General features: G+C 70.3%; 44 protein-coding genes and 4 pseudogenes (2 of these 48 running past the window's edge). 20 read left to right on the top strand and 28 right to left on the bottom strand.

Translation table 11 applies throughout. The features are described 5' to 3' along the window. From hydA to AB0N07_RS13365, 7 genes are all read right to left on the bottom strand, one after another. Positions 1–117 carry the start of a dihydropyrimidinase gene (gene hydA / locus AB0N07_RS13395; RefSeq protein ID WP_365834363.1) on the bottom strand. It extends 1,287 nt beyond the left edge of the window, so 117 of the gene's 1,404 nt are visible here — the first part of the coding sequence; its start codon is at positions 115–117; its stop codon lies off the left edge, out of view. A 110-nt stretch (positions 118–227) separates the two neighbouring features. Then, the gene (locus tag AB0N07_RS13390) at positions 228–1,070 is read right to left on the bottom strand and encodes a nitrilase-related carbon-nitrogen hydrolase (RefSeq protein ID WP_365834362.1); all 843 of its coding nucleotides are present in this window, start codon (positions 1,068–1,070) and stop codon (positions 228–230) included. Between the two features lie 155 nt (positions 1,071–1,225). After that, positions 1,226–2,788: a PucR family transcriptional regulator gene (locus AB0N07_RS13385; RefSeq protein ID WP_365834361.1), complete on the bottom strand. Its 1,563-nt coding sequence runs from the start codon at positions 2,786–2,788 to the stop codon at positions 1,226–1,228. 24 nt (positions 2,789–2,812) lie between these two features. Beyond that, entirely contained in the window at positions 2,813–4,099 is a 1,287-nt protein-coding gene (locus AB0N07_RS13380) for an aspartate aminotransferase family protein (protein WP_365834360.1), read from the bottom strand. Then, on the bottom strand, positions 4,096–4,938 hold the full coding sequence (locus AB0N07_RS13375; RefSeq protein ID WP_365834359.1) for a nitrilase-related carbon-nitrogen hydrolase: 843 nt from the start codon (positions 4,936–4,938) through the stop codon (positions 4,096–4,098). The genes AB0N07_RS13380 and AB0N07_RS13375 overlap by 4 nt, the downstream gene beginning before the upstream one ends. A 179-nt stretch (positions 4,939–5,117) precedes the next feature. After that, positions 5,118–6,890, bottom strand: a complete 1,773-nt coding sequence (locus tag AB0N07_RS13370) for a hypothetical protein (protein ID WP_365834358.1) — start codon at positions 6,888–6,890, stop codon at positions 5,118–5,120. Between the two features lie 147 nt (positions 6,891–7,037). After that, on the bottom strand, positions 7,038–7,289 hold the full coding sequence (locus AB0N07_RS13365; protein WP_030947047.1) for a helix-turn-helix transcriptional regulator: 252 nt from the start codon (positions 7,287–7,289) through the stop codon (positions 7,038–7,040). A gap of 32 nt (positions 7,290–7,321) precedes the next feature. Between AB0N07_RS13365 and map the strand changes: the two genes are divergently transcribed. From map to AB0N07_RS13330, 7 genes are all read left to right on the top strand, one after another. Beyond that, positions 7,322–8,098 (top strand): type I methionyl aminopeptidase, encoded by a 777-nt coding sequence (gene map, locus AB0N07_RS13360; protein ID WP_365834357.1) that lies wholly within the window; start codon positions 7,322–7,324, stop codon positions 8,096–8,098. A 339-nt stretch (positions 8,099–8,437) separates the two neighbouring features. Then, positions 8,438–8,548: a keywimysin-related RiPP gene (locus tag AB0N07_RS13355; protein WP_344397971.1), complete on the top strand. Its 111-nt coding sequence runs from the start codon at positions 8,438–8,440 to the stop codon at positions 8,546–8,548. A 25-nt stretch (positions 8,549–8,573) separates the two neighbouring features. Further along, positions 8,574–10,418, top strand: coding sequence for a lasso peptide isopeptide bond-forming cyclase (locus AB0N07_RS13350; RefSeq protein WP_365834356.1), 1,845 nt, complete (start codon positions 8,574–8,576; stop codon positions 10,416–10,418). Positions 10,419–10,442: 24 nt separating this feature from the next. Next, entirely contained in the window at positions 10,443–10,697 is a 255-nt protein-coding gene (locus AB0N07_RS13345) for a lasso peptide biosynthesis PqqD family chaperone (RefSeq protein WP_351194052.1), read from the top strand. Further along, on the top strand, positions 10,694–11,119 hold the full coding sequence (locus tag AB0N07_RS13340) for a lasso peptide biosynthesis B2 protein (protein WP_344397968.1): 426 nt from the start codon (positions 10,694–10,696) through the stop codon (positions 11,117–11,119). Before AB0N07_RS13345 ends, AB0N07_RS13340 begins: the two co-directional genes overlap by 4 nt. 101 nt (positions 11,120–11,220) lie before the next feature. After that, on the top strand, positions 11,221–12,996 hold the full coding sequence (locus AB0N07_RS13335; protein WP_365834388.1) for an ABC transporter ATP-binding protein: 1,776 nt from the start codon (positions 11,221–11,223) through the stop codon (positions 12,994–12,996). A gap of 168 nt (positions 12,997–13,164) precedes the next feature. Continuing rightward, the gene (locus AB0N07_RS13330) at positions 13,165–15,702 is read left to right on the top strand and encodes an ATP-dependent Clp protease ATP-binding subunit (RefSeq protein ID WP_365834355.1); all 2,538 of its coding nucleotides are present in this window, start codon (positions 13,165–13,167) and stop codon (positions 15,700–15,702) included. Between the two features lie 97 nt (positions 15,703–15,799). Here the strand turns inward: AB0N07_RS13330 and ggt are convergent, their stop codons facing one another. Further along, positions 15,800–17,608: a gamma-glutamyltransferase gene (gene ggt, locus AB0N07_RS13325; RefSeq protein ID WP_365834354.1), complete on the bottom strand. Its 1,809-nt coding sequence runs from the start codon at positions 17,606–17,608 to the stop codon at positions 15,800–15,802. Positions 17,609–17,751: 143 nt separating this feature from the next. Here ggt and AB0N07_RS13320 point away from each other — a divergent pair, with 143 nt between their 5' ends. Both AB0N07_RS13320 and AB0N07_RS13315 read left to right on the top strand, forming a co-directional pair. Continuing rightward, the gene (locus AB0N07_RS13320; protein WP_365834353.1) at positions 17,752–18,510 is read left to right on the top strand and encodes a hypothetical protein; all 759 of its coding nucleotides are present in this window, start codon (positions 17,752–17,754) and stop codon (positions 18,508–18,510) included. Between the two features lie 116 nt (positions 18,511–18,626). Next, the gene (locus tag AB0N07_RS13315) at positions 18,627–20,192 is read left to right on the top strand and encodes an alpha/beta fold hydrolase (protein WP_365834352.1); all 1,566 of its coding nucleotides are present in this window, start codon (positions 18,627–18,629) and stop codon (positions 20,190–20,192) included. 36 nt (positions 20,193–20,228) lie between these two features. Here AB0N07_RS13315 and AB0N07_RS13310 read toward each other — a convergent pair whose 3' ends face one another. Together AB0N07_RS13310 and AB0N07_RS13305 are read right to left on the bottom strand one after the other, a co-directional pair. Further along, complete coding sequence (locus AB0N07_RS13310; protein WP_365834351.1) at positions 20,229–20,762, bottom strand: amino acid ABC transporter ATP-binding protein; 534 nt, start codon at positions 20,760–20,762, stop codon at positions 20,229–20,231. A 130-nt stretch (positions 20,763–20,892) separates the two neighbouring features. After that, a complete protein-coding gene (locus tag AB0N07_RS13305) occupies positions 20,893–21,300 on the bottom strand; it encodes a DUF6278 family protein (RefSeq protein ID WP_365834350.1) in 408 nt (135 codons plus the stop codon). 165 nt (positions 21,301–21,465) lie between these two features. Here AB0N07_RS13305 and AB0N07_RS13300 point away from each other — a divergent pair, with 165 nt between their 5' ends. Beyond that, entirely contained in the window at positions 21,466–23,232 is a 1,767-nt protein-coding gene (locus tag AB0N07_RS13300) for an SGNH/GDSL hydrolase family protein (RefSeq protein ID WP_365834349.1), read from the top strand. A gap of 178 nt (positions 23,233–23,410) precedes the next feature. Here the strand turns inward: AB0N07_RS13300 and AB0N07_RS13295 are convergent, their stop codons facing one another. The 9 genes from AB0N07_RS13295 to AB0N07_RS13255 all read right to left on the bottom strand — a co-directional run bounded on the left by AB0N07_RS13295 (position 23,411) and on the right by AB0N07_RS13255 (position 34,318). After that, a complete protein-coding gene (locus tag AB0N07_RS13295) occupies positions 23,411–24,190 on the bottom strand; it encodes an exodeoxyribonuclease III (protein ID WP_365834348.1) in 780 nt (259 codons plus the stop codon). Between the two features lie 61 nt (positions 24,191–24,251). Next, on the bottom strand, positions 24,252–24,887 hold the full coding sequence (locus AB0N07_RS13290) for an MBL fold metallo-hydrolase (protein WP_365834347.1): 636 nt from the start codon (positions 24,885–24,887) through the stop codon (positions 24,252–24,254). A gap of 71 nt (positions 24,888–24,958) precedes the next feature. Beyond that, entirely contained in the window at positions 24,959–26,287 is a 1,329-nt protein-coding gene (pcaC, locus tag AB0N07_RS13285; RefSeq protein ID WP_365834346.1) for a 4-carboxymuconolactone decarboxylase, read from the bottom strand. Positions 26,288–27,004: 717 nt separating this feature from the next. Then, the gene (locus AB0N07_RS13280; protein ID WP_365834345.1) at positions 27,005–28,366 is read right to left on the bottom strand and encodes a hypothetical protein; all 1,362 of its coding nucleotides are present in this window, start codon (positions 28,364–28,366) and stop codon (positions 27,005–27,007) included. A gap of 351 nt (positions 28,367–28,717) precedes the next feature. Beyond that, positions 28,718–29,218 carry a hypothetical protein gene (locus AB0N07_RS13275; protein ID WP_365834344.1) on the bottom strand — a complete coding sequence of 167 codons (501 nt, stop codon included), beginning with the start codon at positions 29,216–29,218 and terminating at the stop codon, positions 28,718–28,720. Between the two features lie 693 nt (positions 29,219–29,911). After that, complete coding sequence (locus AB0N07_RS13270) at positions 29,912–30,496, bottom strand: hypothetical protein (protein WP_365834343.1); 585 nt, start codon at positions 30,494–30,496, stop codon at positions 29,912–29,914. Further along, complete coding sequence (locus AB0N07_RS13265) at positions 30,493–31,506, bottom strand: ATP-binding protein (protein WP_365834342.1); 1,014 nt, start codon at positions 31,504–31,506, stop codon at positions 30,493–30,495. The genes AB0N07_RS13270 and AB0N07_RS13265 overlap by 4 nt, the downstream gene beginning before the upstream one ends. Next, positions 31,503–33,575 carry a Mu transposase C-terminal domain-containing protein gene (locus tag AB0N07_RS13260; RefSeq protein WP_365834341.1) on the bottom strand — a complete coding sequence of 691 codons (2,073 nt, stop codon included), beginning with the start codon at positions 33,573–33,575 and terminating at the stop codon, positions 31,503–31,505. Before AB0N07_RS13260 ends, AB0N07_RS13265 begins: the two co-directional genes overlap by 4 nt. Next, entirely contained in the window at positions 33,572–34,318 is a 747-nt protein-coding gene (locus AB0N07_RS13255) for a TnsA-like heteromeric transposase endonuclease subunit (RefSeq protein ID WP_365834340.1), read from the bottom strand. The genes AB0N07_RS13260 and AB0N07_RS13255 overlap by 4 nt, the downstream gene beginning before the upstream one ends. A 244-nt stretch (positions 34,319–34,562) precedes the next feature. Between AB0N07_RS13255 and AB0N07_RS13250 the strand changes: the two genes are divergently transcribed. The 4 genes and pseudogenes from AB0N07_RS13250 to AB0N07_RS13235 form a co-directional block, all read left to right on the top strand. After that, positions 34,563–35,087 (top strand): PadR family transcriptional regulator, encoded by a 525-nt coding sequence (locus tag AB0N07_RS13250; RefSeq protein WP_365834339.1) that lies wholly within the window; start codon positions 34,563–34,565, stop codon positions 35,085–35,087. Beyond that, positions 35,084–35,776, top strand: a pseudogene (locus AB0N07_RS13245) (ABC transporter ATP-binding protein). The gene AB0N07_RS13250 and the pseudogene AB0N07_RS13245 overlap by 4 nt, the downstream one beginning before the upstream one ends. Continuing rightward, positions 35,773–38,130 carry an FtsX-like permease family protein gene (locus AB0N07_RS13240; RefSeq protein ID WP_365834338.1) on the top strand — a complete coding sequence of 786 codons (2,358 nt, stop codon included), beginning with the start codon at positions 35,773–35,775 and terminating at the stop codon, positions 38,128–38,130. Before AB0N07_RS13245 ends, AB0N07_RS13240 begins: the two are co-directional and overlap by 4 nt. A gap of 206 nt (positions 38,131–38,336) precedes the next feature. Then, positions 38,337–38,579: pseudogene (locus AB0N07_RS13235) on the top strand (transposase); the annotation flags it as partial. 159 nt (positions 38,580–38,738) lie between these two features. Here AB0N07_RS13235 and AB0N07_RS13230 read toward each other — a convergent pair. The 3 genes from AB0N07_RS13230 to AB0N07_RS13220 all read right to left on the bottom strand — a co-directional run bounded on the left by AB0N07_RS13230 (position 38,739) and on the right by AB0N07_RS13220 (position 42,110). Then, positions 38,739–40,295, bottom strand: a complete 1,557-nt coding sequence (locus tag AB0N07_RS13230) for an alpha-L-arabinofuranosidase B (RefSeq protein WP_365834337.1) — start codon at positions 40,293–40,295, stop codon at positions 38,739–38,741. A 167-nt stretch (positions 40,296–40,462) separates the two neighbouring features. Then, positions 40,463–40,633 carry a hypothetical protein gene (locus AB0N07_RS13225; protein ID WP_365834336.1) on the bottom strand — a complete coding sequence of 57 codons (171 nt, stop codon included), beginning with the start codon at positions 40,631–40,633 and terminating at the stop codon, positions 40,463–40,465. A gap of 43 nt (positions 40,634–40,676) precedes the next feature. Next, positions 40,677–42,110 (bottom strand): glycoside hydrolase family 43 protein, encoded by a 1,434-nt coding sequence (locus AB0N07_RS13220; RefSeq protein ID WP_365834335.1) that lies wholly within the window; start codon positions 42,108–42,110, stop codon positions 40,677–40,679. A 694-nt stretch (positions 42,111–42,804) separates the two neighbouring features. Between AB0N07_RS13220 and AB0N07_RS13215 the strand changes: the two genes are divergently transcribed. Both AB0N07_RS13215 and AB0N07_RS13210 read left to right on the top strand, forming a co-directional pair. Further along, positions 42,805–44,229 carry a family 43 glycosylhydrolase gene (locus AB0N07_RS13215; RefSeq protein ID WP_365834387.1) on the top strand — a complete coding sequence of 475 codons (1,425 nt, stop codon included), beginning with the start codon at positions 42,805–42,807 and terminating at the stop codon, positions 44,227–44,229. 108 nt (positions 44,230–44,337) lie between these two features. Further along, positions 44,338–44,565, top strand: a pseudogene (locus AB0N07_RS13210) (transposase); the annotation flags it as partial. Between the two features lie 53 nt (positions 44,566–44,618). Here the strand turns inward: AB0N07_RS13210 and AB0N07_RS13205 are convergent. From AB0N07_RS13205 to AB0N07_RS13185, 5 genes and pseudogenes are all read right to left on the bottom strand, one after another. Continuing rightward, positions 44,619–44,717, bottom strand: a pseudogene (locus AB0N07_RS13205) (IS5/IS1182 family transposase); the annotation flags it as partial. 344 nt (positions 44,718–45,061) lie between these two features. After that, positions 45,062–46,834, bottom strand: a complete 1,773-nt coding sequence (locus tag AB0N07_RS13200; protein ID WP_365834334.1) for a hypothetical protein — start codon at positions 46,832–46,834, stop codon at positions 45,062–45,064. 223 nt (positions 46,835–47,057) lie between these two features. Then, complete coding sequence (locus tag AB0N07_RS13195; RefSeq protein WP_365834333.1) at positions 47,058–48,326, bottom strand: alpha/beta hydrolase-fold protein; 1,269 nt, start codon at positions 48,324–48,326, stop codon at positions 47,058–47,060. Positions 48,327–48,470: 144 nt separating this feature from the next. Further along, positions 48,471–49,076 carry a dTDP-4-dehydrorhamnose 3,5-epimerase gene (rfbC, locus tag AB0N07_RS13190; protein ID WP_344397955.1) on the bottom strand — a complete coding sequence of 202 codons (606 nt, stop codon included), beginning with the start codon at positions 49,074–49,076 and terminating at the stop codon, positions 48,471–48,473. A 27-nt stretch (positions 49,077–49,103) separates the two neighbouring features. Beyond that, positions 49,104–51,110: a glycosyltransferase gene (locus AB0N07_RS13185; protein WP_365834332.1), complete on the bottom strand. Its 2,007-nt coding sequence runs from the start codon at positions 51,108–51,110 to the stop codon at positions 49,104–49,106. A 220-nt stretch (positions 51,111–51,330) separates the two neighbouring features. Between AB0N07_RS13185 and AB0N07_RS13180 the strand changes: the two genes are divergently transcribed. The 4 genes from AB0N07_RS13180 to AB0N07_RS13165 all read left to right on the top strand — a co-directional run bounded on the left by AB0N07_RS13180 (position 51,331) and on the right by AB0N07_RS13165 (position 56,163). Then, positions 51,331–52,398 (top strand): glucose-1-phosphate thymidylyltransferase, encoded by a 1,068-nt coding sequence (locus AB0N07_RS13180; RefSeq protein WP_365834331.1) that lies wholly within the window; start codon positions 51,331–51,333, stop codon positions 52,396–52,398. Continuing rightward, complete coding sequence (gene rfbB, locus AB0N07_RS13175; RefSeq protein WP_365834330.1) at positions 52,395–53,381, top strand: dTDP-glucose 4,6-dehydratase; 987 nt, start codon at positions 52,395–52,397, stop codon at positions 53,379–53,381. The genes AB0N07_RS13180 and rfbB overlap by 4 nt, the downstream gene beginning before the upstream one ends. Next, positions 53,378–54,262 (top strand): dTDP-4-dehydrorhamnose reductase, encoded by an 885-nt coding sequence (gene rfbD / locus AB0N07_RS13170; RefSeq protein ID WP_365834329.1) that lies wholly within the window; start codon positions 53,378–53,380, stop codon positions 54,260–54,262. The genes rfbB and rfbD overlap by 4 nt, the downstream gene beginning before the upstream one ends. 692 nt (positions 54,263–54,954) lie before the next feature. Next, the gene (locus AB0N07_RS13165; protein ID WP_365834328.1) at positions 54,955–56,163 is read left to right on the top strand and encodes a hypothetical protein; all 1,209 of its coding nucleotides are present in this window, start codon (positions 54,955–54,957) and stop codon (positions 56,161–56,163) included. 73 nt (positions 56,164–56,236) lie between these two features. On the opposite strand, the gene AB0N07_RS13160 is transcribed toward AB0N07_RS13165, so the two are convergent. Next, positions 56,237–57,671, bottom strand: partial view of an SWIM zinc finger family protein gene (locus tag AB0N07_RS13160; protein ID WP_365834386.1) — the 3' portion only. 884 nt of this gene lie beyond the right edge of the window; only the last 1,435 of its 2,319 coding nucleotides appear in the window; its start codon lies off the right edge, out of view — the gene reads right to left on this strand; it ends in the stop codon at positions 56,237–56,239.

The raw sequence follows: 57,671 nt of genomic DNA, 5'->3' as shown, positions 1-57,671 counted from the left end.
GGGGGTGCCGGACGCGGCGAGGGCGGCGATGCGGCCGTCCTCGATGAGGACGTCGGCGTGGAGTTCGTCGGATGCGGTGATTACTAGGCCACCGCGGATGACCGTACGGCTGCTCATGCTTTTCCACTCCGCTGCTTGTTCGACGAGTGCGGGTCGGTTGTGGCTGGTCGCGCAGTTCCCCGCGCCCCTGAAGACAGAGACAGGGCGCGGGTGTGACCGGCGGCTTGTTACGGCGCCGTCAGCGGGCCGTACGCGTCCGGGCGGCGGTCTCGGAAGAACTGCCAGCGGTCGCGGACCTCGCGGAGCTTGGCCAGGTCCAGGTCGCGGACGACGAGTTCGGTCTCCTTGTCGCTCGCCACCTCGCCGACGAACTGGGCCTCCGGGTCGACGAAGTACGTCGTCCCGTAGAAGTCGTTGTCGCCCAGCTCCTCGACACCGACACGGTTGATCGCGCCGACGAAGTACTCGTTGGCGACGGCCGCCGCCGGCTGCTCCAGCTGCCAGAGGTAGGCGGACAGACCGCGTGAGGTGGCCGACGGGTTGAAGACGATCTCGGCGCCCGCGAGGCCCAAGGCCCGCCAGCCCTCCGGGAAGTGGCGGTCGTAGCAGATGTAGACGCCGATCTTCCCGACCTTGGTGTCGAAGACGGGCCAGCCGAGGTTGCCGGGGCGGAAGTAGAACTTCTCCCAGAATCCCGGGACCTGGGGAATGTGGTGCTTGCGGTACTTGCCGAGGTACGAGCCGTCCGCGTCGATCACCGCGGCCGTGTTGTAGAGGACGCCGGGCTGCTCCTCCTCGTACATGGGCAGGATCAGTACGATGCCCAGTTCCTTGGCGAGCGCCTGGAAGCGCTTGACGATCGGGCCGTCCGGGATCGCCTCCGCGTACTCGTAGAACGCCTTGTCCTGGACCTGGCAGAAGTAGGGCCCGTAGAACAGTTCCTGGAAGCACAGGACCTGAGCGCCCTGCGCGGCCGCGTCCCGGGCCGCCTGCTCGTGTACCTGGATCATCGACTCCTTGTCGCCCGTCCACGCGGTCTGGAAGAGGGCGGCACGAATCACTCTGCTCATCGGGACCTCCGGTCGCTCGGTGTGCGAGAAGACTAGGAAGTCCGAAAACCGGCTTTGAGTTGCACGCTGTCACGTCTGCGGGCCTCGCGCGTGCCACCGTGTCACTCTCTTGCGAGCCCATGTTTCACCGCCGTTTTCCCAGGTCGTGGCATGTTTCACCCCTGTTGCGCGTCGTGCGCGAGGAGCGCGATGTGCACCGAGGCGGCCTGTTCGAAGTCGTCCAGGTCCACGCCGAGACGGCCCTGTATGGCCTCCAGGCGGCGGTACAGGGCGGGCCGGGAGACGTGGTGGAGCTGGGCGGTGCGGGACTTGTTGCGGCCGGTGGCGAGATAGGTGCGCAGCACGGACAGCAGGTCCTCGTCGGCCGCGCACAGCAGCCCGTCCAGCTCCCGTTCCGCGAACGACTGCACATGCGGATCGTCCCGCAGCAGCCGGATCAGGCCTCGCAGGTGTACGTCCCTGAGGCGTACGACGGCCGGGAGGTCCAGGGCGGCCGAGGAGTCGGCGACGGCGTCGGCGACGTGCTGGGCCTCGCGCAGTCCGGCGGGCACGTCGTCCCAGGCGGTGCGCGGGTCGGCGGCGGCCACCACGGCCTTCGTCGACCCCGATTCCGTGCGCAGCCTTGCCGCGAAGTGCGTGGCGAGCGCCTCGGCGTCCTGGTCGCGGGCGAGGCTGAGCAGGACCGCGGTGGCCGCGTCGGCCAGCTCGGCGACCAGACCGGGCAGCCCCAACATCCTCAGCACCCGGTCGAGTTGGGCCGTTTCTCCGTCCCGCACGACCAGCGGTACGAAGGTGCGTCGGTTGACCGGGAGTCCCGCGGCACGCGCGCGTGGCAGCAGCTGCCTCGCCGGTACGACACCGCTGACCAGGTCGGTGAGCAGGCTCTGCGCGGACTGCTCCTCCCAGGTGTGGGCCGAGTTGCCGCCGAGCATGCGGTGCAGGACGAGGGCCTCGGCGGCCCGGTCGGCGAGCAGGCGTCCGGTGGCGGTGTCGCCCCGGTAGCCGCACAGCATGATCTGGCCCCAGCGTTCGCCGCGCCCGCCGAGTTCGGCGCGGATCCAGCCGTCTCCCTCGCTGCCGCCGGCCTGCCGGGCGATGCGCTCCCAGTCGCGCAGCACGTCGTCCACGGCCGGCCGCTCCCCCGCGGTGGCGAGGACGCGGTGGGCGAGGTTGGTGACGACGACCGGGCAGGCGCTGTGCTGGGCGATCTCGTCGAGAAGCCGTTGCAGCGGGGCGCCCGCGGTGATGAGACCGGTGAGCGCCGTGCGGACGGACTCCGAAAGGCTCACGGCGGCGAACTTCCGCCGGACCAGCCGGGCCTGCACCTCCTCCGTCAGCTCCGCGAACGGGAAGGGCCGGTGCAGGACGACCATGGGCAGCCCGCACCGCTCGGCGGCCCGGCGCATCACGTCCGGCGGGGAGGGGAAGGCCCGCCCGAGGCCGAGCACGACGGCCGCCGCCTCCGCGCGGTGCAGGGACCGGATGTACTCGGCCTGCTTCTCGTCGTCGCCGGCGAGCAGCACTCCGGTGGTGAGCACCATCTCGCCGCCGCTGAGCATGACGCCCACGTCGGGCGCCTCGGCGACATGCACCCAGCGCACGGGCCGGTCGAGCTGGGCCGCGCCGGCCACCACCTCGGGCTCCCCTGCGAGGACCCGTTCCAGGGTCAGCACCTGGCGTACCGACAGGGCGGGTTCGGGGATCCCGAAGGTGGTCATGGCGGTCTTCCCTTGCTCAGTCCACTACTGCGTGAGGCTCCTCAGAGCGCGTTCGAGGATCGCGGCGCCCTCCTCCGCCTCCGCGACCGTCAGGGACAGGGGCGGGGCGATGCGCAGGGCGCTGGTGTTGTGGCCACCGCCCTTGCCGATGAGCAGTCCGTCCGCGCGGGTCGCTTCGAGGACGGCGGACGCGGCGTCCGGGTCCGCCTCGTCGGTACCCGGCTTCACCAGCTCGACGCCGAGCATCAGGCCGCGGCCGCGCACCTCCCGTACGTGCGGGACCTGGGCGGCGACGGTCCGCAGCCGCTCGATGAGCAGCCCGCCGACCCGCCGGGCGTTGCCCTGGAGGTCGTGTTCCAGCAGATAGGTGAGGTTGGCGAGGCCGGCCGCCATGGTGATCTGGGTGCCGCCGAAGGTGGAGATGCTGTTGGAGTCGAGGCAGTTCATGATGTCGGCGCGGGCGACGACACCGCCGATGGAGCTGCCGTTGCCGATGCCCTTGGCGAAGGTGAGGATGTCCGGCGGGCCGCTCTGCCCGTGCGCCTGCCAGCCCCAGAAGTGGTCGCCGGTGCGGCCCCAGCCGGTCTGCACCTCGTCGGCGATCCACAGGATGCCGCGCTCGGCGAGCACCTCGCGGAAGGCCGCGTACAGGCCGTCCGGCCCGGAGGTGAAGCCGCCGACGCCCTGGATGGGCTCGGCGATCAGCGCGGCGGGCGGGCGGGTGTGGCCGAGCAGGTCCTTGAGGTCGTCGACGCAGGCCGCGATGAAGTCGTCGTCGCTGAGCGAGGCGTACGGGCCGCGGGTGCGGACGCCGCCGTGGACGTACAGGGTCTGCAGCGGTGACAGCGAGGTCGGGGACCAGCCGCGGTTGCCGGTGATGCCGACCGCGCTGAAGGAGCGGCCGTGGTAGCTGTTGCGCATCGCCAGGATCGTGTTGCTGCGCCGGTGGGTGGTGGCGAGCAGCAGGGCGGTGTCGTTGGCCTCGGTGCCGGAGGTGGTGAAGAAGACGCGGGCGTCCGGGATGCCGCTCAACTGGGCGATGCGCTCGGCGAGTTCGACCATCGGGCGGTTGAGGTAGAGCGTGGACGAGTGGAGGATCCGCCCGGCCTGCTCGCTGACCGCCTTGGTGACCTCGGGCAGCGCGTGCGCGGTCATCGTGGTGAGGATGCCGCCGAAGAAGTCGAGGTACTTGTTGCCGTCGGAGTCCCAGACGTGGCGGCCCTCGCCGTGCGTGATCTCCAGCGGGTCCTCGTAGTAGAGGGCGAGCCAGTCGGGCAGCACCGACTTGTGGCGGGCGTAGAGGTCGGTCACGGCTGCACCAGTCCTTCGTAGGCGTCGGGTCGTCGGTCACGGTAGAACGCCCACTGCTGCCGCACTTCCTCGATCAGGTCGAAGTCGAGGTCGCGGACGAGGAGTTCCTCGGCCTTGTCGCTCGCGGTGTCGCCGACGAACTGGCCGCGCGGGTCGACGAAGTACGAGGTCCCGTAGAAGTCGTTGTCGCCGTACTCCTCGACGCCGACCCGGTTGATCGCGGCGACGAAGTACTCGTTGGCCACGGCCGCGGCGGGCTGCTCCAGCCGCCAGAGGTAGGACGAGAGACCGCGGTGGGTGGCGGAGGGGTTGTAGACCAACTGGGCGCCGTTGAGCCCGAGTTGACGCCACCCTTCGGGGAAGTGTCGGTCATAGCAGATGTAGACACCCACCTTGCCGACCGCCGTGTCGAAGACGGGCCAGCCGACGTTGCCGGGCTTGAAGTAGTACTTCTCCCAGAAACCCTTGACCTGCGGGATGTGGTGCTTGCGGTACTTGCCGAGGAAGGTGCCGTCGGCGTCGATCACGGCGGCGGTGTTGTAGTAGAAACCGGACTGCTCGACCTCGAAGACCGGCACGACGATCACCATGCCCGTCTCGCGCGCGAGGTCCTGCATACGACTCACGGTCGGCCCCTCGGGCACCGGCTCCGCCCAGCGGTAGTGCTCGGGTTCCTGGACCTGGCAGAAGTAGGGGCTGTTGAAGACCTCCTGGAATCCGATGATCTTCGCACCCCGGCGGGCCGCCTCGCGGGCGTGCTCCTCGTGTTTCGCCACCATGGACTCGGTGTCGCCGGTCCAGGTGGCCTGGACCAGAGCGGCACGAACGACGTTGGCCATGAGCTGCTCCTTCGGCGGGTCGTCAGAGCCTCTACGCCCGTAGAACAGGCCGTAGAGGGATGAACGTAAGCCTCCGGGAGAGCCTTGCCAAGACCATCGCCGTTAACCCGCGGAGTCGATCACGTTTCGCACTCCTGTGGAGGAGCGGAGGGGCCGGTGGGAGTGGTGGTCGGGGCGTGTCAGGCGGCGAAGCCGGCGACGCGGAGGGCGTGCACCAGATCCCAGTGTCGCTCTTCGGAGACGCCCTGCGCGGCCTCCAGCAGGAGCGGTACGAGGGCCCTCGGGTCGGGCTCGGCGCTGCGGGCCGCCTCCTCGGGGGTGCGGACGCGGACGTATGCGTCGAGCAGCGCGCGCACCTCGCGGTCGCGCCCCTCACCGGCCAGTGCCAGTACGGCCTGCCCGATCTCGGCGGCGGGCCGGGCGACGCCCTGCCGCAGCATCTGGTCCCCGTCGTCGCCGCGCCCGGCCGCGACCAGGGCGTCCGCGGCGGCCACGAGCCGGTCGGCGGGCAGCGAGGCGGCCTCCCACAGCAGGGTCGCCCAGTCGGCGCCGAGCCCGGCGCGCTGCAGTTCCGCGGCGAGCAGCGGGAAACGGGCGGCGGGCCAGTGGGCGGCGTCGACGAGCAGCGCGTGCGCCTCGCCGCTGCGCCCCTCCTGACGCAACCGCACCAGCCGCTCGACGGCCCCGACGACCTCTCGGGGCCCCGCCGTGTCCAACGGCTCGGCCTCCGGCTGCTGCGGCCGCTCCGCCACCTCGGCGGCCCCGGCGAACCTCGCTCCGCGCGGGGAACGACCCGTGGCCTTCGGAGCGGGCAGGACGGGCGCGGCGTTCGGCGGCACGGCGACGGGGGCGGCCTCCTCCTCCACCATCCCGGCGAACCGCGCACCGCCTCGACGGCGCTTGCGCTGTTTGGGCGCGGGCGGTTCAGGGGCGGGCTGCGCCACGCCGTTGGGGGTGGCGTGCGGCTGGGGCTCGTACGAGACAGGACGCGCCGCCTGGAACGGGCCACGGGGCTGTGCCGCGCCGCGGGCAGCGGACTGCCCTTCTGCGACATCCTCGCGCGCCCCCGCCGGACCTCGCCCCGCCCCTGCGGGGTCATACGAGTCGTACACCGGCGCCGCACCTGAGGCGGCGGCCTCGTAGGGACCGCCCTGCTGCCCCTCTGCGACTGCGCGGTCGTACGGGCCGCTCCGGGCCCACGCAGAGCCACCGCCGTGCGAGTCCGTCGACTGTATGCCACCCCGGGCGCCCGCTTCGAACAGCCCCCGTTGCCCGTCTGCGGGACCGGCGTCGTACGCGCCGCGCCGGTGCGGGAAACCCTGACTGGGGGCCTCGTCGCCGTCCGCGGGTGGTGGCTCGTCCGGGGGGAACTCCCTGTCGATGCGGTAGACCGCGCCCTCCGCGATGCGGGTCCGGCGGATCGCCGCCGCCCGGCCGTCTGCCGTGCGGCTGTCCAAGTCGGCCATCCGGGCGCGGAGTTCGGCGCAGCGTGCGGCGGCCCGTTCGTGGTCGTCGCGGGCCCAGGCCAGGTCGAGGCGGAGGGCGTCGGCCTCCTGCCGGGTGGTGGCGGCGGCGAGCCGCTGGCCCAGTCCCGCCTGGCGTTCGGCGGCGTATCGCTGCTCGCGGAGCATGACGTCGAGCCGGTCACCGAGGGCGTCCCGGCCGCCGGGCCGGGCGTCGTGCGCCGCGAGCGCGGCGGTGTGCAGCCCGCGGGCCCGCTCCTTCTCCTGGGCGGCGGCAGCCGGACCGTACTCCGCGGTGAGGTCCTGCAGAAGCGCCTCCACCACGTCCCAGGGCGGCACCTCACGCCCCTCGAGACAGGCCCGCATCCCGTCGGGGTCGCGCTGCCAGAAGACGGCGCACCAGCCGCCGCCCTGATCCAGGCGTGCCAGCAGGCCGTTCAGGTAGTTCACGAACTCCCGTACCCGGCCCGGGAGTTGATCCACAGCCATCGCCCAACTCCCGCCAGACCGGAGCACTCCGGTCCGTTAGACAACACGAGCCGTATTACGGGAGCGCTACGAGAAGTTTTCCGACGGGACGCAGAGTACGCCCTGCCTGCCGGAACGTGACGTGCGCGGGGACAGCTCCTGGCGGACTCACACCGCGACCGGCGCGCAGGCCCCCGCGAGTTCGTCCATCGACAGGCCGAGCGCGCGGGCCAGTGCGGCGACCGTGAAGAAGGCCGGCGTCGGGGCCCGGCCCGTCTCGATCTTCCGCAGGGTCTCCGCGGAGATCCCGGCGTCCGCCGCGACGTCCGTCATGCTCCGTCCGCCGCGGGCCTCGCGGAGCAGCCGTCCGAGCCGCTCGCCGCGTTCGCGTTCTTCGGGGGTGAGAGGGGTGCGCACCATGCCGTCATTCTAATACCGGTATAGTAATTGGCATGGTGGAGCTGAAGACAGACACATCTATCGACGCCATGTACGAGGCGGGGCAGGTGGTCGGGCGGGCCCTGACGGCCGTACGAAACGCTGCCGACGTGGGCGTTTCCCTGCTGGAGCTGGACGAGGTGGCCCGCGGGGTGCTGCGGGAGGCGGGGGCCTCCTCCCCCTTCCTCGGATACCGCCCCTCCTTCGCCCCGGTCCCCTTCCCGGCCGTCATCTGTGCCTCGGTGAACGACGCGATCGTGCACGGCATCCCGACCGGCTACCGGCTGCGCGACGGCGACCTGGTCTCCATCGACTGCGGCGCCGAACTGGGCGGCTGGGTCGGCGACTCGGCGACCAGTTTCGTGGTCGGCGAGCCGCGTGCGGCGGACCTGCGGCTGATCGAGACGGCGGAGCGGGCCCTGGCGGCGGCCATCGCGGCGGCGGTGGTCGGCAACCGCATCGGCGACATCGCCCACGCGATCGGCACGGTGTGCCGCGCGGCGGGCTACGGCATCCCGGACGGTTTCGGCGGGCATGGCATCGGGCGCCGCATGCACGAGGACCCCGGGGTCCCGAACGAGGGCCGCCCGAGGCGTGGCCTGCCCCTGCGCCACGGCATGGCCCTCGCCATCGAGCCGATGGTCATCGCCGGCGGCCGGGACGACTACCACGCGGCGGCGGACGGCTGGACCCTGCGCACGAACGACGGCTCACGCGCGGCCCACGTGGAGCACACGGTGGCGATCACGGAGGACGGCCCCCGGATCCTCACCGCCCGGGAAGCCCTCTGAGCGAGGCGTCCAGCAGCACCGCCGACGCCGGAGGTGGTGCGTGCGGAGTGCGGGACCGCGCGCCCCGGCGGCTCCCTTGTTGGATTCTGTGCGCGGTACGCGCCGGTCGGAGGGAGGCACAGATGGGAACGTTTCTTCGCGCACGCATACGGTAAATCGCCACGAGTTGGGCCCGCTCGCGCCGGACACGTGCGCCGAGGTCAGGCCAGCGGCATCCGCATTTTCATACCGTCATACTTTAGCGCTGCCACTTGCCCCGCCCTCCGGTTCCGCAGCTAGCTGGTGCTGCGCCCACTCCCCGTCCGGGGATCTGGGACACAACCGCAGTGAGGAGAGGTCATGAAGAAGGCATACGAAGCGCCGACGCTCGTCCGGCTCGGTACGTTCCGCAAGGAGACGGGGCTCCTTCAGCGCTCCGGCAACGACCGAGTGATCTTCAGCAAGAACTGACGGGCGACGGCACTGGCCCGACGTCATGACTGAACTGCACGAAAGTGCGGGGACGGGCCCCGGCGACGCGCACTTCGCGGTCTTTCCCGACCGTGCGGACGCGGCCGCCGTGGCCCGCTCCTTCGCCCGCTCAGGTGGCCGGACCCTCGCACACGCGTCGGGCCAGCCCTGGCTGGTCGGCCACTGGCACGACGACGAGATCGTCACCGCGAGCGCCGGGAGTGCCACGCTCGCCGTCATCGGCTGCTGCCCCGTCGATTCGGCGCAACTCCGGCGTATGGCCGCACGGCTGAGGGATCTGACGGAACTCGACGCGCCGTCCCGCTCCCTCCCCGGCAGCTTCCACCTCGTCGCCGCCCTCGACGGACAGGTCCGGGTCCAGGGCACCGCCTCCGGCCTGCGGCTGGTCTTCCACACGGAGATCGACGGCGTCCGGGTGGCCGCCACCCGCGCCGACACGCTCGCCGCCGCGCTCGGCCTCGACCCCGATCCGCAGGAGTTGGCCGTCCGGCTGCTGTGGCCGGCCCCCTACCCCCTGTTCGAGACCTCCCTGTGGCGCCCGGTCACCGCTGTGCCCCCGCAGGACGCCGTGATCGTCGCCGCGGACGGGCGCACCGCACGGCACACCCGCTGGTGGACGCCGCCGGAGCCGGTGCGGCCACTCGCCGAGGCGGCGCCCCTGATCCGGACGGCGCTGGAGGAGGCCGTGGGCGCGCGGACCCGGCAGGGCGGCGTGGTGAGCTGCGATCTGTCCGGCGGCCTGGACTCCACCTCCATCTGCTTCCTGGCCGACCGTTCCCCCGCCCACGTGGTGGCCAGTACCTGGCCGGGCCGCGATCCGGCGGACACCGACCTGCAGTGGGCGGAGCGGGCCATCAAGCACCTCCCGGACGTCGAGCACGTGGTGTGGGACGCCGACGCCTCGCCGCTGGTCTACGAGGATCTGCTCGGCATCGACGACCTCCTCGACGAGCCCACCATCGGCGTCATGGACCGCTCCCGGGTCCTGCATCACCTGCCGGGCCTCGCCGCACGCGGCAGCCGGTTGCACCTGACCGGAATCGGCGGCGACCACGTGGCATGGTGCTCCGACGCGTACTACCACCGGCTGCTGCGCACCCGTCCGCTGTTCGCCCTGCGCCAGTTGCGCGGGTACCGGGCGCTGTGGCAGTGGCCCCTGGGCGACACGGCCCGCGCCCTCGCCGACTCCCGGCCGTACGGGAAGTGGCTCGCCGACGGAGCCGGCCGGCTGCGTGGCCCGTTGCCCTCGTCCGTCACGACGAGTCTCGGCTGGGGCATGGCCCCGCGCCTGTTCGACTGGGTGACCCCCGAGGCCGAGCGGATGGCCCGCCGGGCACTGCTCGACGCGGCGGCCACGGCCTCGCCGCTGCACCCGGACCGTGGACTGCACACCGACCTGGAGCAGATCCGCTCGTGCACCCGCGTCATCCGGCAGTGGGACCGGATGGCGGCGCGCGCGGGCCTGCCGATGGCCTCCCCCTTCTTCGACGACCACGTCATCGAGGCGTTTCTCGCCGTCCGTCCGAGCGAGCGCGTCACTCCCTGGCAGTACAAGCCCGTCCTGAGCGCCGCGATGCGCGGAATCGTGCCCGAAGACTGCCTGCGGCGGGCCAACAAGGCGACGGCCGCCATGGACGCCGCCAACGGACTGCGCCAGCACCGCGGCGACCTGCTGGCCCTGTGGGAGGGCTCACGGCTGGAGGCGCTGGGCCTGGTGGACGGCGCCGAGCTGCGCCGCCTCGCCCAGCGCCCGACCTCACCCGGCCTCTCCGACGCCATCCTCTACTCAACCATCGCCGCCGAGGTGTGGCTGCGGGGGCTGTCCCACAGCCGTGCCCGCACTCCCTGAGAACCCCGTCAGAAAGGCGAGCACATGCCCTTGCGGTTCGACGCGCACATCTCCACGGCCGAGACCGACTACGGCACCGTACTGCTGGACGAACGAGCCGGAACCTACTGGGAGTTGAACCCGACCGCCACCCTTGTGGTCCGTACCCTGCTCGACGGCGGCGAGGAGGCGGACGCGACTGCCGCACTGGTCCGCGAGTTCGACATCGACCGGGCACAGGCCCAGCGGGACGTGGAGGCGCTCGTCGGTCATCTGCGTGAGGCGGGACTGGCCTCATGACGACACCCAGCGCGCTGGAACGCCCCACCGGTGTGCCGCTCGGCCGCCGGCTGGCCGCCCGCCTGGTGCTGCTCCCCGCCGTCGGGCTCGCCCTGCTGCCGCCGCGCCGTATCCGCGCCGTCCTCGCATTCCTGCGCCGCGGGGCCGCACCTGCCACCACCGCGCAGGCCCAGGACGCACGCGACGCCATGTGCGCCGCCAGCCTGCGCTGCGCCGGCCCGAAGGGGTGCCTGCCGCGCTCTCTGGGCGCCGCTCTGCTGTGCAGGCTGAGGGGGACGTGGCCGACCTGGTGCACCGGAGTCCGCGTCGTCCCGCCCTTCACCGCGCATGCCTGGATCGAAGCGGAGGGCCGCGCCGTGGGGGAGGGCCTGCCCGACGGCTATTTCGCCCGGCTGGTGGCCGTCGAGCCGGCAGACCGATGAGCGGCGGGGTGGCTGCGGACACCGGGCCGGCGGCGGGCAGCACGGTCGCGGACCACAGGTCCGACGAGGCCGCCGACGAGGACCGGTCGACCCGCGCGGCCGTGGCCACGCTGTACGGGCTCACCGCCGGGCACCGGACCGCCGCCGCCGTGGCCACCGCGCTGACGCTGGCCGGCTCCGCGCTGGGGCTCGCCCAGCCGCTGGTGGCCCGGCACGCCGTGGACGCGAGCGGCCGCGGCCAGGTCATCTGGCCGCTGCTGGCACTCCTCGGCGCACTGTTCCTCGCAGAGGCGGCGATCGGATCGGCGGGGCGCTTCCTGCTGGAGCGGATGGGCGAGGGCGTCGTACGGCAGCTCCGGCTCGGCCTGGTGGGGCGGCTGCTCCGGCTGGAGATGCGGGAGTACGACCGCCACCGCAACGGCGACCTCATCTCCCGGGTCACCGCCGACACCACCCTGCTGCGCGAGGTCGTCTCGCAGGCCCTGGTCGACCTGGTGACCGGAAGCCTCGTCGCGGCCGGAGCGGTGATCCTCATGGCGTGGCTCGACCCGCTGCTGCTGCTTCTGGTCGCGCTCACCGTGGCCGTCGCCGCGGCCGTGGTCACCTCGCTGCTCCAGGGCCTGCGGAAAGCGTCCGAGCATATGCAGGACTCGGTCGGTGCCGTCGCCGCCGACCTGGAGCGGGCCCTGGGCGCCCTGCCCATGGTCCGGGTACACCGCGCCGAGGACCGCGAGGCCGCCCGCATCGGGGGCCGGGTCCAGGAGGCCTACGGCGCGGGGGTCCGCACGGCGAAGCTCGCCTCCGTCATGAGTCCCGCCGTCGAACTCGCCGTCCAGGGCTCCTTCCTCATCGTGCTCGTCGTCGGTGGCCTGCGCGTCAGCGGTCACGCCGGCTCTCTCGGGGATCTCGTCGCGTTCCTGCTGTACGCCTCGTATCTCGTCCTGCCGCTGTCCTGCGTTTTCCACGCGGTGGGTCTGGTCCAGCGCGGCATGGGCGCATACCGGCGCGTCGACCAGGCGCTGCGCCTCCCCGTGGAGCACACGGGGCCGCCGGTCGCGCAGGCGCGCCCCCGCCACCGGCCCGTACCGTCCGTGCCCGCCGACCGGCCCGCGCTGGCGCTGCACGACGTCCGGTTCGGCTACGACCCGGACCGTCCCGTGCTGTCCGGCGTGACCTTCGCCGTACCCCACCGCCGGCACGTCGCCCTGGTAGGCCCGTCGGGAGCCGGCAAGAGCACGGTCTTCGCGCTGGTGGCGGGGTTCTACGAACCGGACGCGGGAACCGTGCTGTTCGACGGGCGGCCCGCCACCGAGCTCGGCCGCGACGCCTGCCGTCGGCGGATCGCCATGGTCGACCAGAACACCCATGTCGTCCACGGCACGCTGCGGGAGAACATCACCTACGCCGTCCCCGACGCCCCGGCGGCCGAGGTGCGGCGGGTCCTCGCGCTGGCCCGGCTGGAGGAACTGGTCGACCGGCTGCCCGGCGGCCTGGACGCCGTCATCGGGGAACGCGGCAGCACCCTCTCCGGCGGCGAACGCCAACGCGTCGCCCTGGCCCGCGCCCTGCTCGCCCGCCCCACGCTGCTCCTGCTGGACGAGCCCACCTCGCATCTCGACGCGATCAACGAAACCGCGCTGACCGGCGTGATGAAGGAGATCGCCCAGGAATGCGCCCTGCTGGTCATCGCCCACCGCCTCTCCACCGTGCAGCACGCCGACCGCATCGTGGTGCTCCACGAGGGCCGCAGCGTCGCCGCCGGCGACCACGAGGAACTGCTCGCCCACAACCCCCTCTACCGCGACCTGGCCACAAGCCAGATGCTGCGCCCCGGCCCACCGTCCACCGATCGTGCGGGCCGTCGGACGAACGGCTGAGGAAGACGTGCCGGGCGGGCGCTGGAGGTGCCCCGGCCCACCCTTCGTGCGAAGGTGTTCTACGGGCGTGCGCCAGGGTGTAACCGGCTCTCACCCGGGTTACCCGACTGCGGCACGTCGATCAGCGAGGGCGTCCCGGGCCCCGCAGGGACGCCGGATGGGAAGGCCATGAGCAGCGGCTTCAGCAGCCCCGAGGGCTACGACCCCTTCGGAGAATTCCTCGCCCGCTTCTTCGGCGGCCCACGCCCGGGCCCCCGGCAGATCGACATAGGGAGGCTGCTCAGTCAGCCCGCCCGGGAACTGGTCCGTGGAGCCGCCCAGTACGCGGCCGAGCACGGCAGCCGGGACCTGGACACCCAGCATCTGCTGCGGGCCGCCCTGGCCAGCGAGCCGACCCGGAGTCTGCTCAGCCGGGCAGGCGCCGATCCCGACTCGCTGGCGTCGGAGATCGACGAACGCTCCGGCCCGGTCCAGCACACGGCGGAGGAAGCACCGCCGCCCACCTCGCTCTCCCTCACCCCCGCCGTCAAGCGGGCCCTGCTCGACGCCCACGACCTGGCGCGGGCCAGCGGCGCCGGTTACATCGGCCCCGAGCACGTGCTCAGCGCCCTGGCAGCGAACCCCGACTCGGCGGCCGGGCACATCCTCAACTCGGCCCGCTTCGCGCCCACCGGGCTGCCGCCCGAGGCGCCGGACACCGCGCAGACCCGTGCCGAGCACCCGCGCGTCACCGGCACGCCCACCCTGGACAAGTACGGCCGCGACCTCACCGAGCTGGCCCGCGAGGGCCGTATCGACCCGGTGATCGGCCGCGAGGACGAGATCGAGCAGACCATCGAGGTGCTGTCGCGGCGCGGCAAGAACAACCCGGTGCTGATCGGTGACGCGGGCGTCGGCAAGACCGCCATCGTGGAGGGTCTCGCGCAGCGCATCGCCGACGGCGACGTGCCCGACGTACTGATCGGGCGCCGAGTGGTCGCCCTGGACCTCACCGGTGTGGTCGCGGGCACCCGCTACCGCGGTGACTTCGAGGAGCGCCTCAACAACATCGTCGGCGAAATCCGCACGCACTCCGACCAGTTGATCGTCTTCATCGACGAGCTGCACACCGTCGTCGGTGCCGGCGGAGGCGGCGAGGGCGGCGCGATGGACGCCGGCAACATCCTCAAGCCGGCGCTCGCCCGCGGCGAGCTCCACATCGTCGGCGCCACCACCCTGGAGGAGTTCCGCCGGATCGAGAAGGACGCGGCACTCGCCCGCCGCTTCCAGCCGATCCTGGTGCCCGAACCCTCCGTACCGGACACGATCGAGATCCTGCGCGGCCTGCGCGACCGCTACGAGGCCCATCACCAGGTCACCTACACCGACGAGGCCCTGGTGGCCGCCGTCGAGCTGTCCGACCGCTACCTCACCGACCGCCGGCTGCCCGACAAGGCCATCGACCTCATCGACCAGGCCGGCGCGCGGGTACGGCTGCGGGCGCGCACGAAGGGCACCGACGTACGAGCCCTCGAGCGCGAGGTCGAGCAGCTGACCTGCGACAAGGACCAGGCGGTCGCCGACGAGCAGTACGAGCGGGCGACCCAGCTGCGCGACCGCATCGTCGAGTTGAAGAAGCGCATCGCGGACACCACGGGCGGCGACGAGGCCGACGAGGGGCAGCTGGAGGTGACTGCCGAGGCGATCGCCGAGGTGGTGTCCCGGCAGACGGGCATCCCGGTCGCCAGCCTCACCCAGGAGGAGAAGGAGAAGCTGCTCGGCCTGGAGGAGCACCTCCACGAGCGGGTCGTCGGGCAGGAGGAGGCCGTCGCCGTGGTCGCCGAGGCCGTCATGCGCTCCCGCGCCGGACTCGCCAGCCCCGACCGGCCGATCGGCAGCTTCCTCTTCCTCGGCCCGACCGGCGTCGGCAAGACGGAACTGGCACGCGCCCTCGCGGAGGCCCTCTTCGGCAGCGAGGAACGCATGGTCCGCCTGGACATGAGCGAGTACCAGGAACGCCACACCGTCAGCCGCCTGGTCGGCGCCCCGCCCGGCTACGTGGGCCACGAGGAGGCGGGCCAGCTCACCGAGGTCGTGCGCCGTCACCCGTACTCGCTCCTGCTCCTCGACGAGGTGGAGAAGGCGCACCCGGACGTCTTCAACATCCTGCTCCAGGTCCTCGACGACGGCCGTCTCACCGACTCCCAGGGCCGGACGGTCGACTTCACCAACACCGTCATCGTGATGACCAGCAACCTGGGTTCCGAGGCGATCAACCGGCGCGGCGCGGGCATCGGCTTCGGGCCGGGGGGTGCCGACGCCGACGAGGAGGCCCGGCGCGAACAGATTCTCCGTCCGCTGCGCGAGCACTTCCGCCCCGAGTTCCTCAACCGCATCGACGAGATCGTCGTCTTCCGCCAGCTCACCGGCGACCAACTGCGGCAGATCACCGACCTGTTGCTGGAGAGGACCCGCCGCCTGCTGCAGGCGCAGGGCGTGACGGTCGATTTCACGGCCCCGGCCGTCGACTGGCTCGCCGAACACGGCTACCAGCCCGAATACGGCGCCCGCCCCCTGCGCCGCACCATCCAGCGAGAGGTCGACAACCAGCTGTCGCGACTGCTGCTGGACGGCCGGGTGGCGGAGGGCGGCCGCGTGACGGTTGATGTCGATGACGGCCGACTGGCCTTCCGGACGGAGGACCTACCCATCGCTCCAGAGCTATAACGGGGTGAGGCTGCAGCGCCCCGACAGGGGCGCGGGGCTGTGTCGATTTGCGGCTCCGCCGCGTCGGCGCGACCAGCCCCCACGCACCCGCAGACGACTACGGCGCCGGGTCAACCACCTGCGCCGACCCACCGCCCCTACGGACCGTCTCAGCCGCCGCCAGCCACTTCCCACCGGACAACCGCTGCACACCGGTGGCCGCACCGATCTCCGGGTTCAACTTGAACGAGTGCCCGATAGCCTCCAACTGCGCCCGCACACCCCTGGCACTGGTGTCGTTGTAAAGCGCTGGCTCCAGCTCGGTCTGCGCAGCATTGCGCTGACTGGCCCGCGGCGCAGCGATCGCATCGACCAGCGGCAGATGACGGTCGAGGAACTCGGTCAACACCTGAAGCACGGTGGTGATGATCGTCGCCCCACCGGGCGAACCGAGCGCCACCACGGGCTTGTTGTGCTTGTCCAGCACGATCGTCGGCGAGATCGAGGACCGCGGCCGCTTGCCCGGTCCCGGCAGGTTCGGGTCGTGCACGGCCGGGTTCGCGGGGGTGAAGGAGAAGTCCGTCAGCTCGTTGTTGAGGATGAACCCGCGCCCGGGCACGGTGATCGCACTGCCGCCGGTCTGCTCGATGGTCAGTGTGTAGGAGACGACGTTGCCCCACTTGTCGGCCACGGTCAGATGGGTGGTGTTCTCACCTTCGTACGTCGTCGGGGCCGCCGTACCGCCGGAGGAGCACGCCGCAGGGTTGCGTGGGTCCCCCGGCGCCACCGGACTGGTCAGCACCGCGTCGTCCTTGATGAGGCACGCCCGCGAGTCGGCGTACTTCTGCGAGAGCAGTTCCTTCGTCGGTACGTCCTCGAAGGCGGGGTCGCCGACCCAGCGCCCGCGGTCCGCGAACGCGATCCGGCTGGCCTCGATGTAGTGGTGCAGGTACTGGACCTCGCTCGCCTTCGAGAGGTCCGTGTTCTCCAGGATGTTGAGGGCTTCGCCGACGGTCGTGCCGCCGGAGGAAGAGGGCGCGATGGAGTAGACGCCGAGTCCGCGGTACGAGGTCCTGGTGGGCGCCTGGAGCTTGGCGCGGTAGGCCGCGAGGTCCTTGTCGGACAGCTTGCCGGGGCGGGCGTTCCAGCCTGAAGCCGGGTCCACGGGCGGGTGGTTCACAGTGCGGACGATGTCGTTCCCGAGGTCGCCGTGGTAGACCGCGCCGATGCCCTTCTTGCCCAACTCCTCGTAGGTGCGGGCCAGATCGGGGTTCTTGAAGGTGGAGCCGACCACCGGGAGCTGCCCACCCGGCAGGAACAGCTTGGCCGTGTCCGGGAAGTAGCGGAACCGGGTCTCGTTGGAGGCGGTCTGCGAGCGGAAGGTGTCGTCGACGGTGAAGCCGTCGCGGGCGATCCGCTCGGCGGGCTTGAGCACCGTGCCGAGTCTTCTGCTGCCCCAGTTGTCGAGGGCGGTCTGCCAGGTGGCGGGCGTGCCCGGGGTGCCGACGCTCAGACCGCTGCTGACGGCGTCGGCGAAGGCAAGGGGTTTGCCGTTCTCCACGAAGAGGTTGGAGTCGGCGGTCAGCGGCGCGGTCTCGCGGCCGTCGATCGTGTGCACCGTACGGGACTTGGCGTCGTAGTAGACGAAGTAGCCGCCTCCGCCGACCCCGGAGGAGTAGGGCTCGGTGACGCCGAGCGCGGCCGCGGTGGCGACGGCCGCGTCGACCGCGTTGCCGCCCTTCTTCAGGACCTCGATACCGGCGGCGGAGGCGTCCGCGTCTACGCTTGCCACGGCGCCGCCGTAGCCGACGGCGACGGGCACCTTCTGCGGTGTCGTCGCGGCGGTCGGCGGCGCTGCCGCCCCCACCGACACCACGGCGGCCGAGACCGCCAGGACCGAGAGTTTCCGCGCGACAGGGCGACGCATCCGTACCTCCAGTCAGGGACGTCCGCGCAGAGTAACCGCATTCTCCGGGGCCCCAACAGCCCCCGTCCGGCTGCTGTCATACGAATGCCATGGATCGAACACCGGTACGTACCAGCCATGTCGGCCCGCTAGCATGCGCGCCCATGAATGACGACGTGCGCAACATCGTCCTGGGCGTGGTCGCAGCCGGCATCAGTGCCGCGCTCGGCTGGCTGGCCCGTACCTATCTGTGGAAGCGGAAACTCCGCCGCAAGCAGGCGTTCTTCGGGCTGCCCGACCACTCCGAGTCGCTGCTCGTCGTCAACCGCGACGCCGGCAGCCCCGACCTCGCGGTGCACCGCTACGACGTGTTCGCGCTCCTGGAACTCGCCGCCCTCATCAAGGACTGCGGCGCACATGCCGAGGTGATCACCCAGGACGCGGCCCGGCAGGGCTTCGGCGAGCGGACCGAGTTCTGCGTCGGGGGCCCGGGGTCGAACCGGCGCATGGCGGCCCACCTGCACGCCATGCTGCCCGGAGTGCGGGTGAACACCGACCCGGAGCCGGGCCCGGACCGGCTGGCGTTCCAGATCGGCAGCGAGCGCTACCGCATGGAGAAGGGCCTGTCCGAGTACGTGCTGCTGGCACGGCTGACGGCCGGCCAACCCGGCCTTACCCGCCCCGTCTTCCTCTTCAGCGGCCAGACCGCGATCACCAACCAGGCCGCGACCCGCTACCTCGCCCGCAACCACGAACGGCTGGCCCGCAAGTACGGCAACAACACGTTCGTCCTGCTGCTGAAGGTCGTCAACTCACAGGCGTACGGCCCGGATGTCGCCGAGCTCGTCGCGGACGTGACCCGCGCGGCACAAGCACCCCTGCCGGCGCCCGCCGCTCCCCGCAACTCCCACCGCGCCTCCTGAATTCATTCACATGCCAACAATCGTTACTGGCACGTAACTTACCGACGGGTTACCTCCGGTAAAGGGGCGAGGTTACCGTCTGGTCACTTTGCACTGACACGAGTGAGGAGTGACCCGTGGGAACCCATCGCAAGGCCCTGCGTACGACCGCCGTGGGCGCCGTCTCCGCGACGCTGATCGCCGGTAGCGCCCTCGGACTCGCCCCCGCCGCCCAGGCCGCGGACGCCGTCCGCTTCGTCGACATCACCGGCGACGGCGGCACCGTCCTCAAGGCGAACGTCCTCATGCCCGCGGGCGCCGACGGCACGCATCGCTACCCGCTGCTCGTACTCCCCACGAGCTGGGGCCTGCCCCAGGTCGAGTACCTCGCCCAGGCCCAGAGGCTCGCCGACTCCGGTTACATCGTGGTCAGTTACAACGTGCGGGGCTTCTGGCAGTCCGGCGGGGAGATAGAAGTGGCCGGGCCACCGGACATAGCCGACGCCTCCAAGGTCATCGACTGGGCGCTGGCCAACACCCCGGCCGACTCGGCCCACATCGGCATGGCGGGCGTCTCGTACGGCGCGGGCATCAGCCTGATCGCCGCCGCGCACGACAGGCGGATCAAGGCGGTCGCCGCGCTCAGCGGCTGGGCCGATCTGATCGACTCGATCTACTCCGGCCGTACCCAGCACGTCCAGGCCGGGGCCCTGCTGGACGGCGCGAGCCTGGTCACCGGCCGGCAGAGCCCCGAACTCCGGCAGATCTTCGACAACTTCTACGCCTCCAACCTGTCCAAGGAACAGGACATGATCAATTGGGGGAAGAAACGTTCGGCCGCAACATATGTGGATCAGCTGAACAAGAACGGCGCAGCGGTCATGATGGCCAACGCCTGGGGCGACACGGTCTTCGCGCCCAACCAGTACGCGGACTTCTACGAGAAGCTGACCGGCCCGAAGAGACTGGAGTTCCGCCCCGGCGACCACGCCACCGCCGAGCTGACCGGCCTGTTCGGACTGCCCAACGATGTGTGGACCGACACCGAGCGCTGGTTCGACCACTACCTCAAGGGCGAGGACAACGGCATCAACCGAGAGGAGCCGGTCCAGCTCAAGTCCCGTTCCACGGGCGGCTACGAGGGCTACCCGGACTGGAAGTCGATCGCCGCCACCGAGCGGAAGATCGCTCTCGCCGGCACGACCACGATCCACACGAACGTCGACTCCGGGGCGGACGGCGGGATCGTCTTCCTGTCGAGCATCCTCGACCAGATCGCCCAGCTGCCTCCGATGGCCTCGATCCCCCTGCTTCCCCGCCGCTGGGCCGCCGTCTGGCAGTCGGAGGAGTACGCCGCCGCCCAGCAGATCCGCGGTACGGCCGAGTTGCACACCACGGTCACCCCGACCAAGGAGAGCGGCACCCTCGTCGCCTATCTCTACGACGTGGGGCCGCTCGGCCTCGGCAAGCTGGTCAGCAACGCGCCGTACACCTTCCACGGGCGCACCCCCGGAAAGCCGTTCGGTCTCGACCTGGATCTGTTCTCCACGGCCTACGACGTCCCGGCAGGGCATCGGCTCGCCCTGGTCGTCGACACGGTCGACCCGCTCTACATCGAGCACAACCCGTCCGGCGCTCAGCTGACCTTCTCCTCGCCCGCGAACGACCCGTCGTACGTGTCGATTCCGCTGCGCAAGCAGTGATCTCCGGCTGCCGCCGACCGGGCATGGCTCTGTCGCTCAGTGCTTGAGGATCTCGGGCAGGACGTCTTTGGCGCGCTCGCTGTGCGGGTCGGTGAAGAACTCCTCCGGGGCGCGGTCCTCGATGATGCGGCCGTCGGACATGAAGACGGCACGGTTGGCGGCAGAGCGGGCGAAGCCCATCTCGGGGGTGACGACGACCATCGTCACGCCTGAGGTGGGCTCGTCGGACAGGAGCACCTTGGGCTCCATTGCGCCGGCGCGGGCGCCGGCCACCCTCCCCCAGCGCCTGAAGGGCCGGGGAGGTGCCCCCAGCCGCCGGCCGCCGGAGAGCTGCACGGGGAACTTGGGCGCCTGGCCGGCGAGTCCGACGCGGCCGAGGAGACGGCGGGAGCGGTTGTCGGCTTCTTCCTTCTTGCGTCCGCGGACCTGCGTCGACTTTCCCGACCCGGACGGGTCGATGACCACGACCACCTCCCCCTTGCCGACAGCGAGGTCGATGTCCTGCAGGACATGCAACTCCCCGTAGTACTTGTTGACGTCATGCAGCTCGATCAGCGGATCGACGGCCATTCGCAGCCCTACTCACTCTCAGCTGTGTCGTGGTTGCCGCAAACTATCCGGACGGGAGTTGACTTACGTCACGACACGCACTTTTCGGGCATAAGCCGTATTTACGTCAATCTTAGGTCGGTCGCTCCCCTCATGTCTCCGCGACCTCGGCGTACAGCTGCGAGAGCTCCGGCACCCCGCCGACCGCCCACTCGTGCCCGGAGGTCACGACGTCGAACTCGCGGCCCGAAGCGAGCCGTACGACGGGCTGGCCGTCCGGCCAGATCTCCCAGGCGGCACCGGGCACGGTGCGCACGATCACGGTGCCGAGATAGAGCCCGGCGTCGTTGCCGAGCCAGTGCAGCACCTCGGGGTCGTCCCGCCAGCGCGGCAGCAGTTGGTCGAGCGCCTCCAACGAGGCCGTGGAATCGTCGAGTTGAACGCCCTCCTGGGACGCCTGCGAGCGGAGCAGTTCGCACTCGGAGAGGAGTTCGGCGATGCCCTCCGGGTCGGGGATGCCGTGCTTCTCATGCCGGTGGCCCAGAAAAGGGATCTTCATACCTCCAGCGTGTCATTCGCACCGGCATGCGCACCACAGGCGCGCGGGCCGTCACTTCGGGGCTATTTCGCGCCGACTCCGTGCATGGCGCGTTGACGGGTCCCTCACGTCTCTCTAGCTTCGCGGTGCGTCTTTCGTCCCACCGGTGAGCGGGAGGAGTCGGCCGTGCGTCGACGTGTTCGGGGATTCGCGGTTGCCATCGTCTCGTTCGCCGTCCTGGCGCCTGTCGTGTCGGCACGGGCCGCCGGCGACGGCAGGGCACAACCACAGCCGCTGGAGCGGCTCTTCGACAACGTTGCCGTCAGCGACGACCCCCGTCCGGGGCCGGCGAACCTCGACGGCTACGGGGGTTCCCTGTCGGCACAGGACCTGACGGCCGCGGGCTGGACGCCCGGCCGCGCCCTGACCGTGCAGGGGGCCCGGCTCACCTGGCCGCGGCGACTGCCGGGCGAGCCGGACAACGTACTCGCCGACGGACAGTCCGTGCGCGTCGGTGGACACGGCGACGCGCTCGCCTTCCTGGTGGCGGGCACGGGCGGGGCCGGCGCGAGCGGCACGGGCTCGGTCTCCTACCGGGACGGCAGCCGCTCCTTGTACACCCTGACCGCTCCCGACTGGCGCGCCGGCCCGCTCGCCACGAAGGCGGTGGCACTGCCGCACATCAACACACCCGGCGGTCAACTCGCCGAGCAGGCACGGCTGTACGTGGTGACCGTGCCGCTGGTTCGGGGCCTCCAGGTGACTTCCGTGCAGCTGCCGCGCGCTGCCGGTCTGCATGTCTTCGCGCTGTCCGTGCGGTCCTCGGGCACGGGCTGGACCGGCAGTTGGGCGGCCGCGACCTCCGGTGTCCGGGCCGTGGGGCCGTGGAGCGACCGGACGGTACGGCTGGTGGTGCACACGTCGGTGGGCGGGTCGCGGGTGCGGCTGCGGTTCGACAACACGTTCGCGGCGGCGCCGGTACGGATCGGTGGCGCGACGGTGGCCGTGCAGAAGGAGGGGGCTACGGCGCGGGGCGTGCCGGTGCCGTTGTCGTTCCGGGGCGGGGCAGGTGTCGAGATCCCGGCCGGGGCCCAGGCGTTCAGCGATCCGCTCGGCTTCGTGGCGCCCGCGGATGCGAATCTGCTGGTCAGTTTCCATCTGCCCGGGCCGGTGGCTGCGGCGCCCGTGCACCAGCTGGCGGTGCAGCGGTCGTATGTGAGCACTGCGGGCGACCATACGGCGGAGGGCTCCGGGGCGGCGTACACCATGACCCTGACCAGGTGGCCGCTGCTGACCGGTGTCGACGTGGGCGGGGGGCCGGGCTCGGTGGTGCTGCTCGGGGACTCGATCACCGACGGGGACAGGTCCACCACGGACGCGAACCGGCGGTGGCCCGACGTGCTGGCCGCACGGCTGCTGAAGCAGCGTGGGGTCCCGCGCTATGGGGTGCTCAACCAGGGGATTTCCGGGAACCAGGTGGTCACCGACCGGTATCCCGGCGACGGGGTCTCCACGGACATGGCCGGGGTCAGCGCCCTGAGCCGGTTCGACCGCGATGTCCTCGCCCAGACCTCGGTGCGTACGGCGGTTGTCTTCGAGGGCGTGAACGACCTGCGCGGGCGGACCACGGCGCAGCAGATCGTCGCCGGGTTGCAGGAGATCGCGGACCGGGGGCATGCGCGGGGTTTGCGGATGCTGGTGGGCACGATCCTGCCCTGCGAGGGCGAGACGCGGTGCACGGCTGCCGTCGATGCGGAGCGCTCCGCGGTGAATGCGTGGATCCGGGGGGCCGGGGTGTTCGATGCGGTGCTCGACTTCGATGCGGTGGTGCGGGATCCGCAGCGGCCGGCTCGGATGCTGGCTGCGTATGACAGTGGGGATCATCTGCATCCTGGGGATGCCGGGCTCGCCGCGATGGCCCGATCCGTGGATCTGCGCGCTCTGGTGCCGTGACCGCCCTGGGGGCTGCGCCCCCAGACCCCGCTTCGGCCTGAAGGGCCTCGTCCTCAAACGCCGGACGGGCTGATGTGGCCGAGCTCGGCCTTGTCCGTGCACGCCGGACGGGCTGATGTGGCCGAGCCCGGCCTTGTCCGTGCACGCCCGGCGGGCCGAAGGGTCTGAAGGCGTTGCTCTACACGTCCAGGTCGACCACCACCGGCGCATGGTCCGATGCGCCCTTGCCCTTGCGTTCCTCGCGGTCCACGTAGGCGTCCGTGACCGCCTTGGCGAAGGGGGCGTTGCCGTAGACCAGGTCGATGCGCATGCCTCGGTTCTTGGGGAAGCAGAGTTGGCGGTAGTCCCAGTAGGTGAAGGGGTGTTCGTACTTCAGGGGGCGGGGGACCACGTCCGAGAGGCCGGCCTCGCGGAGGGACGCCAGGGCTGCGCGCTCGGCGGGGGTGACGTGGGTGAGGCCCTCGAAGGCGGCCACGTCGTAGACGTCGTCGTCCGTCGGGGCCACGTTGTAGTCGCCGAGCACGGCGAAGGGGCGGCTGCCGCCCGCGTCGCCCGCGACGGCGGCCTTCAGGGCCTCGAACCACTGGAGCTTGTAGGCGTAGTGGGGGTGGTCCACCTCTCGGCCGTTCGGCACGTACACCGACCAGACGCGGACCGGGCCGCAGGTCGCCGAGATGGCCCGGGGCTCCTCGCTGCCGTCGTAACCGGGGTCGCCCGGCAGGCCCTTGACCACTTCCTTGAGGCCGACGCGGGAGAGCACCGCCACGCCGTTCCACCGGCCGGTCGCGTTCACCGCCGCCTCGTAGCCGAGGTCGCGCAGTTCGTCGAACGGGAACTGCTCCTCGGCCAGCTTGGCCTCCTGGAGGCAGAGCACGTCCGTGCCACTGCTCTCCAGCCAGGCCAGGAGCCTCGGCAGGCGGGCGGTGATCGAGTTCACGTTCCAGGTCGCAATGCGCATGCCTCACAACCTACCGGGCCGGTCCGACAACGCGGCCGGTCCGCCCGCCGTGCCCCGGTGCTCAGACCTCCGCCGACTCTCCGGGCGTCAGCCGCAGGTGCTCCGAGCCGCCGAGGGTGCCGATCTGGCGGTCGTAGATCGGGCGGGCGAGGTCGGTGAGCAGGGCGTCGTGGATGTCGTAGGCGCGCTGCGGCTTGACCTCGCGAACGTAGTCGATGACCTCGGAGATCTTGCTCCAGGGTGCCTGCACCGGGAGCATCAGCGTCTCGACCGGATGGTCGGGGACGGTGAGGGCGTCGCCGGGGTGGAAGACCTTGCCGCCGTCGACGAGGTAGCCGACGTTCGTGATGCGCGGGATGTCCGGGTGGATGACGGCGTGCAGCTCGCCGTGGACCTGGATGTCGAAGCCCGCGGCGGTGAACGTGTCGCCGTGGCCGACGGTGTGCACGCGGCCCGGGAAGGCGGCCGAGATCTGCTCCGCGACCGAGGCGAGGGTCCAGATGTCGGCCGCCGGATTGGCTTCCAGGGCCGCCCGCAGCCGGCCCTCGTCGAAGTGGTCTGGGTGCTCGTGCGTGACGAGGATGGCATCCGCGCCGAGCGCGGCGTCCTGCTCGCTGAGCCCGCCGGGGTCGAGGACGAGCGTGCGCCCGTCCTTCTCCAGACGGACGCAGGAGTGCGACTTCTTCGTGAGCTTCATGGCTCCCATCCTGCCCCGTTCGCGGGCGGCTCGGGCAGCTGAGACTGGTGCTTTCGCTGCCCGGCTGACGATCACTCGGTGGGGGTCGTTTCCTCTCTTATGACCTGCTGGGCCACCTTGAACGCGCTGTTCGCCGCCGGCACGCCGCAGTAGACCGCCGACTGCATCAGTACTTCCTTGATCTCGCTCGGTGTGAGGCCGTTGCGCAGGGCGGCGCGGGTGTGGAAGGCGAGCTCGTCCAGGTGGCCGCCCGCGACCAGGGTGGCCAGTGTCACGCAGCTGCGGGCACGCCGGTCGAGACCGGGGCGGTCCCAGATCTCACCCCACGCATAGCGGGTGATGAACTCCTGGAAGTCCCCGGAGAACTCGTCCGCCTGCGCCAGCGCCCGGTCGACGTGTGCGTCGCCGAGCACCTCGCGGCGCACCTTGATGCCGGTGTCGTAGGGGTCGGGACGTCCGTTCACCGGCGGCGGCACGACGGCGGCGGGGGCTATCTCGGCGATCGGTGCGGGCTGGTGGGGCTGCGGAGACGGGGCGAGTACGGGCTTGGCGGGCGTCGCCGGGATGGCGATCTGCCCCGTGGACGGCTCGACGTAGCCGGGCTGCCAGGCGGTGGAGAAGTGCCGGACCAGCAGGTCGGTGACGGCGGCGGGCTGCTCGACCGGCACCAGGTGGGAGGCGCCGGGGACGACGGCGAGGCGCGCGTCGGGTATGCCGGCGACCAGGGTGCGGGCCTCGGCGGGGCCGGTGACCTTGTCCTCCGAACCGACGAGCACAAGGGTGGGCACGCCGACGCGGCCGAGTTCGGGCCGTACGTCGAACGCGGCAAGGGCCTCGCAGGCGGCGATGTAGCAGCCGGGATCCGTGGTGCGGACCATCTGCACGGCCCAGTCGGTGATCGCGGGCTGCGCGGCGGTGAACCCGCCGGTGAACCAGCGGTCGGGGGAGGTACGGGCGATGGGGTCGAGCCCGTTCGTCCGCACTATCACCCCGCGCTGCCGGAACTCGTCGGCCGTGCCGAAGCGGGGCGAGGCGGCGATCACCACGAGCGAGGCGAGCCGCTCGGGGTGGCGCAGGGCCAGCTCGAGACCGATCGCACCGCCGAGCGCACAGCCCGCGTAGCCGAAGCGCTGCACGCCGAGCCCGTCGAGCGTGGCCAGCAGCCGGGAGGCGAGTTCGTCCACCGAGCCCACCGGGTACGCGGGCGCGCCGCCGTGCCCCGGCAGATCGAAGCGGAAGACGCGCCACTGCTTCGCCAGCTCGGGCACCTGGCGGTCCCACATGTGCCATGTAGCACCGAGGGAGGTCCCCATGACCAGGACCGGGGCGCCTTCTGGCCCGTCAAAGCGGTATTGCAAAGTTTCGACGTTCTTCTCACTCACCCGCCCACGCTCCCACATCTCACATTCTCCTCGTGAGCGGAGGCAGCACCACTGGCCAAACCTCCCCACGCATCCGCCACCGGACGCAAATCCTCCACACCGGGTTTCACGTACCAGCGCTGCGTCGTCTCTACCTTGGTGTGCCCCGCCCACCGGGCCGGACTCGCCGCAGCGCGTTCTCACTCAAGCGTGCCGAAGGTCCGAGTCACCTGCTTACGCTTCCCCGTGACGGGGTCGGCCCCCACATCGACCACGAACCGGTACCGGACCTCCCCCTTCGCATTCGGCGGGAGCTTCTTGATCGGAACGGACAGAACCACTCACTCTCCTTGATGGTGCGACACTCCACATAGCCTGAGGCGCCGCTGCGTGGCAGCAAGAGGCGCCACGGCCATCAGGGCTGCTCCCACCGCCACCCATGGCCAGATGCGGAAGCAGCACCGAACACCTCAAGGGTCTGCACAATCCCGGGTTTCGGTAACCGGGGATCACCTGCTATGTATCGCCCAGCACAACGACAACCCGCCCCTCACTCCCTGCTTCCGCCTCAGACAGGAGGCCAGGGTCGAAGGGCTCCAGCCCGCCGGCATGCCCGGACTCGGCACTATCAGGTCTTCAACCGGAACGTCCTCTAACGGACCGGCCGTGGATGACCAGTGGTGTACAGGACAGATGCCGAGCCGCAGGTAGTCGGGCGACGTCCGGGCGTCGCCCTTGCCGCGAGGCTGTCGATACTCACCATGTCCAGCCGTGACCACCGCTGTTGTGGGACAGGGCGAGGACGGCGGTGGTCACGGTGAGGTACGGGGTGAAGCGGTCCAGGCGGGTCAGGGCCGCCAGGGCGCAGGCCAGTCCCGTGTACCAGGGCATCGACCACGGAGCCGTGAGGACCCAGGCGAAGGCCAGCGCGAACGGCACGGCGACGACGGCAGGTGTGTCCTGCGGGACGCGGCGGCGAAGTACCCCTGCCAGCGAGAGCATCAGGACGGGCCACAGGACGCTCACGGCCGCGGCGGCCGCACGAGGGCCCAGCAGAGTGGTGCCGACGTGGTCGAACACCGCCCACAGCGAGGGCTTGGACACCAGCTGTGAGGCGGCGGAGAGCGGGGCGAGAGCCTGCGTGCCATGGACGCCGTAGAGGACCGCGAGCACCAGCGCGGCCGTGCCTGTCTGGCGGCCGGCCGAGCGCCACCTGCCCGAGCGCAGGAGCGGCCAGGCCAGTCCCACGCAGAGCAGCGCGGCGCTGATCTTGACTCCGCAGGCCAGGCCGACGAGCCCTCCGACGGCGACATCGTGGTACCACCTGGTCGATCTGCGAGCGAGGTGAACCGCGCAGACGGCCAGGCAGGCGACGATGGTGTCCAGGTGCCCGCCCGCGACGAGGACGCCGATCAGGAGCGGGTTGGCGATCCACAGCAGGCCGGCGGGGACCGGGTCCTCGGCGGTGCGGATCAACAGGCTGCCGGTGGCCACGAACGCGGCCGCGTTCACGAGCATCAGCGCCCAAATCGTCAGCCACGGCCGCTCCCCGCCGACGAACGCCGCACCGGCCTGCCACCACGTGGCCACCGGCCCGTACACGGACGGCGTGTTCAGCCACGACTCGCTCACCAGATGAGCGTAGGCACCGCCGAGGTGGGCGGGGGTCGTCACATACGGGTCACCGCCGAGCGCGGCGATCCGGCCGTACGCGGCGTAACTGGCCGTGTCCGACGAACCGACCGGGGTGAGGTTCGCGACGACGAGTACGGCGATCACGCCCACCCGGAACACGAGGCGGACGTCCGGTCTCCAGCCCCGCCTGTGGGCGTGGAGCATGCCGAGTGTGCCGAGGCAGGACAGCACGATGGCCCCCCAGGTGACCGCCTCGGAGAGGGTCCCGGCCATCGCCGGCAGCCGGAACCACGGGATCGGTGCCCGTAGGGTGTTGTGATTGGGCGCGCTGGCTCCGACCAGCGCGAACAGGACTACGCCCGCCGCCGACATCGCTACGGCCAGGTACGGCCGGGGCCGGGCGCCGGCGCTCAGTACAGCCGAGGGAGCTGTCTGGATCCAATGCGCTGAACGCCCGGCATACTCGTCGTTGCTGATCGTCAAGGTCGCTCTCTGGCCGCTCGTCACTCGTTGCTCAGTACTTCACCCCACGGCGTGGACAGCCGCGACGATCACTCTACACGAGGTGTATACCTCGCATGTATACATCGAATGCCGAGCTCACAAGGGCACCTCTGGGTGGGGTCGCCATCTCCTCTCTCGCCGTCAGCGGCTGCCTACGGAGGTCAGCGGCAGGGCCGGCGACCGCACTCGCCGGCGAGTTCCCGTCGTGGACGCACCGACGGAGGGCCGGGCGGCTACCCAAGCGCACTGACCTCTGACAGGAGATCTTGACCCTTTGCCAGGTGAGTTTGACCGCCTGTTTCAGTGGCCCCTGCGGTTTGATCGCCGTGATCACTGGGTCAGGCCGGCCTCGGCGGCTCGACGGAAGACGTCCCCGCACGTGGGTGACGGTATCGGCGCGCGTTCGGCGAGGACGAGCAGCGCATGACGCAGTTCCGTACTCAGCTGGGTGAGTTGGTGGCTGTACTGCCCACCCTTGTAGATGTACAGGCGGAAGACGTTGATGATGTGTCCGTCACGGTCGTCGGCGAAGGTGCTCGGGAGTCCGGCGAGCAATTCGTAGTCGCGCTTGCCGGTCGCCGCGTCGGCCACAACCCTGAGGGACACAGCATCTAATCCTGCGACGGACAGGGAAGCGTCAACCGCTACGGCATGGGCCGCGAGGGCCGCGAAGGTCTCGATCAGCCGCTCGCCTGCAGCCGTGTCGATGCCCCAGGCCTGCAGGTTCTCGTGGCGGCGAGCCTGCCGCCACGGCTCTTTGTCCACCAGCGGCAGCAGGACACGGCCCAGATACGCGCACCGATGCCACAGCATGTCGTGGTCCGAGGTCACGGTCGTTCCTCTCGCCGGCGAGTGGAGGGCCCGGCGCCGGGGGCAGCCCGACGACCACCAGGCCCTCCAATTTCCCACTAGGTGCAGGGGACGTACAGAAGGTCGCTGTACACGGTGCCGCTGGCATGGGTGCCGCTCGAGCTCACGAAGGTCCCGTACGTGGTGGTGCGGAAGGCACGGTTTGGGTCACCGGGGTGGTTCACGCAGGTTGCTGGTGCGGTGGACGACCGCAGCGGTGGCGCGCACAGGGACTGACGCCCGGTTCCGGTTGTGTACCACATGCTCGAAGTGTTGCTGTAGTACTCGAGGTCCACCTCGCTGGTGCAGGCCACGGGACCACCTGAGCACGTGCTGATGCCTCCGGTACCCGTCATCCGGGAGCCACTGTGCCTGGGCTGCGACGCGTAGAACTCGCAGCTCGTCGCTTCCGGGGCTGCGTCCTGCACAGTCACCGTGAGCTCAGGCGGTCCCGGATTCGGTGGTGGGTCTGCCAGCGCCGTCTGGGTGCTGGCAGCGACCAGCGCCACCGAGAACGCAAACGCGCTTGCAACGGATCTTAATCGCACGAAACAGTCTCCCTTTCGCTGTACAGCCCAACTGCCCACCAGCCGGACAGTCTTGAGTGACACCAGACCGTAGCTGTGGAACACGGGGTACAGCAGTGACATACCAGCCAATACCTCCCCTCCTGCCTCACGCGCCTGAGCTTTGTTCGGCCGTATCCATTCCAGCAGTGTCGGGGTTCTCGTAGAGGGCGAGCTCGGCTTGCCGTGTGCGGATACTCCTTGCGTGGCAGCGCGGTGAGCATGCGTCGCGCTGGCTGTTCGCGGGTCGGGTGAAGTCGGCGCCGCAAGCCATGCAGGAGAGGGTTTCGCGCTGTCCGGGGATTTTGCCGCGGCTTGAGGGAGAGCGGCTCACAAGATCGCTTCTGCGTCGGCAGCGGGCGGAGCACCACCATGGTGGCGGCCGGGGTGTGCTTCCCTGTGGCCGTCTGCCGCAGTACTCGCATTCCAGGCGGACGGGTGATGGCGGCGGGGTCCCTTCCAGGAGATCTTGCAGTTCGCGGGGGTCTCGTGCGGTCGCGGCGGCGAGGCGGTTCCAGCTGAGGGTGCTGCGGTAGCCGGGTGGGTCACAGAGGTGGAAGCGCAGATAGGCCGGCTTGAGGTGGTTGGCCTGGGCGAGGCGGGTGACGAACGCCTCGACGCCTTCGCAGGGGCGGGGAAAGATCTGGATCGGCAGCTCCGCGACCGGCTGGGCAGGCTCCTTGTGGCTGTTCACCTGCCGGTTTTCCTTGCCCGGGGAGTTTGCGCGGTGGCGGTGACGTCCAGGGGGACGGCTTCGAGTTCGGTTTGGGTGATCTTCTCGGCGCCGGTGAGGATGGCGTCGATCGCGGCTCCGCGGATCTGGTGTGAGAGGGCGCCGATCATGCCGCCGGTGCGATCGTGCAGGTAGCGGTCCAGGCCGACGAGCGTGCCGGGCTGGTGGTGGTGCAGCAGGAGGGTGTCCTCCATCGTTTTGACCAGCCCTGTCCACTCTGCTTTGTAGGGGAAGGGGTGGGTCGGGATGAGGGTGAACCGTCCAGCGATCTGGGCTCCGCGGGTGCCGGAGAGGATCGTGCTGTGCTCGATGTCGATCCCCGCGTAGATGAATGTCGCCGGGATCCGCTCGGAGAAGTACTTGAGGGTGTCGGAGACCTCGGCGCCCTGGCGGGTGGTGAGGGAGATGTTGTGCACTTCGTCGACGATCACCAGGCCGGTGCGGGCGGTGGTGCAGATACCGACGACGGCCTCGATGATGTCGGTGGTGTTGAACCGGCGATGGACCGGGACACCGAGGAAGCGTGCGAACTCGGCGGCGATCATGCGGGCGGTCGCGGCCGGCGGGACGGTGACGTAGAGGACCGGGATCCGGCCAACGGCCTTGGGATGGACGGCACTGTCGCTGAGTTCGTGGGACAGACCGAGCTGGGTGATGGCGATGGTCTTGCCGGTGCCGGCGGGGCCGGAGACGATCAGCCCCCGGCGGGCGCTGATCGCGTGCCGGTTGAGCATGATCAGGCGACGGCCGCAGGTCACGGCGTGGCGGACCGTGGAGGTGGCGACCACCAGGAGGCGGGAGTGGTGGTCGATGCGTATCTGGTCGTACTGCCTTCGCAGCGGGTCCGCGAGGTGGGCGTATACCTCCGGGGACGGTATGGACCGTGTCGGCGGATTGCCTGCGACGAACCGGCGCCAGCCGTCCTTGTTCGTCAGCTGCTGCCCGGCGTCGTCGTGTTCCGGCAGCGTCATCGTCGTCTCCAGGGGTCTTCGAGCGGGTCGAACAGGCCGAGCGGGATGACGTCGGCGAGCTTGTCCCGGTCCGGAGCCGCCTCCGGGCGGGGATCAGGTGCGGGCTCATCAGCAGCCTGCGTGGGCAGCGGGGTCGACGGTCCGGCCGATTTGGTCCGGGCGGCGACCCGCCGGTCGCGTCTGGTCGGTTTGGGCCGGGGTTCGGCTGACGGCCCGGCGTGGGCGCGGGTGAGCAAGGAGGCGACCGCGTCGGCGATCTCCGTCTCGGTGGCGCCGGGCATCTGGTGGCTGACGTGGTCCCAGGCCAGATCACCGAAGGGCACCGGTGCCCGGTGCAGGTGCTTCCAGGTCGCCTGGATCCACGGCCGCCCCTCGCCGCGGTGGTCGCGTACCCAGATCCGGGAGACGTCGTAGGGGTCGCGGCGGACCTCCCAGAGCCCGCGCTTGGCGCGGATCCCGGAGTCCTGGCGCCGTATCGGTGTCAGTCCGGGGCTGTCGTAGATGCGGTTCTTGACCCGGATTCCGTAGTCGTTGACCGCCCGCCAGTCCGAAGGCAGCAGCTCGACGTAGTCGTCTCCGGATAGCGCGACGGGGACGTAGCCGCAGGCCTCGACCAGCGTCGCGTACTTCTGGTTCGGGGTGAACAGCCGGCCTGGGTGGTCGGGATCGCGCAGGCCGTCGTGCGGCCGGTTCTGCCAGTGGGCGACGATCCACTCGTCCAGGAGCTCCTGCAGTTCCAGCAGCGACCAGATCCGCTCGCGCTCCGGGTGGCGGCTGCGGTGGTCCGCGCCGCGGCCCGTGTAACCGGGCAGGAACTGGACGAACAGCGTCGCCACCGAGCCCAGCATCGACTCGATGTGGCCCTTCTCGAAACCGGAGCCCTTGTGCGCGGGCTGGAAATCGATCTCCAGGAACCGGCAGGACGACTTGAAGTTCCGGGAGATGAACGCCTTGCCGTGATCGCAGACGATCATCTCCGGGACGATCACCGGCCGGGCTGCGGCATGCTCCAGGCGCTCGTCCAGGCTCAGCAGCCGGCGGTGCGGCAGGACCGAGCGAGCCATCCTCAGCGCATCCGCCCAGCCGGGCCGCATCAGCTCCGGGGTGACCGTGCGGGCCAGCAGCACGCTCGCGTCGACCGCCTTCGTGGTGGGCCGCAGCACCGCCGCGGTGAGCGTCCTCGTCGCCACGTCGATCATGGCCGTCAGTTCGACCCGGCCCGGGACGCCGTCGTCCAGCAGGACCATCACGTCCAGCGGCGTCGAGTCGATCTGCATGACCTCGCCCGGGGCGAACGCCGGAAGCTCGCCGAACGGCGCCTTGGCCCCATGGGCCTTGGACCGGCGGGTGCCTGCTGCGCTGAAGGTGTGAGTGCCGTCGGTGAGCTTCGCCAGCAACCGGTAGAGAGTTCGCTGCGAGGGCACCTCGAGATCCTGGGCACCCGAGCTCTGGCGCAGGATCTCTCCGGTCCGCCAGAGGATGAACGACCCGGTCCTGGTCGAGGCGTCGACGGCTTCGCTGATGGCCATGCGCATCGCCGCCACCACCCGCTCGTCCACCGAGCCGAACTCAGGCCGCTTCGCGGCTTGGCGGTGGTCGACCAGGCCGAGCACGCCCTCGGCCTGGTAGCGGCGCCGCAGGTTGCCGACCGCGCTGGCCGACACCTTGTCACCGGCCGCCGTCAACTCGGCGGCCTTGGCCCGCTGGCGGGCCGTCAGCGAACGGTCCGGAGCGTACTCCGGCCGCGGAGCGGCCTCCGGAGCGGCCTCCGGAGGCCGCCCGTGCAGCACTTCGAGGATGTGCCCCTCCCACCACAGCGCCTTCTCGACCGCCTTGGGCGGGAACGTCTCCAGCCGTGACGAGGCCGGAAGCGGCATCCGCACCGGGATGTCGACGACGGCGAAGTCCGCGGCGCCCGTCAGGTCCTTCACCGACATGACCTGCCAGCCGTCCTGCGTGTCCGTCAGCGTCACCGCCCTCGCCGTGACGCCCACGACGGCGCGGACCTGCCCGGCCAGGCGCACCCAGGAACCGACCTCGATTCCGACCGGTCGCTGCAGTCCGCTCATCGTTCTCCCCTCGTCACGACGAGGCTGTCGGACGACAGCAGCCCGCCCTCAAGATCAGTGGTCAGGACGTCCGACCACAGCAGGTGGAACAGCACGGGCAGCACCAGCATCGGGTCACCGACCCGCACCGCCCCGGCCCTCAGCGGGGCCGGTTCCTCGAACACCCGCAGCAGCCGCTCGACGACGTCCGGTCGCGCGCAGCGGCGCCGGCGGTAGCGCGACAGCCACCGCACGTTCGCCATCAGCACCGGATCCGGCTCGCCGACACGGACGAACTCCCAGCCCACCGCGCGACAGGCCCGCTCCGTCTCTTCGAACGACTCCGCAGCCGACCGGTCGATCCGGTCGCCGGCCCGCACATCCACGACCCGGCCCCGGCCGTTCCCCAGCCGTACGAAGTAGTCGGGCGCGTGCCGACGCTGCCGCTTCCCGTCGTGCCAGTGCAGCCAGAACGGCTGCGACGCGATCCCGACCACGTCGGGCTCCCGGTCCAGCAGGATCAGCCGATCCCGCTCCAGCCACGACTCGTAGCCCACGTGACCGCCCACCGTGGCCGAGTAGTACCAGCCCGCGAAACTCTCCCCGCCCTTGGCCCAGCCGAACTCCCGGACCGGATCGGCCGCCTCGAACCGACGGTTCCAGCCCTGACCCAACGGCAGTCGACGACGCTGCCCGCCATCGACAAAGCCCAGCTCAAAGGCCGACAAGACGGCATCGCCGTACGCCAGCGCGGCAACAGTCACGGTCTTCCCTCACCAGACGAGACCCACCGGTCAAGATCAAGTGGCAGAAACCTACTAGCCGTCAAGATCATTTGACAAACGAGCAAGATCCCCTGTCAGAGGTCACGCACCCCGCCCCCGAAGAGAGGGCACGTCGTGTCAGAACCGTGACAAAGGCACCCCACCTGCATGAACGTACCCCCCGCCGTGATCTCAACACTGCGCGTATACATGCCGCGTATACATGGTGTGTAGAGTGCCGCGCATGTCCATCGGCAACACCCTTCTGGGACTCCTGGAGTCCGGTCCGCGGCACGGTTACGACCTGAAGCGGGCCTTCGACGAGAAGTTCGGTCACGACCGGCCGCTGCACTACGGCCAGGTCTACGCGACGATGTCCCGGCTGCTGAAGAACGGGCTCGTCGAAGTCGACGGCGTCGAGGCGGGCGGTGGGCCCGAGCGCAAGCGGTACGCGATCACCGACGCCGGGATCACCGACGTGGAGCGGTGGCTCGCGACGCCGGAGAAGCCCGAGCCGTACCTTCAGTCGCTGCTGTACAGCAAGGTCGTCCTCGCGCTGCTGACGCACCGTGACGCGGGCGGCATCCTCGACACGCAGCGTTCCGAGCACCTGCGCAGCATGCGGATCCTGACCGACCGCAAGCGCAAGGGCGGACTGGCCGACCAGTTGATCTGCGACCACGCCCTGTTCCACCTGGAGGCGGATCTGCGCTGGCTGGAGCTGACCGCCGCGCGTCTGGACAAGCTCGCCGAGGCGGTGACCGCGTGACTCCTGTGCCTCCGGGTTCTCTGCTCGTCGCCGACAGGCTGCGCAAGGCGTACGGGCCGACCACCGCGCTGGACGGCGCAGAGTTCTCCATCCACGCCGGTGAGGTCGTCGCCGTGATGGGACCGTCCGGGTCCGGCAAGTCGACGCTGCTGCACTGTCTCGCGGGGATCGTGACGCCCGATTCCGGGTCCATCACCTACAACGGGCGTGAGCTGGCCACCATGAGCGACGCCCAGCGCAGTGCGCTGCGCCGCTCCGAGTTCGGCTTCGTCTTCCAGTTCGGTCAGCTGGTGCCCGAGCTGACGTGCGTGGAGAACGTGGCGCTGCCGCTGCGGCTGAACGGCACCTCCCGCAAGGAGGCCGAGCGGGCCGCCCTGTCGTAGATGGAGCGGCTGGAGGTCGACGACCTCGCGAAGAAGCGGCCCGGCGAGGTCTCCGGTGGTCAGGGCCAGCGCGTCGCCGTCGCCCGCGCGCTGGTCACCAGCCCGCGGGTGCTGTTCGCGGACGAGCCCACCGGCGCGCTCGACTCGCTCAACGGCGAGCGCGTGATGGGTCTGCTGACGGAAGCAGCCCGGTCGACCAACGCGGCCGTCGTGCTGGTCACGCACGAGGCGCGGGTCGCCGCCTACTCCGACCGCGAGATCGTCGTACGCGACGGCAGGTCCCGGGACATGGAGCGCGCCGTATGAGCGGGCGCCGGTGGTCCAGAGACCTGGGTATGGGGGTCAGATTCGCTTTCGCCGGCGGGCGGGACGGGTCGGTGCGGATGCTGCTCACCGCCGTCGGCGTGGGGCTCGGTGTGGCACTGCTGCTGTTCGCCACCGCGCTGCCGAACGCGCTGGCCGTCCGGCACGACCGGGAGGACGCGCGCACCGACCTCACGTTCGGAGCGCTGGGCGTGGCCGACAAGTCGCCGCTCAAGAAGGCGGACGACACCCTGGTGGTCGGCGATGCCGGGACCACCTTCCGTGACAAGGAGGTGCGCGGGCGGGAGTTGCAGCCCGAGGGGCCGAAGGCGCCCCTGCCGCCGGGGGTCTCGAGGTTTCCGGGGGTGGGCGAGATGGTGGTCTCCCCCGCGCTGAAGGGGCTGCTGGAGTCCGGCGAGGGGAAGCTGCTGCGCGAGCGGTTGCCGGAGCGGATCGTCGGCACCATCGCCGAACCCGGCCTCATCGGGGCCCAGGAGCTCGCCTTCTACCGCGGCGCCGACCATCTCGTGGTCAGGCAGGACAGCGGCGGCGTCGAACGCATCGACCGATTCGGCGCAGGGTACAAGGCCCCGGAGAAAAAGGACCCCGCCCTCGTCCTGCTCGCCCTCGTCGGGTTCCTGGTGCTGCTGCTGCCGGTCGGCGTCTTCGTCGCCTCGGCCGTACGGTTCGGCGGCGAGCGCCGGGACCGGCGACTGGCGGCCCTGCGACTGGTGGGCTCGGACAGCGGGATGACCCGGCGGATCGCCGCCGACGAAGCTCTCGCCGGCTCCCTGGCGGGCCTGCTCTTCGGCACGGTCTTCTTCCTGATCGTCCGGGAGCTCTCCGGGTCCGTGGACCTGTTCGGCGTGAGCGTGTTCCCCAGCTATCTCAACCCCTCCCCCCTGCTCGCCCTGCTGGTCGCGGCCGCGGTCCTGGCGGCCGCCGTGCTGGTCACGCTGTTCGCGCTGCGGGGCGTGGTGATCGAGCCGCTCGGCGTGGTGCGCACCGCGAAGCCCCCGCGGCGCCGGCTGTGGTGGCGGATACTGCTGCCCGTGGGCGGGCTCGGACTGCTCTACCCGATGATCGGCAAGGACCGGTACGGCAAGGACTTCAACCAGTACCAGGTCACCGGTGGTGTCCTCCTGCTGCTCGTCGGGGTGACCGCGCTGCTGCCGTGGGTCGTGGAGACGGTCGTCGCCCGGCTCGGCTCCGGCGCAGTCGCCTGGCAACTGGCCACCCGCCGACTCCAGTTGAGCAGCGGAACGGCCGCCCGCACGGTCAACGGCACCGCGGTCGCGGTGGCGGGCGCCATCGCCCTGCAGATGCTGTTCTCCGGGCTGCAGGGCCAGTACACCAAGCACACCGCCAACGACCCCGCCCGGGCCCAGATGTACGCGGACCTGTGGGACGAGGTCCCGCTCGCCCGGGCGGCGGCCGGCTTCAGGGCGACCAAGGGTGTCGCCAAGGTCTACGCCTTCGACGAGGGCTTCGTCAGCGACCGGCGCGAGCCCGCCGACAGCCAGCACTCCGCCCGTGTCACCATCGCCGACTGTGCGTCGCTGCGCGCGGTGGCTTCCCTCCCCTCCTGCAAGGACGGTGACGCCTTCGTCGTCCGGGGTGGCGCAGACGCAGACGAGGAGGCGACGCCGAAGATGTCCAGGCCCGGCAGCACGCTCTGGTTCGACACCAAAGACGGATCCGGTGCCAGGCGGACGCCCTGGACCGTACCGGCGGACGTGCAGCAGGCACGGGCGATCGCGGACCCGTCCGGGAACAAAGGTGGCGGCCTACTGCTGACACCGGGCGCCCTGCCCTCAGGCGCCCCACACGCTCTCCACGGGCAGATCTACCTCGTACTCGACCAGAAGCCGGCGGACGCACCCGATTACGCGCGGAACACGGCCCGTCGTCTCGGTCTGACCAGCGACCCGGTGATGCTGGTGTCCAGCAAGAGCGACGACACCTACGCCTCCATCCGCACCGGCCTGTTCGTCGGCGCCGCCTGCGTACTGGCGCTGATCGGCGCGAGTCTGCTGGTCTCCCAGCTGGAGCAGCTGCGCGAGCGCCGCAAACTGCTGTCGTCGCTCATCGCCTTCGGCACCCGGCGCCGCACCCTGTGCCTGTCCGTGCTGTGGCAGACGGCGATCCCGATCGGCCTCGGCCTGACGCTGGCCACGGCGATCGGGATGGCACTGGGCGCGGCACTGCTGAAGATGACGGGCAAGCCGGTGGGCGTGGACTGGGCGAGCGTCCTGTCCATGACCGGCATCGCCACCGGCGTCGTCCTGCTGGTGACCGTGCTCAGCCTGCCGCCGCTGCTACGGCTGATGCGGCCGGACGGCCTGCGCACCGAGTAGGACCACCGAAGGGCCCTTCCCACCCCTTCAGTTCCAGAGGTCGTTGCAACACCCCGTTTCAGGGGATGCAATGGACTTCGAGATCCGTGGGGACCGGCTGGAAGTGGCGCAACGGCCGAAGCGCCGACCGCGGGCAGAAGGCGGCACCACCGATCGGCATGGTGATGCCGCCTTGCGGTTCGTCCCAGTACCTGCGCGAGGGCGACCGGACTTCGTGGACTGCCGTGTTGGACGTGGTCCGGCTGTGCCCGTGGGACGACACGATCGCCGTCACCGCCGCCCAGGTCCGGGAAGTGTTCCAGCGGCTGTATGTGGCAGGCCAGTGGCGGATCGGTGACCCGCCCGTCCTGGTCGTCGTCGATGCCGGTTACGACGTGACCCGCCCGGCGTTCCTGCTCGCGGATCTGCCCGTTGAGCTGCTGGGCCGGATGCGTTCGGACCGTGTCCTGCACTGACTTCGCGGATGTGGCGGCCAAGTGCGCACCTGCCGACGGGCCGGGGACCGTCGGCGGTTGACCCTGTGAGAAGGAAGCGAGCACGGCCTGCCTGCGATTTTGCAAGGCTGCCGTGCTCGCTCCGTGTAGGCACTCAGAGAGGCCGGTTGCTCGTCAGCTCCAGGGAGAGGCGGTGAGCCAGCTGGTGTCCTGGGCCCACGACGTCGTGGAGTCCCAGGCGTTGGTGCCGCCGTTGCTGGCTATGTAGGCCGTGAAGTTGTAGTGGCGGATGTACTTCGTCGGGAAGTTGAAGGACTGGAAGGAGTTGCCGACCCCGCTGTTGCCCGTGGTCGGGCAGAAGGTGGCGTCCTTCGCGAACGCACTGCCGCCGTCGTCGTAGTTCAGGTTGAGCTGGTAGTTGAAGTGGCGCAGGAACTGGCCGGGCTTGTCGACGGACTCGAAGGACAGGCAGGAGGTGTTGGCCAGTCCGGCGCGGACGATCCAGGTGGCGTCCGCCTTGTCGGTGGCCGAGCTGGCGGAGTCGATGCTGGAGATGACGACCTTGGTGTCGGCGTCGTTGTGGCGCAGGTAGTGCGAGGTGCAGCAGGGCGAGGTGGTGGCCCTCAGTGAGATCCGCGAGCCGGGGGTCAGTGAGCCGGTGCTGGTCGAGCCGCTGTTGTAGCCGGCGGCGGTGATGTTGGCCTGGACGGCGTTCTCGGTGGCGTCCGAGGGGTAGCCCTGGGTCATGACACCTTCGTAGAAGGTGCCCTGGGCCCCCTTGCTGTTGTCACCGCCGATGCCCAGGATGATCGCGCCTTCCTTGTGCATCGGGTTGTAGCCGGAGACGTTGGGGCGCACGCCGCTGTAGAAGGTGGACAGGCCGCCCGACTGGGCGTCGCCGCCACGGATGGCCCACTGGTTCGGGCCACCCTTGACCATGGCGGTCAGGAACCGGTTGGTGACGGTGGGGTCGCCCGTGTTGAGGTGCTGGTTCACGCCGGAGAACAGGCCATTTTCCAGGTCGGCCATGATCCAGGGGCCGTTCCCGCTGCCGGAGCCCCAGACCTTGTTGTTGCCGAAGTAGATGGCCTCCATGTGGCCGTTGCCGGTGTCGTGGTCGTTGGTCTCGGCGTTGCCGTAGTCGAAGCAGCAGCCGCCGTTGAAGTGCGTGCCGTCGAAGATCGCGTACATGCCCTCGGGCTGGTCGCCGGTGGCGATGCCGTTGGTGTGGTCGTTGCGGTAGCCGGTGCCGGGGGCGACGTAGACGCCGTACGCCTTGTGGCCGCCGACGGTGACGGGGGCTTCGACGGCGTTGGCGAGGTTGTCCGGACCGCTTGCGGCTCCGCCCGCGGGTGCCTGGGTGAGGTCGTTGCCCTTGCCGGACTGGTCGTAGATGTCGGTGATGACGCAGCTGGTGTTTGCGCAGAAGGAGTCCTGCGCGGCGGCGTTGGCGTATCCGCCGGCGCTGAGCACGCCGATGTTCAGGGTGGCGTTGTCGGAGGCGCGCCTGACCTGGTAGAGCGGACCGTTGTACGCCCCGTACAGGGCGCGGGTGGTGCTGTGTGCGGCGACGCAGGGGGTGTTGCCCGCGGCGTAGATGTCGCACGGTCCCTGGGTGGCGGCCTGTGATGTGGTGGCTGTGGCGGTGAGCAGGCCGGCGGCGAGCGCGGCGGTGGCACCGGCCGCGAGCAGCGCGCGTCTGACGGCGCGTATCCACGGTGGTCTGATCATGAAGAGCTCCTTGAGAGGGTGGGGCGTGATGCGTCGACGCACCCTCGGTGTCCGGTGGTGCGGACGGCGGGGGCTGCCTCGACGCTGCCGGGCCCGGTGCCGGAGTCGGCTCTCTGCGGCACCGGGTCCGGTGCTGGTTGCTCGTCGGCTCCAGGGGAGGCGGCGAGTCAGTCGGTGTCCTGGGCCCACGACGTCGGGTGGTCCCAGGCGCATGTCCGGCAGCGGATCTGCCCGTGCGCGGACATCAGCCGGGCTTCGCAGACCCGGGCGCCGCCGGCGTACTCCGGGAAGTGCTGCCGCTCGGCCGCCTGACGGACCAGGGCCGGCAGCAGTCGCATCCCGCTGTCCGTCAGTGCGTCCCGCGTCCCTGTCGACGTGGGGTCAGCTCGTCACACGGAAGGTGGCGTCGCCGCGTCCCGTCGCGGTGGTGATCGGGTCGAGCCTCAGCTCGTAGGCGTAGTGCCGGATGTAGCGGTCGGGGTAGTTGTACGACTGGAACGAGGACCAGCCGGCGTCGGCGAGGCCGGCGACCTTGCGGAAGGTGGCGTCCGCGGCGAACTGGGTGGTGCCGTCGTTGCGGACCAGCTGGAAGTCGAAGTTGAAGTGGCGCAGGAAGTAGCCGGGGTGGTTCACCGACTCGAAGGAGACGGTGCCGGTGCCCGCCAGGCCGGGGCGCAGCCGGAACTGGGCGTCCTCGGCGGGGCTCACGTCGGGATCGATGCGCACGTCGAAGTTGGTCTGGCGCACGTACCGGTCCGGGAAGTTGTACGACTGGAGCCGCTGGGCGGGGGTGTTGGGCCAGCGGGCGAGCACGCGGCTCTCCTCGGCGGCGGTCAGGCTCATGATCCAGCCGTGGCGCTTCTTCGTGCCGCCCATGTTGTAGCTTCCCGAAGCCAGCTTCTGGTAGGAGGCGGGATTGGACGGGTCGGTCGTCAGGACCGGCATGTAGCCGCCGCCGGAGGCGTACTGGTCGAGGTAGAGGGCCCACTTTTTGGTGCCGTTGAACTTCATCCACATCGGGCCCTCGACCATCGACCCGGTCAGGCCGATGCCGGAGAGGTCGCCGAGCCGGGTCCAGGTTCCGAGGATGGAGTTGCTGCCCTCCAGGGTGATCTGGCCGTCACCGGAGGCCCGCACGTAACGGTAGTTGCCCACTCCGGCCGGCATCTCGATGATCTGGGTGTCGATGATCTCCTGCGCGCCGGGTCGCTCGATGTAGGTCTGCGGAGTGGTGATGGTGCGGAAGTCGCTGGTGTGGGCGTAGTAGATGCGGTGCTTCGTCTTGCCGTCGAGGGGCACGTTGGTCGCCCAGTACAGGACGTAGTCGTTGCTCTCGCGGTCGAAGATCGCCTCGGGCGCCCAGGCGTTGCGTCCGTCGGGGATGTCGCCGGCGACGTTGAGCAGCCACGGCTGTGACCAGGTGACCAGGTCGGTGGACTCCCACACCACCAGGTTGCGACTGCCGTTGTTGACGGCGGCGTTCCAGTCCTGCCCGCAGCTGATGCACAGGTCGGTCGCGATGATCCAGTACTTGCTGCCGTCGGGGGATCTCACGAATGCGGGGTCGCGCACCCCCTTCGTGCCGACCGTGGAGCGCAGGACCATCCCGCCGCCGTTGAGGTCGTTCCAGTGCAGGCCGTCCGTGCTGTGCGAGAGGTACATCTGCTGGTTGGTCGCCCCCTCACCGGTGAAATGCACCATCAGGTAACCCGGATCGGCTGCGTCGGCCCGTTGGGATGTGGTCAGGGCCTGCCCCGTGAAGAGGAGGCATGCGGCGAGCAATATCACCATCAGGCGGGCGCGGCGCGCGGACATGTGGATCTCCTGTCTTCGTGCAGGTGCCACCGTCGGGAGAGGGGAAGAGCGGGGTGGCGGGGGGAGCTCGTCTCGGTGGGGGGTGTGACAGGACGGTTGCCGCACGATCCGGAAGGGGGCGGATCCGGGCAACGGTGTGTGTCCCGGAGTGCGGTGCGTATCGCCGTGGGGACGGCGGGCCCGGGCGCGGGAGCCGGTGTGTCTGTGGTGTGACGGCGTTTCGGCGCCCACGAAGTGCTTCATCCGTGCGCGGCTTCGGCCTCCTTTCTCAGTGGGCTCCCGTTCTCAGAGGGCTCCTGTTGTCTGCGGTCCGGCACAGCAGTGGCGGCCTGCGGAATGCTGCGATATCAGCGGCGGTGACCGAGTTGCCGCCTCAGTCAACCGTGAGCCGACCGGTCCCGTAGTGCGATATATCGAACGGCGTTCGTAGAATCGGGCAGACATTAAGTGGGGGAATCGGGATGCGTCAATACATCCGACAATCCATGGCCTTTCGCGGCGGGCGCCGACCCACTCGTCGGATGCTTCTTTGACCAAAGCGTTGACCGGGGGCGAGCGCAGGACTTATGTTCTGGCCGAATTTACGAACGGCGTTCGAAATACCGGAACGGTTGAGCGGACGGTTTCTCTGCGCCGCCCGCACCAGAGGGAGCAATCCGTGAGACCTGCGCTCACCCGTCGATCGGTCCTCGGCTTGATCGCCGGCTCGGCCGCCGCCACCGTCACCGGTGTTTCGGCCGGTACCGCCCACGCCACCGTGCCCGCGTCACCAGGCGTGACGTACACGAACACCCTCGCCGAGCAGCGGGCCGACCCGCACGTCTTCAGGCACACCGACGGCTTCTACTACTTCACCGCCACGGTGCCGGAGTACGACCGCATCGTGCTCCGCCGCGCCACCACGATCCAGGGGCTGTCCTCGGCCACCGAGACGACCATCTGGACCAAGCACGCCAGCGGTGCGATGGGCGCACACATCTGGGCCCCGGAGATCCACTTCATCGACGGCAAGTGGTACATCTACTTCGCCGCCGGTGATGCCAACGACATCTGGCACATCCGGCCCTACGTCCTGGAGTGCACCGCCGCGAACCCGATCACGGGGAGCTGGACGGAGAAGGGGCGTATCGCCCTGCCGCTGGACACCTTCTCCCTGGACGCGACGACCTTCGCCGTGAACGGCACCCGCTACCTCGCCTGGGCGCAGAACGACCCGGCCGTCGGCCGCGGCACCAACATCTACATCGCGCAGATGTCCGGCCCGTGGACCATCACCGGCACCCCGGTCATGATCAGCAGGCCCACCGCCGCATGGGAGACCGCCGGAGGCGAGACGGTCAACGAGGGCCCAGCCGTGATCCAGCGGGGCGGCAAGGTCTTCCTGACCTTCTCGGCCAGTGCCACCGACGCCAACTACTGCATGGGCATGCTGACCGCGTCCGCCTCGGCCGACCTGCTCAGCGCCTCGTCGTGGGCCAAGAGCGCCGACCCGGTCTTCGCCAGCAACGCCGCCACCAGCCAGTACGGCCCCGGGCACAACCAGTTCACGGTCTCCGAGGACGGCACGTCGGACATCCTCGTCTACCACGACCGCAGCTACAAGGACATCAGCGGTTCCCCGCTCAACGACCCCAACCGCCGCACCCGCGTCCAGAAGATCTACTGGAAGGCCGACGGCACGCCCGACTTCGGCATCCCGGTCGCCGACGGTCTCACCCCGATCCGGCTCTCGTCGTACAACTTCCCCGACCGGTTCGTTCGGCACTGGGACTACCGCGCCAAGATCGAGGCGAACGTCTCGCCGCTGGCCGACTCGCAGTTCCAAGTCGTCACGGGTCTGGCCGGCACGGGCACCGTCTCCCTGGAATCGGCCAACTTCCCGGGCTACTTCCTGCGCCACAAGAACTACGAGGTGTGGGTGGAGAAGAACGACGGGACGGCGCAGTTCGCGTCCGACGCCTCCTTCACCGCCCGGACCGGCCTCGCGGACTCCGCCGGGGTCTCTTACGAGGCGTACAACCTCCCGGGCCGCTACATCCGCCACTACAACTACCTGCTCTACGTCCAGGCCCCCAGCACGGCGACCGACCGGGGCGACGCCACCTTCTACACACAGTGAGCCACAGCGGCGGCCGTTGCCTCTCGGGAAGCTCCGGCGGACCCCGTCGCCGAGTCTCACGGGAGGACGGACGCCGCAGCAGCGGGGAGTGGCCTCTGGCACGGCCAGAAGGTCCGCGAGGGCGCCCGCGCCATCAGCGCCCACGTGCCTCAGGTCCGGCGTCCACGCCGACGGACCCCGTGAGACCCATGCCCCGGACGCGGCCACCGCCGAGGACGGCGCCCACTGGCTCGCCTTGCCGCGCTCCCTGATCGCCCGCGGTCTCTCCGGCGTCCAACTGCTCGTCTCCGACGCGCCCATGGCGCAGCCCTGCCGGGCGCGAGCCGGCAGCGCTGCTCCGTCGGCGGTTGCGGCTGAACCGTCGCTGCCGTGCCGGCTCGGCTGTGCTCTCACGGCAGTGTGAAGTCTTCGGGGATGTCGGCCCGCCGTTCCCAGCGGATCCGTAGACGTCGGAAGCCGTGCAACCAGGCGATGTCGTCCACGTGCCAATAGATCACCGGGCCGGTCGCTCTTGAGTCGAGTTGCTCCGAGTGGCGAAGCTCCTGGTCACAGACGGGTGGTGAACCGACCGTCGGGCAGTTTCCGCAGCTGGCCGCGATCGACGAACAGCGAACCGGAGCAGAGCAAACCTCATCGACTACCGCTTGCCCCGGGCCCATCCCGAACGTGGAGACCCCCGCCTGGACGAGCCGACAGGGGTCCACGTCAGTCACCGCAGTCACATGCGTGTCACGGGTGCCCCACGTCCTCACACCTGACTCCCGCGGATCACCGGCGAACCCTCACACCGCCTTCACCGGATTCCGGGCGGACCGCCCCGCGCGCCCGCCGTTCACCGCTTCGACGGCGGTGCGGGCGGAATGGCGGCCGTGGTGATCGTCATCGGGGTGCCGGTGACGGCGATGAGGTAGATGTGTCGATGCGTGCCGCCTGGGAGGGCCCGGAAGCCTCCCGGGGGTTCGACGACGTATGTGGCGGAGGCGTGCGGCGCCAGGGTCGCCGGGCCGGAGGTGATGGTCCACCAGTTGGAGGCGCCCTGCCCGGTGCGGCTGGCGAAGTGCGGGGCGAGGGCGTCGCCCGTGGTGTTGACGGCCCGTACGGCGACGGCGGTGACGCCGGCGCCCGAGTGGTGGGTGGCGTAGCGGGGGGCGAGGCTCATGCGCAGGGGCGGCGGGCTTGCGGCGGCGACCGTCACACAGACGAGGGCGGGCAGGAGCAGGCCCGCGGCCACGGCGCCCTTCGCGCGGCGGCCGAAGGCGCCGGGCGGGCGTGGCTGCCAGGCGGTGGCGAACGCGGCGGCCGGGACGGTGGCGACGGCCGCGAGCCACAGCGGCGTCATCATCAGGAAGTAGCCGTCCTGGGAACGCGTGGCCAGATAGAACGCGCACCAGGGCAGCACGGTGATCGCGGGGCCGAGGCGCCGGACGAACAGCAGCGTGGCGGCCATCAGGCCTAGCAGGAGCAGCAGGCTGCCGTAGGAGTAGTAGTCGAGGCGGCTGCTGCCCGCGGTGAAGTAGTACGAGATGCCCATCAGGCCCTGACCGTGCAGGATCGCCTTCTGGTTCAGCGGCAGCAACAGGCCGTGCAGCCAGGCGGAGGACTCCTGGACGGCGAAGTAGGCGTTGACGGCGGCCCAGGCGAGTACGGCCGTGCCGGTATAGCGGGCGGTGACGGAGAGTGCCCGCCGCGGGCCGAGTTCGCCGCGTCTGACGGCGTACAGGCCGATCAGGAGGAACGGCGTGAGGAACCAGGCGAGTTGCTGGGCGGCGCAGGCCGCGCCCAGACAGGCCGCCCGCAGCACTCCCCTGCCTCCCAGTTGACCGCCCGCGCCGGTGGCGGGCCAGCGCACCACCACGGGGACGAGGAGGGCGAGGGCCGTGATCGCCGGGTAGCCGGCGTAGGCGTACTGGGGCAGGAAGCCGAAGCCGAGGCAGACGGCGGTGGCCGCCGATCGCCAGGGTGCCGGCAGCAGGAGCCACAACAGGACCGAGGAGGCCAGGAGCGCGCCGGTGGTCACCAGCGTGGCGGCCGCCGTCGAATGGACGAAAGCATGCACCGGGGTGGCGAGCAGGGCCGTCAGCGGCGGATAGCCGTAGGTGTAGTCGGCACCGCCGGACATGGTCTTGGTGATCCCGACGCGTGCGCCGTCGAACAGCCAGGGCCAGGACTGGCCGTAGACGGGATGACCGTGCAGGATCTGGTTCGCGGCCTGGGCGGTCAGCACGCCTTCGTCGGTGCCCGTGTGGTCGAGCAGATAGCCGCAGGTCACCAGCGCCACAGCGGTCAGCAGCACCGCCGCGTCCACCCGGACCAGCGCCCGCCGGGTGGGCACCAGGAGGGCGAGCACGGCACAGACCAGGATCGAGGCGTAGCAGGCGGAGATCGTCGCGGCGACGGCCGGGTGGGAGGCCATCGCGGCGGTCCAGGCGTCCCGCGTCCCGATGAACAGGCTGATCGTGGCCACCAGCGTCATCCCACGATGCCACTGCTGGAGGCCGGCCTCCTGGACCCCGGGCACCGCGGCCCGGGTCGAAGGCGTCGCCATCAGGTCCGTCCCGGCGCTCCCGGGAAGCTCGACGCTTGTTCCGGCGCGACGGGCGTCCATCACGCGACCGCCTCCTCCCTGCCTCATCTCCATTGGGCAGCACCCACGCGTGTTCAGCCACTCGGGACCAACTACTACAACGTGTAGGTAAGTGCTGGAGGGGCGAGTCTCACAGGATCAGGGACCATCCGTCGGCCGACCCCGCGTGGCCTCGGGGAGGGGCAGGCTGCTTCTCACCGACCTCTCACCCTACAGTTCGTAGGGTGAGAGGAAGGGCCTTGCGTCACCTGCGCCTGGTGGGGGCTGTCGAGGGCTCCTGGCCCGAGGCACGCACCGTGGTGTGGCCCGGCTTCGGCTTGGGGAGGTGCCGGGGCACGACGTCCTGGGGGAAGGTCAGCTGCTGGTTCATCCACTTCAGGGTGGCCGGCATCTCCCGAACCCAGGTCGGGAAGTTGTGGCTGCCGTTCTCGGGCAGGATCGACACGACGCGCATGGGTGCCTTGACGGCCTTGATGAAGGCCAGGGTCTCCGGGTAGCCCTTCTCGCCGTGCTTGCTGTCGGCGACCAGGACGGAGACCTGGGGCACGGGAAGGTGCTTGAGCCGCCACATCAGGTCGTGACTGTTGATCCGGTTGACGCGGCCCAGTCCGCTGCCGAAGAGGTTGCCCGTCGTGGCGTCGTCCTTGATCTTGTAGTCGGGCGACAGGGCACCGGCCGTCGTGTACACGTTCGGGTTGCGCATCGTCAGCTGCAGGGCGCAGGTGCCGCCGGAGGAGTAACCCATGACACCCCAGGCGGTGGCGTCGTGGCCCACCCGGTACGTGGCCTTCAGGGCCTCCGGCAGGTCCTTCGCCAGGAACGTCTCGGTCTGCGGTCCGCCCGGCACGTCCACGCACTCGGTGTCGCGCGGCGGAGCGATCGTCGGCCGGATCATCACCATGATGGTCGGCTGCATCTGGCCGCTCTTCTGCAGCTCTCCGGCGGTCTGTGACACCCGCAGGTACTGCGCCAGGTTGAAGATGGAGCCGGGGTAGCCGCTGAGCGCGACGATCACCGGGAAGCGCTGCCGGTGGTACGCCTTCTGGAAGTACTGCGGCGGCAGGTACACGAAGGCCGGGTCGACGACGCCGGTGCGGCGGCCGATGACCTTCACGGACTCGACCCGCCCGTTCACCGCTGCGGGGCCGGTGGGCAGTCCGCTGACGCGGTTCAACTGCTCGACACCGTTGGGCTGTATGAGGGAGGAGCCCTTCACGGAGATGCCGGAGATGGCCCCGTCGTTGTTCCCACTCGCCTGGGTGACACCGACGGGAGCGGTGTCGACGTTGCCGAAGAGCTCACCCCATGATCCGAAGAACTGGTACGACGAGTTCAGCCAGCAGGCGAAGGCGGCGATGATCGTCACCTGGGCGACTCCGATGGCCCCCAGACGTCCGAGCACCTGCCACACGCCCTGCTTGGCCAGCCGTGGCCACAGCCAGACCAACAGCGCCACACAAATGGCGGCCACTGCCGCCATCACGTACACAGTCGTCTCGCTGGTCAAACCCATGCCACTCAGTCCCCGGTTTCCTTGCCCGTGGTTTTTCCGTCACCCAGGAGGAGGGTTGCGGACCCTTCCGCGTTCCCCAAGAAACGCTAATGGGACAAAGCCCATACCTCTTTCTTGACTTCACAGAAGGGCCGTCACCAGAGGTCAGGAGCCGTCAGCCGTCCGGAGGGACCTGCGGTATGTGACGCAGTCCTCATACAGCGGCAGCAGACCCTGGGCCTCCGCCTCGGCGAGCGTCGGCGCCTGCTCGTCCTTCGGGGACAGCAGCGGCTCGATGCCGTCCGGCCACTGGATGGCGAGGTCCGGGTCGAGCGGATGGATGCCGTGCTCACGCTCGGGGGCGTAACCCTCGGAGCAGAGGTACACCACCGTCGCGTCGTCCGTCAGGGCGAAGAAGGCGTGGCCGAGGCCCTCCGACAAGTAGACCGCGTGATGCGTCTCGTCGTCGAGCCGGACGGCCTCCCACTGCTTGTACGTCGGTGATCCGACCCGGATGTCGACGATGACGTCGATGACCGCGCCGCGCACGCACTTGACGTACTTGGCCTGGCTCGGCGGAACGTCGGCGAAGTGGATGCCGCGCAGGGTGCCCCGCTTGGAGACGGAGCAGTTGGCCTGGGCCAGGTTGAGGTCCTGGCCGGTGGCCTCGCGGAAGTCGGCGCCGCGGAACCACTCGTGGAAGCTGCCGCGGTCGTCGGGGAAGACCTTGGGCTCCAGTACCCAAGCGCCGTCAATGCCCAGTGGTCGCACGTATCGATCCTAGTTCGCGTGGTTCGGTTACTTCTTCAGAGCCCTACGGAGCCTGCCCGCCGCGCGGCGCAGGAATGTCCGCTTTGCCGGGCGAGAGGCAGTCTTGGGCCGCCCGGGGGCCTTGGCCGCCAGGTCGGCGGCCGCGGCCGCGAGGGGTTTGACTTCGGCACCACTCGCGGAGACATCGAGCACCAGCGGCAGTGCCACCGGCTTGCCTGCGCCGGCCGACGGCAGGATCAGCTCCAGCCGCCACTGGCCGTCCACCAGTTCACCAAGCGTAAGGCCGGCCCTCAACTCGGCCTCACCGGTCGTACGAGCGGCCAGGGTGGCGGGGAACTCGACCGAACGGCTGGTCGCGACCTTCGTCAGCTTCACGGCTGCTTCACTCTCGCCCTGGAGGTGGAAGGGCAGCGCAACGGTGAGGCGGTCGGGGCCCGTCGTCACGGTGACGTCGGCGACGGTGTGACCGGCGAACTCGTACGAGATCCGGTTGGTCTTCCGGTCGACATCGAGCGAGAGGTTGCCGTGCGGGTCGGTCCAGTACGGCAGGACCAGGTGCGCCGGGGAGCCCACAACGGCAGCGCGCCGTCCGTGCCCGGCCGCCTCGCTGCGCACGGAACCCAGGCGGGTCTCCTTGGTCCACCCGCAGGAGCTGATGCGGATGAGGACGTCCCAGATGCCCGCATCCAGTCCGGCGCCGTTCGCCGCCGTCAGCGGGTCGATGCGCGAGGTGGCGTGCAGCACCTGCCGGAAGTACCCGTCCCGGCCCGCCACGGCGACCTTCTCCCGAGTGAACTCCACGGGCTGGAAGAACTCCGCGGCCGTCGCACGCTCACGTACGACGAGGTCCACCTTGGACTTGCCCAGCGGGGCGGAGGTGTCCGCGCCGAGCAGGGCGATGGCGTCCAGGCTGGTCTGCGGCAGCGGCGGGACGAGCAGGTCCTTGTCGCCGTCGGCGCGGAAGGTGATGGGCTCGCCGGCCGACTGGTACTCGGCGGTGAAGCCGATCGACAGCTTGCCGTCCTCCCAGCCGAGGGTCTCCAGGACGCCGGAGGGTTTGATCCCCGACTCCCACTGGGCGAACTCCTCGACGTCGGCGAGCCGGTTCGCCGCGATCAGACCGGCGACGATCTGCTGCGTGGGCTGCAGACCGGCCGCGACACCGGGCCCGAAGCGCTCGACGACCACCTTGTGGATCTCGTCGAACAGCTCCTGGCGGTAGTCCTCCGGCAGCTTCAGCAGGCGCTGTCCGCGCATGCGCTCGACCATCTCGTTGCGCAGCCAGCGGCGGAACAGCCGGTCACGCAGCGGGCCGGGCTCGGTGAGCTTCTCGACGACGTCGAGGGCCTCGCGGAGGTTCTTGAAGTAGCCGACCGGGTCGAAGCGCTGGAAGCCCGCGTTGGACGCGTCCTCGCGCTTGACGTGGTAGTAGCACAGGTAGTCGCTGAGCACGGAGACGTTCTCGGCCCGCAGATAGGCCTCGGTGACGAAGACGTGGTCCTCGAGGCGCCTGCGCCCCTCCATGTAGCGGAGGTCGTACTTGTCCAGGAACGCCTTGCGGAACATCTTGTGCGGGGTGAGGCTGTCGATCAGCGGGGCGTTCTCGACGTTCGCGTGCGGGCGGTTCTTGCGGAACAGCTCCAGCGGGACCGGGCGGCCCTTTCCGGCCATCTTGCCCACGATCACATCGGCGCCGTTCTCCACGCCGTAGTTGTACATACGCTCGAGGGCTTCGTCGCCCAGCCAGTCGTCGTTGTCCACGAACTGGATGAACTCACCCCTGGCGGCGGCGATACCGACGTTGCGCGGCTTGCCGGACCAGCCGGAGCCCTCCTGGTGGATGACGTGCATGTGGGGGTACTCGGCAGCCAGCCGGTCCAGGCGCTCGGGCGTCTCGTCGGTGGAGCCGTCGTCGACGAAGATCGCTTCGTACTCGTCGTCCGGCAGGCTCTGACGGAGAAGAGAGGCTATGCAGTCCTCGATGTAGTTGCCCGGGTTGTAGACCGGGATCACCACGCTCACCTTGATGGGCATGTCTCTTCTTCCGCTTCAGTCACTGGGGAGTCGAACGTCATGACACGGCGTACACCGCCGTCGGCTGACGGACAAGGCTAACGCGTGGCAGTCACACCGTGGGCACGTCAATCGGCGGCCGCGGCCACAAACGGATCACAAAGTCCACACGATGGTTAGGCCAACTGTGATGAAACGCACGGAGCGGTGCTCGCCCCGGAGCCCGGTTAGGATGCGCCGCATGAAGGCTCTCGTTCTCTCCGGTGGCTCGGGCACTCGCCTGCGTCCGATAACCCACACATCGGCCAAGCAGCTGGTGCCCGTCGCCAACAAGCCCGTCCTGTTCTACGGGCTGGAGGCGATCGCCGACGCCGGCATCACGGATGTCGGAATCATCGTCGGCGACACCGCCGAGGAGATCCGGGAGGCCGTCGGTGACGGCTCGAAGCTCGGGATCGACGTCACGTACATTCCTCAGGAAAAGCCGCTCGGCCTCGCGCACGCGGTGCTCATCGCGCGCGAGTTCCTGGGCGAGGACGACTTCGTCATGTACCTCGGCGACAACTTCATCGTCGGCGGCATCACGGGCCTCGTCGACGAGTTCCGTACGGAACACCCCGACGCCCAGATCCTGCTGACCCAGGTGCCGAACCCCACGTCCTTCGGTGTCGCCGAGCTCGACGAGAGCGGCCGGGTCAAGGGGCTGGAGGAGAAGCCGAAGGAGCCCAAGAGCGACCTCGCGCTGGTCGGCGTGTACCTGTTCACCCCGGCGATCCACGAGGCCGTCCGCAGCATCGAGCCCTCCTGGCGCGGCGAGCTGGAGATCACCCACGCCATCCAGTGGCTGATCGACCAGCGCAGGGACGTCCGCTCGACGACGATCTCCGGCTACTGGAAGGACACCGGGAACGTCGCCGACATGCTGGAGGTCAACCGCTCCGTCCTGGAGACGGTCGAGCCCGCCGTCGAGGGCACCGTCGACGAGTCCAGCGAGATCATCGGCCGCGTGCGCATCGACGCCGGCGCCGAGGTCCGCGGCTCGCGCATCGTCGGCCCCGCGATCATCGGCCCCGGTTCGGTGATCAGCGACTCGTACGTCGGCCCCTTCACCTCGATCTCCGAGGGCGTCCGGATCGACGACAGCGAGATCGAGTACTCCATCGTCCTGCGCGACTCCTCCATCACCGGCGTACGGCGGATCGAGACCTCGCTCATCGGCCGCGACGTCCAGGTCACCCCCGCGCCCCGCAATCCCGCAGCCCACCGACTCGTCCTCGGCGACCACAGCAAGGTGCAGATCTCTTCATGACCACGAGAATCCTGGTGACCGGCGGTGCCGGTTTCATCGGCTCCCACTACGTCCGTACGCTGCTCGGCCCAGAGGGGCCGGGGGACGTGGCGATAACCGTCCTGGACAAGCTCACCTACGCGGGCAACCCGGCCAACCTCGACGAGGTACGCGCCCACCCCGGCTTCGCCTTCGTGCAGGGTGACATCTGCGACCCCGAACTGGTCGGCAAGCTGATGGCCGAGCACGACGAGGTGGTGCACTTCGCCGCCGAGTCGCACGTGGACCGCTCCATCGACGGCGGCGCGGAGTTCGTCCGCACCAATGTCGTCGGCACCCACACCCTGATCGACGCCGCGCACCGGGCGGGCATCAAGACCTTCGTGCACATCTCCACCGACGAGGTCTACGGCTCCATCGACGAGGGCTCCTGGCCCGAGACGCACCCGCTGCAGCCCAACTCGCCCTATTCCTCGGCGAAGGCGTCCAGCGACCTGATCGCGCTGTCGTACCACCGCACCCACGGCCTCGACGTCCGCGTCACCCGCTGCTCCAACAACTACGGGCACCACCACTTCCCCGAGAAGGTCATCCCGCTCTTCATCACCAACCTCCTCGACGGCAAGAAGGTCCCGCTGTACGGCGACGGCGGCAACGTCCGCGACTGGCTGCACATCGACGACCACATCCAGGGCATCGACCTGGTGCGCACCAAGGGACGCCCGGGCGAGGTCTACAACATCGGCGGCGGCACCGAACTCTCCAACAAGGAGCTCACCGGGCTGCTGCTGGAGGCCTGCGGCGCCGACTGGGACACCAGCGTCGAGTACGTCGCCGACCGCAAGGGCCACGACCGCCGCTACTCCGTCGACTGCACGAAGATCCGCGAGGAACTCGGCTACGAGCCCCGCAAGGACTTCGCCACCGGCCTCGCGGAGACCGTCGCCTGGTACCGCGACAACCGCGCCTGGTGGGAGCCCCTGAAGGAGCGGGCGGCCCTGTGACCTCCACCTGGCTGATCACCGGTGCGGGCGGAATGCTCGGCAAGGACCTCCTGGCCCGGCTGGCGGCCGACGGCGTGCCGAGCGTCGCCCTGACCCGGGGGGACCTCGACATCACGGACCCGGAGGCGGTGCACGAGGCCGTCGCGGAACACGAGCCGGACGTGGTGGTCAACTGCGCCGCCTGGACCGCCGTCGACGACGCGGAGACCCAGGAGGCCGAGGCGCTGCGGATCAACGGCGACGGTCCCCGGCACCTGGCCGCGGCCTGCGCCAAGACCGGCGCCAGGCTGCTCCAGGTCTCCACGGACTACGTCTTCGCGGGCGACGGCGCCTCTCCGTACGCCGAGGACGCCCCAACCGCCCCACGCAGCGCCTACGGCCGCACCAAGCTGGCCGGTGAGCAGGCGGTGCTGACCGCACTCCCGGACGCGGGCCACGTGGTGCGCACGGCGTGGCTGTACGGGGCGGGCGGCGGCAATTTCGTCCGCACGATGATCAAGCTGGAAGGCGTCAAGGACACCCTCGACGTGGTCGACGACCAGCGTGGCCAGCCCACCTGGACCGTGGACCTCGCCGACCGGCTGGTCCGCCTCGGGCAGTCCGCGCTGGCGGGCACCGCCCCGGCGGGGATCTACCACGGCACCAGCGGCGGCGAGACCACTTGGTACGGCCTCACCCGGGAGATCTTCCGGCTGCTCGGCGCGGACCCCGAGCGGGTCCGCCCCACCACCAGCGCCGCCTTCGTCCGCCCGGCCCCCCGGCCGGCGTACAGCGTCCTCGGCCACGACCGCTGGGCGGCCGCCGGGATCGAGCCGATCCGCGACTGGCGCGAGGCTCTGCATGAGGCGTTTCCGGCGCTGCTGGCGGCCGAGCGGCCGTAAGCCGACGTACGACTCGTCTTGAAACGAGCGGGGTGGCCGAATCCATTCTGGTTGCGGCCACCCCGCTCGTCCGTACGGCGACGGACGAGGAGGACCGCACCGCCGCCCAGCACAGCGGCGGGGCCGGGGCGCACCGGTCGCCGTTCCCGGTCCATTCACCCGCACGGCGGCCGGACTTGCCGGGACGAGGGCGAATGCGGGTCCGGTGTCCCGCTCACTGCCGACGGTGGCGCCGGTGGCACGGTCGGCCGGCAGGGTGTATTTGATCGTGCCGCTGTCGCCGAGCCTGGCGCCCGCGTCCGCACGCCCGGTGAACAGCACCGAACAGCTGTGTGTGGAACCCGTGTCGACGCAGGTGATGACCTGCCGGTCCGCCTTGCACCTCGGGTCGTCAACTGAAAGGCTCGCGATACCGGTCAGGTCCCAGGTATCGATGACGAGCGTGTCGTTCGCGGGTACCGGGGACCTGCGCCCCGGCATCCGAGAACATCCAGTGTGCAAGCACCACGGCAGTCGACGCCGCCCCAAGACCGTGCACTTGGATTTCATGCACATGTGATGCGCTGGACATCTCAAAGGTTGCCGTCCGTTCTCACCATGATTTTCACTGATTCTCACGAAGTAAGAGATCTCTCAGCAGTGGAACCAGGCGTCCGGCCGCTCCCTCATCCAGGGCAGCGAAGGAGGTCGAAATGGGCGACAGCCCCATGCAGACGAGCAACGCGCTCAAACGGCGGATCGCGCCGAGACTCGATCCACCGCCTCAGCAGCGGCGGTGGCGTATCGAGCTGGGCAAGGCACTGCCGGCACTGACGTTGTTCGTCTCCGTGCGGCTGACCGGGGTGATCATGGCGACCCTGTGGTCGATCCACCTCGGCAGACACCCGCGCACCGTGGCCGGCCTGGAATGGGACGGCCACTGGTACTGGCACATCTCGCAGTACGGCTACGGCTTGATCGTCCACGCCAAATCGGGCCACTTCATCTGGAACGACCTGGCGTTCTTCCCCCTCTTCCCGGGCCTGATCCACGCGGTGAACACGGTGCTGCCGATCGGCCCGGTCAACGTGGCACTGCTCATCGCGTGGACTGCCGCCCTGGCGGCGGCCTGGGGCGTGTACGCGGTCGGCGAGTTGCTGCACGGGCGACGCATCGGGATCCTCCTGGTGGCGCTGTGGGCGCTGCTGCCGCACGCGATCATCCTGACGATGGCGTACACCGAGCCCGTCATGACCGCCTTCGCGGCCTGGGGGCTCTACGCGGTGCTCACCCGCCGCTGGCTCACCGCGGGGACGCTGGCGGTGCTGGCCGGGCTGACCCGCCCCAACGGCCTTGCCGTGGCGGCCGCCGTCGTCACCGGCGCCGTCGTCCATATCTGGCAGCTGCGCCGCTCCGGTGCGCCCACTGCGCCACGCGCCTGGGTGGCCGCCGCCGTGGCTCCCCTCGGCTGGCTGGGCTACATCGGCTGGGTGGGGCTCAGAACCCACAGTCCTTTCGGCTACTTCCACGTGCAGAGTCTGTGGGGCTCACGGTTCGACTTCGGCCGCTTCACCGTTCACGAGTTCAAGCACCTGATCGTCGGGCACGACATCCTCGCCGTCTATGCCACCGCCGCGATCGTCCTCGGCTACCTGCTGCTGTTCGTCTTCTGCGTCCTGAACAGGATGCCCCTGCCCCTGCTCGCATACTGCGCGGTCCTCATCGTGATGGCGGTCGGCGGCACCCACTTCTTCAGCAGCAAGCCGAGGTTCCTGCTGCCGGCCTTCCCGCTGCTGATCCCGCTCGCCCGGCATCTGGCGCGGAGCCGCCTGCGCACCCTGGTCATCCTGCTCAGCAGCCTGGCCGTCGTCTCCCTCTTCTACGGCACCTACCTGCTCACCGTCTCCCATCGGGCTCTGTGACGGGAGGACTGTCACACGGGGCCATGCACGTCGCGTCGTCACGGCAGTTGACGACTGCGGCTGCGGCCTGCGCTCAGAGGTCGTTCGGTGTGCCCAGGCCCGTGAGAGCGCCGACCGGGTCGAGGTCCGGGGTGCCGCGGGGCCACCAGTCGTCCTGGCCCGGCTCCGACTCGTAGGCGTACCACAGGCCGTCGCGGCCGAGACGGAGCTGGACGTGGCCGCGGGGGTGGGTGAGGTGGTTGCGCCAGGGTCTGAAGGCGGGGAGGTCGGCGGCGAGGAGGAGGGGGCGGGCGCGGTCGAAGCGTCCGGCGGGCGGGTCCCAGGGTTCCTCCAGGACGGCGAGGCCTTCGACACCGCCCTGCCGCCAGGCTGCGACCGCTCGGGCCAGCTCGGCCGGCGTGCGGCCGGCGGCCGAGGCGAGCGAGGCGTAGAGCGCGCGGGTGCCGGCGGTGAGGCCGGAGCCGGGGCGGGCGGCGGCGAGCCGGACGGCGTCCTGCCACAGCGTCAGCTCCGCCACCGGGTCGCGGCCGGTGCTGAGCAGCGCGTGGGCACGGGTGGCGGCGTCGGTCGCCAGCTGGTCCAGTGCGAAGGGGTCGGGGCCGCCCGGGGCCGCCGGGTAGACCGGGGGCTGCTCGGGGTGCGGCGGGACGGGCAACGGGGCCGGAAGCGGCGGTAGTCGGCGGGGCAGGACGGCTTCGGTCGCGCGCACGCCGGGGAGCGGGGCCGGTTCCTGCTCCTGGGCGGCGCGGGCCGCGCGCGTGGCGCTCAGGCGGGAGAGGGCGTCCAGCAGCTCACGTTCCCCGCGGCCGCGCAGCAGGAGCAGTACGAAGGGGTCGGCGTCGAGGAGGCGTGCCGTCTGGTAGCAGAGGGCGGCGGCATGTTTGCAGGGGTGGCCGCGATCGGGGCAGCTGCAGTGCGGGTCGAGGTCGCCCGGACCCGGCAGCAACGGCACACCGCAGTCGGCGAGGCTTTGGGGCAGCTCCTTGTCGAGCAGCGCCGCGATGTGCCCGGGCCGCTCGGCGGCGACGTCCAGGAACCGCGCCCAGTCCGCGTCGTCCAGCGTGCGCAGCCGCACCTGCACGCGGTACGGGCGCGGACGGCTGCCCTGCACATACGCGAGCACGAGTCCGGGCGTCACCGTGATGGCGTCCACATGTCCCTGCTCGGCGTACTGACGGCCACGCGCCAGCCGCTTGGCGTCCAGCGCCCCCTCTTCCAGCGCGGTGACCCAGGCATTGCCCCACCACGTCTCCGCGAAGCGGGAGTCGTCGGGAGAAGCCGGCGAGGCGGGTGAGGCCGGGGAACGGGCGGCGCGGGGCTGGAATGCGGGGAAGGTACGGCGCAGTTCGCTGTCGCGGCCGGGGGCGGCCATGGAGTGGGGGCGGTGGGCCGTGGGGCCGGTCGGGGATTCGCCGGGGAAGAGGGACGGGGTGGAGCCGGCGGTGCCGGGGCCCTCGGCCTCGGCGAAGTGCTCAGCGGACGCGGCTGCCTGCGGGCCTTTACTGGAC

It is taken from the genome of Streptomyces sp. NPDC051172 (assembly GCF_040682555.1).
GTDB lineage: Bacteria > Actinomycetota > Actinomycetes > Streptomycetales > Streptomycetaceae > Streptomyces.
The sequence above is the reverse complement of the archived record's forward strand: the minus strand, read 5'-3'. Positions and strand labels throughout refer to the sequence as shown.

Bases quoted from the DNA above. Each gene is read 5' to 3' on its own strand.
- AB0N07_RS13165 (WP_365834328.1), top strand. From the start codon at position 54,955: ATGGGCGACAGCCCCATGCAGACGAGCAACGCGCTCAAACGGCGGATC.
- AB0N07_RS13295 (WP_365834348.1), bottom strand. From the start codon at position 24,190: ATGCGCATTGCGACCTGGAACGTGAACTCGATCACCGCCCGCCTGCCG.
- AB0N07_RS13365 (WP_030947047.1), bottom strand. From the start codon at position 7,289: ATGGTGCGCACCCCTCTCACCCCCGAAGAACGCGAACGCGGCGAGCGG.
- AB0N07_RS13355 (WP_344397971.1), top strand. From the start codon at position 8,438: ATGAAGAAGGCATACGAAGCGCCGACGCTCGTCCGGCTCGGTACGTTC.
- AB0N07_RS13290 (WP_365834347.1), bottom strand. From the start codon at position 24,887: ATGAAGCTCACGAAGAAGTCGCACTCCTGCGTCCGTCTGGAGAAGGAC.
- AB0N07_RS13385 (WP_365834361.1), bottom strand. From the start codon at position 2,788: ATGACCACCTTCGGGATCCCCGAACCCGCCCTGTCGGTACGCCAGGTG.
- AB0N07_RS13320 (WP_365834353.1), top strand. From the start codon at position 17,752: ATGAATGACGACGTGCGCAACATCGTCCTGGGCGTGGTCGCAGCCGGC.
- AB0N07_RS13195 (WP_365834333.1), bottom strand. From the start codon at position 48,326: ATGGGTTTGACCAGCGAGACGACTGTGTACGTGATGGCGGCAGTGGCC.
- rfbB (WP_365834330.1), top strand. From the start codon at position 52,395: ATGACCACGAGAATCCTGGTGACCGGCGGTGCCGGTTTCATCGGCTCC.
- AB0N07_RS13180 (WP_365834331.1), top strand. From the start codon at position 51,331: ATGAAGGCTCTCGTTCTCTCCGGTGGCTCGGGCACTCGCCTGCGTCCG.
- AB0N07_RS13265 (WP_365834342.1), bottom strand. From the start codon at position 31,506: ATGACGCTGCCGGAACACGACGACGCCGGGCAGCAGCTGACGAACAAG.
- map (WP_365834357.1), top strand. From the start codon at position 7,322: ATGGTGGAGCTGAAGACAGACACATCTATCGACGCCATGTACGAGGCG.
- AB0N07_RS13185 (WP_365834332.1), bottom strand. From the start codon at position 51,110: ATGCCCATCAAGGTGAGCGTGGTGATCCCGGTCTACAACCCGGGCAAC.
- AB0N07_RS13370 (WP_365834358.1), bottom strand. From the start codon at position 6,890: ATGGCTGTGGATCAACTCCCGGGCCGGGTACGGGAGTTCGTGAACTAC.
- AB0N07_RS13250 (WP_365834339.1), top strand. From the start codon at position 34,563: ATGTCCATCGGCAACACCCTTCTGGGACTCCTGGAGTCCGGTCCGCGG.
- AB0N07_RS13200 (WP_365834334.1), bottom strand. From the start codon at position 46,834: ATGGACGCCCGTCGCGCCGGAACAAGCGTCGAGCTTCCCGGGAGCGCC.
- AB0N07_RS13230 (WP_365834337.1), bottom strand. From the start codon at position 40,295: ATGATCAGACCACCGTGGATACGCGCCGTCAGACGCGCGCTGCTCGCG.
- AB0N07_RS13220 (WP_365834335.1), bottom strand. From the start codon at position 42,110: ATGTCCGCGCGCCGCGCCCGCCTGATGGTGATATTGCTCGCCGCATGC.
- pcaC (WP_365834346.1), bottom strand. From the start codon at position 26,287: ATGTGGGAGCGTGGGCGGGTGAGTGAGAAGAACGTCGAAACTTTGCAA.
- AB0N07_RS13390 (WP_365834362.1), bottom strand. From the start codon at position 1,070: ATGAGCAGAGTGATTCGTGCCGCCCTCTTCCAGACCGCGTGGACGGGC.
- AB0N07_RS13350 (WP_365834356.1), top strand. From the start codon at position 8,574: ATGACTGAACTGCACGAAAGTGCGGGGACGGGCCCCGGCGACGCGCAC.
- AB0N07_RS13330 (WP_365834355.1), top strand. From the start codon at position 13,165: ATGAGCAGCGGCTTCAGCAGCCCCGAGGGCTACGACCCCTTCGGAGAA.
- AB0N07_RS13340 (WP_344397968.1), top strand. From the start codon at position 10,694: ATGACGACACCCAGCGCGCTGGAACGCCCCACCGGTGTGCCGCTCGGC.
- AB0N07_RS13225 (WP_365834336.1), bottom strand. From the start codon at position 40,633: ATGCGACTGCTGCCGGCCCTGGTCCGTCAGGCGGCCGAGCGGCAGCAC.
- AB0N07_RS13240 (WP_365834338.1), top strand. From the start codon at position 35,773: ATGAGCGGGCGCCGGTGGTCCAGAGACCTGGGTATGGGGGTCAGATTC.
- ggt (WP_365834354.1), bottom strand. From the start codon at position 17,608: ATGCGTCGCCCTGTCGCGCGGAAACTCTCGGTCCTGGCGGTCTCGGCC.
- AB0N07_RS13305 (WP_365834350.1), bottom strand. From the start codon at position 21,300: ATGAAGATCCCTTTTCTGGGCCACCGGCATGAGAAGCACGGCATCCCC.
- AB0N07_RS13375 (WP_365834359.1), bottom strand. From the start codon at position 4,938: ATGGCCAACGTCGTTCGTGCCGCTCTGGTCCAGGCCACCTGGACCGGC.
- AB0N07_RS13260 (WP_365834341.1), bottom strand. From the start codon at position 33,575: ATGAGCGGACTGCAGCGACCGGTCGGAATCGAGGTCGGTTCCTGGGTG.
- AB0N07_RS13310 (WP_365834351.1), bottom strand. From the start codon at position 20,762: ATGGCCGTCGATCCGCTGATCGAGCTGCATGACGTCAACAAGTACTAC.
- AB0N07_RS13345 (WP_351194052.1), top strand. From the start codon at position 10,443: ATGCCCTTGCGGTTCGACGCGCACATCTCCACGGCCGAGACCGACTAC.